At 43.3% G+C, this 57,671-nt stretch carries 48 protein-coding genes and 1 riboswitch (1 of these 49 running past the window's edge); of the genes, 23 read left to right on the top strand and 25 right to left on the bottom strand.

What is annotated here, in order from left to right; genetic code table 11:
• The 5 genes in view from R7Q47_RS16120 to kdsB are tightly spaced (at most 31 nt apart) and all read left to right on the top strand, a layout consistent with a single transcriptional unit that may run on beyond the window.
• A protein-coding gene (locus tag R7Q47_RS16120) for a DNA internalization-related competence protein ComEC/Rec2 (protein ID WP_213962930.1) crosses the window boundary here: on the top strand, positions 1-1,723 show its 3' portion. The gene continues 533 nt to the left of window position 1, outside the view; 1,723 of the gene's 2,256 nt are visible here — the last part of the coding sequence; its start codon lies beyond the left edge, outside the window; its stop codon occupies positions 1,721-1,723.
• Between the two features lie 31 nt (positions 1,724-1,754).
• Positions 1,755-3,503 (top strand): lipid A ABC transporter ATP-binding protein/permease MsbA, encoded by a 1,749-nt coding sequence (msbA, locus tag R7Q47_RS16115; protein WP_186584398.1) that lies wholly within the window; start codon positions 1,755-1,757, stop codon positions 3,501-3,503.
• Between the two features lie 5 nt (positions 3,504-3,508).
• Positions 3,509-4,516 (top strand): tetraacyldisaccharide 4'-kinase, encoded by a 1,008-nt coding sequence (gene lpxK, locus R7Q47_RS16110; protein WP_005387842.1) that lies wholly within the window; start codon positions 3,509-3,511, stop codon positions 4,514-4,516.
• Positions 4,497-4,676 carry a Trm112 family protein gene (locus R7Q47_RS16105; RefSeq protein ID WP_009707122.1) on the top strand — a complete coding sequence of 60 codons (180 nt, stop codon included), beginning with the start codon at positions 4,497-4,499 and terminating at the stop codon, positions 4,674-4,676. The genes lpxK and R7Q47_RS16105 overlap by 20 nt, the downstream gene beginning before the upstream one ends.
• Complete coding sequence (gene kdsB / locus R7Q47_RS16100; RefSeq protein WP_047100855.1) at positions 4,676-5,431, top strand: 3-deoxy-manno-octulosonate cytidylyltransferase; 756 nt, start codon at positions 4,676-4,678, stop codon at positions 5,429-5,431. The genes R7Q47_RS16105 and kdsB overlap by 1 nt, the downstream gene beginning before the upstream one ends.
• A 79-nt stretch (positions 5,432-5,510) precedes the next feature.
• Here the strand turns inward: kdsB and R7Q47_RS16095 are convergent, their stop codons facing one another.
• The 9 genes from R7Q47_RS16095 to R7Q47_RS16055 all read right to left on the bottom strand — a co-directional run bounded on the left by R7Q47_RS16095 (position 5,511) and on the right by R7Q47_RS16055 (position 18,495).
• On the bottom strand, positions 5,511-7,070 hold the full coding sequence (locus tag R7Q47_RS16095) for a SpoVR family protein (RefSeq protein WP_005378449.1): 1,560 nt from the start codon (positions 7,068-7,070) through the stop codon (positions 5,511-5,513).
• 11 nt (positions 7,071-7,081) lie between these two features.
• Positions 7,082-8,353 (bottom strand): YeaH/YhbH family protein, encoded by a 1,272-nt coding sequence (locus tag R7Q47_RS16090; RefSeq protein ID WP_005378448.1) that lies wholly within the window; start codon positions 8,351-8,353, stop codon positions 7,082-7,084.
• A 47-nt stretch (positions 8,354-8,400) separates the two neighbouring features.
• Positions 8,401-10,335, bottom strand: a complete 1,935-nt coding sequence (locus R7Q47_RS16085) for a PrkA family serine protein kinase (RefSeq protein WP_005378447.1) — start codon at positions 10,333-10,335, stop codon at positions 8,401-8,403.
• 492 nt (positions 10,336-10,827) lie between these two features.
• Positions 10,828-11,328, bottom strand: coding sequence for a YfbU family protein (locus R7Q47_RS16080; RefSeq protein ID WP_017820021.1), 501 nt, complete (start codon positions 11,326-11,328; stop codon positions 10,828-10,830).
• A 136-nt stretch (positions 11,329-11,464) separates the two neighbouring features.
• Entirely contained in the window at positions 11,465-12,130 is a 666-nt protein-coding gene (locus R7Q47_RS16075) for an energy-coupling factor ABC transporter permease (RefSeq protein ID WP_213962629.1), read from the bottom strand.
• A 154-nt stretch (positions 12,131-12,284) separates the two neighbouring features.
• Entirely contained in the window at positions 12,285-13,025 is a 741-nt protein-coding gene (gene pflA, locus R7Q47_RS16070) for a pyruvate formate lyase 1-activating protein (RefSeq protein WP_005378444.1), read from the bottom strand.
• 211 nt (positions 13,026-13,236) lie between these two features.
• The gene (locus R7Q47_RS16065) at positions 13,237-14,214 is read right to left on the bottom strand and encodes a lipid A deacylase LpxR family protein (protein WP_005387855.1); all 978 of its coding nucleotides are present in this window, start codon (positions 14,212-14,214) and stop codon (positions 13,237-13,239) included.
• A 153-nt stretch (positions 14,215-14,367) separates the two neighbouring features.
• Positions 14,368-16,644: a formate C-acetyltransferase gene (gene pflB / locus R7Q47_RS16060; protein ID WP_005378442.1), complete on the bottom strand. Its 2,277-nt coding sequence runs from the start codon at positions 16,642-16,644 to the stop codon at positions 14,368-14,370.
• 303 nt (positions 16,645-16,947) lie between these two features.
• A complete protein-coding gene (locus tag R7Q47_RS16055) occupies positions 16,948-18,495 on the bottom strand; it encodes a DUF3360 family protein (protein WP_005378441.1) in 1,548 nt (515 codons plus the stop codon).
• Between the two features lie 453 nt (positions 18,496-18,948).
• Here R7Q47_RS16055 and R7Q47_RS16050 point away from each other — a divergent pair, with 453 nt between their 5' ends.
• The 6 genes from R7Q47_RS16050 (at position 18,949) to R7Q47_RS16025 (ending at position 26,694) form a co-directional block, all read left to right on the top strand.
• A complete protein-coding gene (locus tag R7Q47_RS16050; RefSeq protein WP_017820023.1) occupies positions 18,949-20,424 on the top strand; it encodes a hypothetical protein in 1,476 nt (491 codons plus the stop codon).
• Positions 20,425-20,688: 264 nt separating this feature from the next.
• Positions 20,689-21,459 (top strand): ABC transporter ATP-binding protein, encoded by a 771-nt coding sequence (locus tag R7Q47_RS16045; RefSeq protein ID WP_005378438.1) that lies wholly within the window; start codon positions 20,689-20,691, stop codon positions 21,457-21,459.
• Between the two features lie 83 nt (positions 21,460-21,542).
• On the top strand, positions 21,543-22,313 hold the full coding sequence (locus R7Q47_RS16040) for an ABC transporter substrate-binding protein (RefSeq protein WP_005378437.1): 771 nt from the start codon (positions 21,543-21,545) through the stop codon (positions 22,311-22,313).
• An 81-nt stretch (positions 22,314-22,394) separates the two neighbouring features.
• Complete coding sequence (locus tag R7Q47_RS16035) at positions 22,395-23,135, top strand: ABC transporter permease (protein WP_005378436.1); 741 nt, start codon at positions 22,395-22,397, stop codon at positions 23,133-23,135.
• A gap of 3 nt (positions 23,136-23,138) precedes the next feature.
• The gene (locus tag R7Q47_RS16030) at positions 23,139-23,816 is read left to right on the top strand and encodes an ABC transporter permease (protein WP_053303243.1); all 678 of its coding nucleotides are present in this window, start codon (positions 23,139-23,141) and stop codon (positions 23,814-23,816) included.
• Positions 23,817-23,970: 154 nt separating this feature from the next.
• A complete protein-coding gene (locus R7Q47_RS16025) occupies positions 23,971-26,694 on the top strand; it encodes an ImpA family metalloprotease (RefSeq protein WP_154204717.1) in 2,724 nt (907 codons plus the stop codon).
• Positions 26,695-26,786: 92 nt separating this feature from the next.
• Here R7Q47_RS16025 and xthA read toward each other — a convergent pair whose 3' ends face one another.
• The 5 genes from xthA to dinG all read right to left on the bottom strand — a co-directional run bounded on the left by xthA (position 26,787) and on the right by dinG (position 31,269).
• On the bottom strand, positions 26,787-27,593 hold the full coding sequence (gene xthA, locus R7Q47_RS16020) for an exodeoxyribonuclease III (protein ID WP_318089256.1): 807 nt from the start codon (positions 27,591-27,593) through the stop codon (positions 26,787-26,789).
• Between the two features lie 94 nt (positions 27,594-27,687).
• A complete protein-coding gene (gene rsmS / locus R7Q47_RS16015) occupies positions 27,688-27,852 on the bottom strand; it encodes a pleiotropic regulatory protein RsmS (RefSeq protein ID WP_047100850.1) in 165 nt (54 codons plus the stop codon).
• Complete coding sequence (locus R7Q47_RS16010) at positions 27,852-28,397, bottom strand: primosomal replication protein (RefSeq protein ID WP_005378431.1); 546 nt, start codon at positions 28,395-28,397, stop codon at positions 27,852-27,854. Before R7Q47_RS16010 ends, rsmS begins: the two co-directional genes overlap by 1 nt.
• A complete protein-coding gene (locus R7Q47_RS16005; RefSeq protein WP_005387866.1) occupies positions 28,394-29,179 on the bottom strand; it encodes a sulfite exporter TauE/SafE family protein in 786 nt (261 codons plus the stop codon). The genes R7Q47_RS16010 and R7Q47_RS16005 overlap by 4 nt, the downstream gene beginning before the upstream one ends.
• A gap of 14 nt (positions 29,180-29,193) precedes the next feature.
• Positions 29,194-31,269 carry an ATP-dependent DNA helicase DinG gene (dinG, locus tag R7Q47_RS16000; RefSeq protein WP_031781152.1) on the bottom strand — a complete coding sequence of 692 codons (2,076 nt, stop codon included), beginning with the start codon at positions 31,267-31,269 and terminating at the stop codon, positions 29,194-29,196.
• A gap of 514 nt (positions 31,270-31,783) precedes the next feature.
• On the opposite strand from dinG, the gene R7Q47_RS15995 reads away from it, so the two are divergent.
• Positions 31,784-32,863, top strand: a complete 1,080-nt coding sequence (locus tag R7Q47_RS15995) for a porin (protein WP_005378424.1) — start codon at positions 31,784-31,786, stop codon at positions 32,861-32,863.
• Between the two features lie 76 nt (positions 32,864-32,939).
• Positions 32,940-33,617, top strand: a complete 678-nt coding sequence (locus R7Q47_RS15990; RefSeq protein ID WP_154204716.1) for a DUF2057 family protein — start codon at positions 32,940-32,942, stop codon at positions 33,615-33,617.
• Between the two features lie 85 nt (positions 33,618-33,702).
• Here R7Q47_RS15990 and R7Q47_RS15985 read toward each other — a convergent pair whose 3' ends face one another.
• Positions 33,703-34,404 (bottom strand): pseudouridine synthase, encoded by a 702-nt coding sequence (locus R7Q47_RS15985; RefSeq protein WP_005387874.1) that lies wholly within the window; start codon positions 34,402-34,404, stop codon positions 33,703-33,705.
• A gap of 311 nt (positions 34,405-34,715) precedes the next feature.
• Between R7Q47_RS15985 and R7Q47_RS15980 the strand changes: the two genes are divergently transcribed.
• On the top strand, positions 34,716-36,941 hold the full coding sequence (locus R7Q47_RS15980; RefSeq protein ID WP_025766922.1) for an NADP-dependent isocitrate dehydrogenase: 2,226 nt from the start codon (positions 34,716-34,718) through the stop codon (positions 36,939-36,941).
• A gap of 185 nt (positions 36,942-37,126) precedes the next feature.
• Here the strand turns inward: R7Q47_RS15980 and cspD are convergent, their stop codons facing one another.
• On the bottom strand, positions 37,127-37,345 hold the full coding sequence (gene cspD / locus R7Q47_RS15975; RefSeq protein ID WP_005378407.1) for a cold shock domain-containing protein CspD: 219 nt from the start codon (positions 37,343-37,345) through the stop codon (positions 37,127-37,129).
• A gap of 704 nt (positions 37,346-38,049) precedes the next feature.
• On the opposite strand from cspD, the gene clpS reads away from it, so the two are divergent.
• Entirely contained in the window at positions 38,050-38,370 is a 321-nt protein-coding gene (gene clpS / locus R7Q47_RS15970; RefSeq protein ID WP_005378419.1) for an ATP-dependent Clp protease adapter ClpS, read from the top strand.
• Between the two features lie 50 nt (positions 38,371-38,420).
• Positions 38,421-40,688: an ATP-dependent Clp protease ATP-binding subunit ClpA gene (gene clpA, locus R7Q47_RS15965; protein ID WP_005387879.1), complete on the top strand. Its 2,268-nt coding sequence runs from the start codon at positions 38,421-38,423 to the stop codon at positions 40,686-40,688.
• 134 nt (positions 40,689-40,822) lie between these two features.
• Here clpA and infA read toward each other — a convergent pair whose 3' ends face one another.
• The 3 genes from infA to aat all read right to left on the bottom strand — a co-directional run bounded on the left by infA (position 40,823) and on the right by aat (position 42,528).
• Positions 40,823-41,041: a translation initiation factor IF-1 gene (gene infA / locus R7Q47_RS15960; protein ID WP_001040192.1), complete on the bottom strand. Its 219-nt coding sequence runs from the start codon at positions 41,039-41,041 to the stop codon at positions 40,823-40,825.
• 81 nt (positions 41,042-41,122) lie between these two features.
• Entirely contained in the window at positions 41,123-41,824 is a 702-nt protein-coding gene (locus R7Q47_RS15955; RefSeq protein ID WP_005378346.1) for an arginyltransferase, read from the bottom strand.
• On the bottom strand, positions 41,821-42,528 hold the full coding sequence (gene aat, locus R7Q47_RS15950; protein WP_137281834.1) for a leucyl/phenylalanyl-tRNA--protein transferase: 708 nt from the start codon (positions 42,526-42,528) through the stop codon (positions 41,821-41,823). The genes R7Q47_RS15955 and aat overlap by 4 nt, the downstream gene beginning before the upstream one ends.
• A 39-nt stretch (positions 42,529-42,567) precedes the next feature.
• Between aat and R7Q47_RS15945 the strand changes: the two genes are divergently transcribed.
• Together R7Q47_RS15945 and aroA are read left to right on the top strand one after the other, a co-directional pair.
• Positions 42,568-43,044 carry a glycine zipper 2TM domain-containing protein gene (locus tag R7Q47_RS15945; RefSeq protein ID WP_005378348.1) on the top strand — a complete coding sequence of 159 codons (477 nt, stop codon included), beginning with the start codon at positions 42,568-42,570 and terminating at the stop codon, positions 43,042-43,044.
• 290 nt (positions 43,045-43,334) lie between these two features.
• The gene (aroA, locus tag R7Q47_RS15940; RefSeq protein ID WP_017634728.1) at positions 43,335-44,615 is read left to right on the top strand and encodes a 3-phosphoshikimate 1-carboxyvinyltransferase; all 1,281 of its coding nucleotides are present in this window, start codon (positions 43,335-43,337) and stop codon (positions 44,613-44,615) included.
• A gap of 63 nt (positions 44,616-44,678) precedes the next feature.
• Here aroA and R7Q47_RS15935 read toward each other — a convergent pair whose 3' ends face one another.
• Positions 44,679-44,927 (bottom strand): YciN family protein, encoded by a 249-nt coding sequence (locus tag R7Q47_RS15935; protein WP_005387884.1) that lies wholly within the window; start codon positions 44,925-44,927, stop codon positions 44,679-44,681.
• A 434-nt stretch (positions 44,928-45,361) separates the two neighbouring features.
• Between R7Q47_RS15935 and topA the strand changes: the two genes are divergently transcribed.
• The 4 genes from topA (at position 45,362) to R7Q47_RS15915 (ending at position 52,178) form a co-directional block, all read left to right on the top strand.
• Positions 45,362-47,992 (top strand): type I DNA topoisomerase, encoded by a 2,631-nt coding sequence (gene topA / locus R7Q47_RS15930; RefSeq protein ID WP_005378351.1) that lies wholly within the window; start codon positions 45,362-45,364, stop codon positions 47,990-47,992.
• 608 nt (positions 47,993-48,600) lie between these two features.
• Positions 48,601-49,818: a glucose-1-phosphate adenylyltransferase gene (gene glgC, locus R7Q47_RS15925; protein ID WP_005378352.1), complete on the top strand. Its 1,218-nt coding sequence runs from the start codon at positions 48,601-48,603 to the stop codon at positions 49,816-49,818.
• Positions 49,808-51,265 (top strand): glycogen synthase GlgA, encoded by a 1,458-nt coding sequence (gene glgA, locus R7Q47_RS15920; protein ID WP_017820031.1) that lies wholly within the window; start codon positions 49,808-49,810, stop codon positions 51,263-51,265. Before glgC ends, glgA begins: the two co-directional genes overlap by 11 nt.
• Positions 51,266-51,374: 109 nt before the next feature.
• The gene (locus R7Q47_RS15915; RefSeq protein WP_017820032.1) at positions 51,375-52,178 is read left to right on the top strand and encodes an alpha/beta fold hydrolase; all 804 of its coding nucleotides are present in this window, start codon (positions 51,375-51,377) and stop codon (positions 52,176-52,178) included.
• 31 nt (positions 52,179-52,209) lie between these two features.
• Here R7Q47_RS15915 and R7Q47_RS15910 read toward each other — a convergent pair whose 3' ends face one another.
• The 5 genes from R7Q47_RS15910 to torD all read right to left on the bottom strand — a co-directional run bounded on the left by R7Q47_RS15910 (position 52,210) and on the right by torD (position 56,555).
• A complete protein-coding gene (locus R7Q47_RS15910) occupies positions 52,210-52,530 on the bottom strand; it encodes a DUF2007 domain-containing protein (protein WP_248487470.1) in 321 nt (106 codons plus the stop codon).
• 20 nt (positions 52,531-52,550) lie between these two features.
• Entirely contained in the window at positions 52,551-53,237 is a 687-nt protein-coding gene (locus R7Q47_RS15905; protein WP_005378366.1) for a TVP38/TMEM64 family protein, read from the bottom strand.
• Between the two features lie 114 nt (positions 53,238-53,351).
• Positions 53,352-53,942, bottom strand: a complete 591-nt coding sequence (locus R7Q47_RS15900) for a TfoX/Sxy family DNA transformation protein (protein ID WP_005378367.1) — start codon at positions 53,940-53,942, stop codon at positions 53,352-53,354.
• Positions 53,943-54,058: 116 nt separating this feature from the next.
• Positions 54,059-54,148, bottom strand: a riboswitch (cyclic di-GMP riboswitch).
• Positions 54,149-54,435: 287 nt separating this feature from the next.
• Positions 54,436-55,440, bottom strand: coding sequence for an HTH-type transcriptional repressor PurR (purR, locus tag R7Q47_RS15895; RefSeq protein ID WP_005378368.1), 1,005 nt, complete (start codon positions 55,438-55,440; stop codon positions 54,436-54,438).
• A gap of 467 nt (positions 55,441-55,907) precedes the next feature.
• On the bottom strand, positions 55,908-56,555 hold the full coding sequence (gene torD / locus R7Q47_RS15890) for a molecular chaperone TorD (RefSeq protein ID WP_005378369.1): 648 nt from the start codon (positions 56,553-56,555) through the stop codon (positions 55,908-55,910).
• Positions 56,556-56,821: 266 nt separating this feature from the next.
• Between torD and torR the strand changes: the two genes are divergently transcribed.
• Positions 56,822-57,532, top strand: coding sequence for a two-component system response regulator TorR (torR, locus tag R7Q47_RS15885; RefSeq protein ID WP_005378370.1), 711 nt, complete (start codon positions 56,822-56,824; stop codon positions 57,530-57,532).
• The last annotated feature ends 139 nt before the right edge of the window (positions 57,533-57,671 follow it).

Here is a 57,671-nt window from a genome sequence, read left to right as displayed (position 1 = left end):
TCGTTCTAATGTATCTCTGCGTCAATCCATTATTGCCGATGTCGCTGATGATGTGTCTTCCCTTCATCATTTCTCGTTAATAAGTGCGTTAGTTTTTGCTGACCGTTCTTGGTTGTCTAAGGAAGATTGGCAAGCGCTCAGGGACAGTGGTTTACTGCATTTGGTCTCCATTTCTGGTTTACATATTGGTATGGCGTTTACTTTTGGGCTAGTCGTGGGCGGTACCGTTCGTTATCTATTACCCCAATACCAGTTGTTACCTAGCTTATATGGGCTGATCTTCGCTGTTGCCTACGCTTGGTTAGCGGATTTCTCTCTGCCTACTACGCGAGCAGTGTCGGTATGCGTTGTTTACGTTCTCCAGAAGTATACTCTGGTGCACTGGACTTCTTGGCGAGTTCTTTTGCTTGCAGTATCTCTACAACTGCTTGTCCAACCTTTTACATCCTACAGTATGAGCTTTTGGTTATCATACCTCTCCGTTTGTGCGGTATTGTTCGCAATTAATTTGATTCGACATCAAAGGGGAGGTTGGAAAGCGCGATTAAAAGCGTTATTGCTTACTCAATTGATGTTGAGCGCTTTAATCGTACCTGTTAGTGGCCATTTCTTCTCCGGTTTTAGTTTGTCCTCAATAGCCTACAACTTGGTATTTATTCCTTGGTTCGGATTTATCGTTGTACCTTTGATGTTTCTAGCCCTGTTCTCATCTTTGTTTCTTGAAATGATAGCGAAGCCTCTGTGGCATTTGGTGGACTGGTCATTACAGCCATTGAGCACGTCAATACAGTACGCAATAGGTTCTTGGCAACCTATTAGCATGGAAATGACAATGCTGGTTATGGCGATAGTGGTTTGCTTAATATTTCAACGGTTCATGTCTCAGTACGCGTGGTATTTGTTACTCGGCATCGTTATTAGTATCAAGCTTGCATCGGAGTATGAACCGCATTGGCGTATCGATGTATTAGATGTAGGTCATGGCCTTGCAGTGGTTGTAGAAAAAGACGACAAGGTGTTGCTGTATGACACTGGTAAAGCATGGCAAAGCGGCAGTATCGCAGAGCAGGTCGTCACTCCGGTTTTGCATCAACGAGGTTATGAAAGCATAGATACACTGATTCTAAGCCATTCCGATAATGATCACGCAGGCGGCCGCTTTTTCATTGAAGATGCCTTTTCTCCACAACGTAAACTTAGTAGTCAATTCTTTATCGAATATGAGCCTTGCACTAGAGGCGACCAATGGAAATGGCAAGGATTAAACATGGAAGTGCTCTGGCCTCCTGCACTTGTTCAACGCGCGTATAATCCGCACTCCTGTGTATTACGACTTACTGACCCTATTTCTAACTTTAGTATGCTTTTTACTGGTGATATTGAGGCCATTAGCGAGTGGATTTTGCTTAGAGAACCCGGAAAGTTACAAAGCGATGTGATGCTAGTCCCTCACCACGGGAGTAAAAGTTCATCGAATCCTCGATTTATCGAGTCGGTGAGCCCGAGTGTGGCGGTTGCTTCTTTAGCAAAAAACAATCGATGGGGAATGCCAGCGGAAAATGTCGTTGCTTCATACCGAAAGCTTGGCATTACTTGGCTTGATACTGGTGAGGGTGGTCAGGTAAGCTTCTTTATTCACCGTGATAATTGGCACTCAGAAACCAAACGTAGCGATACATTTGAGCCTTGGTATAGGCAGATGCTGCGTAAGGGAGTAGAATGAGAGTCTTAATGTAAGAAAATAAAGCACTTCTATGTCGATAAATACTGATGAAACGACTTGGCAGACGTTTAAGCGTCTATGGCAATTTATTCGCCTTTATAAGTCAGGTCTTGTCGTTGCAGTCATTGCATTAGTTATTAATGCCATATCAGATACCTATATGATTTCCCTGCTAAAACCACTACTCGATGAAGGTTTTGGGAACGCTGAATCTGATTTTTTACGCACGCTTCCATTGATTATTTTTGCCATGATGTTCATCCGTGGCATAAGTGGATTTGTCTCCACCTACTGTTTGAGCTGGGTATCTGGCAACGTAGTTATGCAAGTCCGTCGCATGGTGTTCAATCACTTTATGCATATGCCAGTGTCTTACTTTGATAAGGAAAAGACGGGCAACTTATTGTCGCGTATAACCTACGACTCAGAGCAAGTATCAGCGGCAACTAGCCAAGCGTTGGTGAGCATTGTCCGTGAAGGCGCAAGTATCATTGGTCTGTTAGTCTTGATGTTTTACAACAGCTGGCAATTGTCGCTAGTGCTGTTTGCTGTTGCTCCCGTTGTGGCATGGGGTATTGGTGTTGTTTCTAAACGTTTTAGAAAAATATCCAAAAATATGCAGACCATGATGGGTAACGTAACTGCATCAGCAGAGCAGATGCTGAAAGGCCATAAAGTTGTGTTGAGCTATGGCGGCCAAGACATCGAACGTAAACGATTTGAAAAAGTCAGCAACCAAATGCGTCAACAAAGCATGAAGTTGGTGACGGCTCAAGCGGCGGCTAACCCTATCATCCAAATGATTGCATCACTTGCAATTGTTGCCGTTCTTTATTTAGCAAGTATTGATTCGATTAAAGAGCAACTGACTCCAGGTACATTTACTGTTGTCTTCTCTGCAATGTTTGGTCTGATGCGCCCACTTAAAGCGCTGACTAACGTTACTTCTCAGTTCCAACGTGGTATGGCCGCGAGCCAAACGCTCTTCGCGTTAATTGACCTCGAGCCTGAGAAAAACGAAGGTAAGTTGACAGTTGAACGCGCAAATGGCGATGTTTCAGTTAAAAACGTAAGCTTTACTTACACTGGTGCAGAAAAACCAGCATTGGAAAATGTCAGCTTCGATATTCCAAGAGGAAAAACGGTGGCGCTAGTTGGCCGTTCTGGCTCAGGTAAAAGTACCATCGCGAACTTGTTCAACCGCTTCTATGATGTTGACAGTGGATCTATCACATTAGATGGGCATGATATTCGTGATTACGAGCTAAAGAATTTACGTCAGCAATTTGCACTAGTATCGCAAAATGTTCATTTGTTTAATGACACGATAGCAAACAATATTGCGTACGCAACGGATGGCCAATATGAGCGCAGTGATATCGAGAAAGCGGCAACACTCGCGCATGCGATGGAGTTCATCAGCAAAATGGATGATGGACTTGATACCATGATTGGTGAAAATGGTGCTAGCTTGTCTGGTGGTCAACGCCAACGTGTTGCGATTGCGCGAGCTCTATTGCGTGATGCTCCAGTGCTGATTCTTGATGAGGCAACTTCGGCTTTGGATACCGAATCCGAGCGAGCTATTCAAGCTGCACTTGATGAGCTGCAAAAAGACAAAACGGTACTTGTAATAGCGCACCGCTTATCCACAATCGAGAAAGCCGATGAAATTCTTGTGGTTGATGATGGTGCCATCATTGAACGTGGCAACCACGCTGAGCTTATTAAGAAAAATGGTGCGTATGCACAATTGCACCGTATTCAGTTTGGTGAATAAGCGCGGTGATTGAAAAAATCTGGTTTGAAAACCATCCAATAAAATATCTCTTGTGGCCGCTTTTGTGGCCACTGAGTTTATTATTTGGAGCGATAAGCAAGTCAAAGCGAAAGCAATACCAAACTGGCCGCAAGCAAGTTTATAATGCGCCTATACCTGTTGTTGTGGTTGGCAATATCACTGCTGGTGGCAATGGTAAAACACCAGTTGTTGTGTGGCTTGTTGAGCAACTACAGCAAATGGGCTTTAAGCCGGGGGTTGTTTCTCGTGGTTATGGGGCAAAGGCTCCTGCCTATCCGTTAGTGCTAAAAGAAGATACGCCAGCGAAGCATTGTGGCGATGAACCTAAGTTGATTCATCGCCGTACAGGAGCACCTGTTGCGGTAGATCCTGTGCGTTCAAATGCTGTGAAAGCACTGCTAGATTTGGATGTGGATATCATAATTACGGATGATGGATTACAACATTATGCGTTAGGCCGTGATATTGAGTTAGTGATTGTGGATGGGAATCGCCGGTTTGGTAATGAAAGCCTGATTCCATTAGGTCCTTTACGTGAAGGTATTGAGCGACTTAAAGAAGTCGACTTTACCATCACCAATGGCGGTCAAGCTCATACGGGCGAAATCGCAATGGCTTTAGCACCCTCTAAAGCTATTAATCTTAAGACTAAGCAACATGTGGATGTCTCGGAGTTGAAAGATCTCGTCGCATTTGCGGGCATTGGGCATCCTCCGCGTTTTTTTCATACACTAAACTCGATGAACGCAGATGTTAAAGTTACAAAAGGTTTTGCTGACCATCAAGACTTTGATCAACAAGAATTAGAAGCATTGGCTCAACAAGGGACCAATGTGATTATGACCGAGAAAGATGCCGTCAAGTGCAGCCATTATGCGCAAGATAATTGGTGGTATCTGCCTGTATCTGCCCAGTTTGAATCAAACGATGCAGAGCAAATTTTAAATAGAATAAAAGAGGTTAAAGCGGCTTATGGATCACCGTCTACTTGAGATTGTAGCTTGCCCTGTTTGCAAAGGTAAGCTGACGTACGATAAAGATAATCAAGAGTTGATCTGCAAATTGGATCGCCTTGCTTACCCGATCAAAGAGGGTATTCCAGTTCTGCTAGAGCCTGAAGCTCGCGCTATGAGCATGGATGAGGGACGCTAATGTCTTTTACGGTTGTCATCCCTTCGCGCTACGCATCGAGCCGTTTGCCTGGTAAACCGCTAGCGGATATTGGTGGTAAGCCTATGGTTCAGTGGGTTTATGAACAAGCGCTACAAGCGGGTGCGGAAGATGTCATCGTTGCAACTGATGACGAGCGTGTTGCGAAAGCGGTTTCGTCATTTGGTGGTAAAGTTTGTATGACCTCTCCCCACCACGAATCAGGTACGGAGCGTCTTGCAGAAGTTGTTGAAAAGATGGCTATTCCGTCAGACCACATTATTGTTAATGTGCAAGGGGATGAGCCTTTGATTCCGCCGTCCATCATTCGTCAGGTTGCTGATAACTTATCAGGGTGTGAAGCCCCGATGGCGACGTTAGCTGTAGAAATAGACTCGGAAGAGGAAGTGTTCAACCCGAATGCTGTTAAAGTTGTCGCAGATGAGCAAGGCTATGCGTTGTACTTTAGTCGAGCAACCATCCCTTGGGATCGCGATAACTTTGCTAAACAAGACAAAACCATTGCCAACCCATTAATGCGTCATATTGGTATTTATGCTTATCGAGCTGGTTTCATTAATACGTATGTCCACTGGGCACCAAGTGCATTAGAGCAGATTGAGTGTCTTGAGCAACTGCGAGTGCTTTGGTACGGTGAAAAAATTCATGTGGCGGTAGCGAAAGAAGCACCAGCGGCAGGGGTTGATACGCCCGAAGACCTAGAAGCCGTGCGCGCGATTGTTGCAAAGCAAGCGTAACAAATGCTCATATAGATTTAAGAATAAACAAGGCTCCTGAATTAGGAGCCTTTTTGTTTTACTTGTATCGCGGTATTAGTTAAATGTTAGTGTCGTATTGGTTCCGTTTAGGGCAGGTTGCTAACACTTCTCGGTGACCGGTGTCTTTCACTTCTTGGAGAATGACATCAAAGCCCCATAATCGGTACACGTGCTTTAGAACTTCTTCGTAACTATCATCAAGTGGGATGCGGTTGTGAGGAACGTACTGCAACGTAAGCGATCTATCACCACGGACATCGACATTAAACACCTGAATGTTTGGCTCAAGATTAGATAAGTTATACTGAGCAGCTAAGGTTTCTCTAATGCGTTTATAACCCATCTCATCGTGTATCGCAGCGACTTCAATAAAGTTCTTATGATCATCATCGTTGATCGCAAACAGCTTGAAATCACGCATTAATTTCGGAGAAAGGTATTGGCTAATAAAGCTTTCATCTTTGAAATTATGCATCGCGAAATGCACTGCATCTAACCAGTCGGTTCCTGCTAGGTCTGGAAACCACTCTTTGTCCTCATCAGTTGGTTCTTCACAGATACGCTTAATATCTCGGAACATGGCAAAGCCTAACGCGTAGGGGTTAATGCCATTAAAGTAAGGACTGTTATAAGGCGGCTGAGCCACGACACTGGTGTGGCTATGTAAGAACTCTAGAATGAATTTTTCAGACACCAAGCCCTCATCATAAAGATGGTTGAGTATGGTGTAGTGCCAGAACGTTGCCCAGCCCTCATTCATAACTTGCGTTTGTTTTTGCGGATAAAAATACTGACTGATCTTACGGACGATCCGAACAACTTCACGTTGCCACGGCTCTAGCAACGGCGCATGTTTTTCGAAGAAGTAGAGCAAGTTTTCCTGAGGCTCGCTTGGGAATCGCTCTTTAATGTCTTCCTCTTTCGTCTTGGCTGTCGGTACCGTGCGCCAAAGCTCATTAACTTGAGATTGTAGGTATGCTTCGCGTTCTTCTTGTCTTGCTTTTTCCTCTGTAATTGAGATTTTCTCTGGACGCTTGTAGCGGTCTACACCAAAGTTCATTAACGCGTGACAAGAGTCGAGCAGTTTTTCCACTTCTTTTACGCCATATCGTTCTTCACACTCGGCTAAATACTTTTTGGCGAACAGCAGATAGTCGATAATAGAGCTGGCGTCAGTCCACGTTTGGAATAGGTAATTACCTTTGAAAAAAGAGTTATGGCCGTAACACGCGTGCGCTATAACGAGTGCTTGCATTGTTACCGTATTTTCTTCCATCAAATAAGCAATACAAGGGTCGGAGTTAATCACAATCTCGTAGGCTAACCCCATTTGACCATGTTTATAGTTCTGCTCTGTTTGAATGAATTTTTTACCAAATGACCAGTGGTTGTAATTGATTGGCATGCCGATACTTGAGTAGGCATCCATCATCTGTTCTGAAGTAATCACTTCTATTTGGTTAGGGTAAGTGTCTAGGCGATAATGCTCCGCGACACGCTTAATTTCTTTGTGGTATCGCTCTAACAGCTCAAATGTCCAATCTGGTCCATCTGGCAACACTTTACTGTTACGCTTTTTAGGCGCCTCTCCTGAGAGGTTTCTCGTTGCGGTATTCATCGCTAGCCTCCTTACGCCGTTTCTTTTTGGAATAGTTCACGAAAGACTGGGAAAATATCCTCCACAGAGCGAATGTTTTTCATTGCGAAATTAGGAAACTCTTCAGTGAGTTTTTCGTACTCATGCCATAGAGTTTGGTGCGATCGCCGCGTGATCTCTATGTAAGAGTAATACTGACAGTTTGGAAGTAATTTGTTCACTAACAGATCCCGGCATCTTGGCGAATCATCTGCCCAGTTGTCACCGTCGGATGCTTGAGCTGCATATATGTTCCACTGACCAATCGGGTATCGCTCTTTTACTATTTCATCCATTAACTTGAGCGCGCTAGATACAATGGTACCCCCGGTTTCTTGTGAGTAGAAAAATTCGTGCTCGTCCACTTCCTTCGCTTGGGTATGGTGGCGGATAAAGACGACTTCGACATTCTCGTAGGTACGAGTTAAGAACAAGTACAAAAGAACATAGAAGCGTTTTGCGATGTCTTTCGTTGCCTGGTCCATCGAACCGGATACGTCCATTAGACAGAACATTACCGCTTGGCTCGATGGTACCGGGCGTTTCTCATAGTTCTTGAAGCGTAAGTCGAAGGTATCGATGAACGGCACGCTTTCGATTTTCTTGCGCAGTTCTTCAATTTCAGCCTTCAAGCGGTTCTCTTCAAACTGCTGAGCAGGTTCAATATTTTTGATGCGAGCAAGTTCGTCTTCTAACTCTTTAAGAAGTCGTTTCTTACCAGCAGTCATTGCAGTACGGCGCGCAAGAGATTGTTGCAGAGAGCGTACTACGGCGATATTGGAAGGGATACCGGCAGTTTGAAAGCCTGCACGGTGCGTTTTCCATTCTGTGATTTTGGCAATTTGGTTTTTTTCTAGATTAGGCAGCTCGAGATCTTCGAACAAAATATCGAGGTACTCATCTTTTGATATTTGGAATACAAATTCGTCTTGGCCTTCTCCATCTGGACTGGCGTTCCCTTCTCCTGAGCCGCTACCTTGACCGCCACCTTTGGGACGCTCAATTTTATCACCAGTAATGAATTGGTCGTTACCGGGATGAACTCGTTCTCGAACACCACCTTTGCCTTGATGAAATATAGGCTCATTGATGTCTTTGTGAGGGATAGAGACGTCTTCGCCCGTTTCCGTATTCGTAATCGAGCGTCGATTCACTGCGTCTGCTACCGACTCTTTTATTTGCTCTTTGTGGCGCTTCAAGAAGCGCTGTCGATTAACAGCGCTCTTGTTCTTGCCATTGAGCCTTCGGTCTATAAATTGCGCCATGAAATAGCCCTCTTCATGTTTCACAAGCGACCTAACTCAATACTGGGTTAGGATGACTTACGTACTCGTAGGTACCACTCAGAAAGTAGGCGAACCTGTTTCTCGGTATAGCCTTTTTCCATCATGCGAGCGACAAAGTCGTCGTGCTTCTTCTGATCTTCAGAAGAGGTTTTCGCATTAAATGAGATAACCGGAAGTAGCTCTTCGGTATTGGAGAACATTTTCTTCTCGATTACTGTGCGCAGTTTTTCGTAGCTGGTCCAAACCGGGTTTTGACCATTGTTATTCGCTTTCGCACGAAGCACAAAGTTAACGATTTCGTTTCGGAAATCTTTCGGGTTAGAAATACCAGCTGTTTTTTCGATCTTCTCTAGCTCAGCATTCAGTGAAGAGCGATCAAATAGCTGACCAGTTTCTGGATCTCGGTACTCTTGGTCTTGAATCCAGAAGTCTGCATAGGTGACATATCGGTCGAAGATGTTTTGGCCGTACTCAGAGTAAGACTCAAGATAAGCGGTCTGAATCTCTTTACCGATAAATTCAACGTATCGAGGTACTAGGTAGCCTTTCAAGAACTCGAGATATTTCTCTGCTGTTTCAGCAGGGAACTGTTCGCGCTCAACCTGTTGTTCAATCACATAGAATAGATGTACAGGGTTGGCTGCCACTTCGGTTTGGTCGAAGTTAAATACGCGTGACAAAATCTTAAAGGCAAAACGTGTTGAGAGACCGTTCATGCCTTCATCGACACCAGCATAATCACGATACTCTTGATAGCTTTTTGCCTTTGGATCCGTATCTTTCAGCGTTTCACCGTCGTATACGCGCATCTTAGAGAAGATGGACGAGTTTTCAGGCTCTTTAAGTCGAGAAAGAATACTGAATTGTGCCAGAGTCTCGAGCGTACTTGGTGAACAAGGGGCTTGAGACAACTCACTGTTTTCAAGAAGTTTTTGGTAGATTTTGACTTCTTCTGAAACACGTAGACAGTAAGGTACTTTCACAATATAAACACGGTCCAAGAACGCTTCATTGTTCTTGTTGTTACGGAAGGTCTGCCACTCAGATTCGTTTGAGTGAGCCAGAATCATACCGTCGAATGGAATCGCAGAAAGGCCTTCTGTACCGTTGAAGTTGCCTTCTTGCGTTGCTGTTAACAGCGGGTGAAGCACTTTGATTGGTGCTTTGAACATCTCAACGAATTCCATTAAACCTTGGTTTGCTTTACACAGCGCACCGGAGTAGCTGTAAGCGTCTGGATCGTCTTGCGAATAGTGTTCAAGCTTACGAATATCGACTTTACCAACCAATGATGAGATATCTTGGTTGTTTTCATCGCCTGGTTCAGTTTTGGCAATACCGATTTGGTCAAGGATAGAAGGGCGTACTTTCACTACTTTAAATTTGGTGATATCACCACCAAACTCGTGAAGACGTTTAGCGGCCCAAGGAGACATGATCGAGCGAAGATAACGGTGCTCGATGCCATATTCTTTTTTCAAAATATCGCCATCTTCTGTGGCTTTGAATAGGCAGAACGGATGGTCATTCACTGGGCTGCGTTCGCCGTTAGCAGTAAGAACATAAATAGGCATCTGTTCCATCAGAGCCTTAAGCTTTTCTGCAAGCGAAGACTTACCGCCACCTACAGGGCCAAGTAGGTAAAGAATCTGCTTACGCTCTTCTAGGCCTTGCGCCGCATGTTTTAGGTAAGACACAATTTGTTCTATGGCATCTTCCATGCCATAAAAGTCTTTAAAGGTTTCATAACGAGAGATAACACGATTCGAGAAGATTCGGCTTAGTCTCGGATCCTTTGCCGTATCGATTATCTCTGGTTCACCAATCGCCATCAGTAGGCGTTCTGCTGCATTAGCATAAGCGCTTTTGTCATCTTTACACAGGGCTAAAAACTCCTGTAACGACATCTCTTCATCTTTTGCAGCTTCATATCTTGATTGATAGTGGTCGAAAATACTCATGTCGCTTTCCCCTTTAATAGTCAGTCTACCGACGAACGTTGATTCAGGCTTTCCACCAACAGTTATGCTCGTTGTTGTTTGAATATACGTCCTGTTATCACATTTGGTTCGTACAGAATGTAAGATTGGCAACACCAAAGACTTTGCTTTATGGACGGTTTTTTCGTTACAACGGTGAGCGGTGGATATGAATTTTTCAATCACAGCCTTTCTCTACTTAAGCCTAGTCGGGGATTTGCAATTTTGCTTAACAATTATGAATTTATTGTAAAAGTGACATTTGAATCACTCTTTTATTAAGGACGAATTTATGTCGTGAATAGGTGCAATAGAAATCAAATATTTGGCAAAGACAGAAGAGTCTCAGTGATTCGTTGTTCTACATTGAGCAAGGCAAGTGAAAGAGGTAGGAAGAGAGCAAAGTCTTAGATAAGTTTGTGACAGGGTAAATAACAAGGAGAGCGGGCGCTCTCCTCATCTTAGACGACCATTTTATGCGCTGAAGATTTGCGCTAGTTCGTTTTCACATAAATGATACTGACGAGGGCAGTTACGCCAAGTTTGCAGCATACGGCGGTATTTATCTAGCATCGGCATTTGGCTGTTAAAGTGATGATCTGCCTTGTCAAACTGAGGGTACAAACCTTCAGAATCGATGAGAAAACGTACGTAATGTACTTGTTGCGCTTCTGAAGCAATATCAAATCCCAAGAACTTCAAGCGGCGCTGATCTACGTTGCTGCGATCTTCATCTTCTAGCATGTTGTAAGATTCTTGCATCGCATGATACATCTCCATAACGTCGATGATCTCACGACACTCTGCTTCTGAGAGGCAGCCGAAATCTTTGTTCAACTCTCGCATTTGTAGTTCATAACCACGTTCAACGATCGTTTGTAAGCGTTTGTATTTGGCCGCATTACTTGGATCAAGTTGAGACATAAGGTTGTATTGGTTTGATAGAATCAAACGTTGAGCGTTTGACATTTCCATGGTGACCTCACTAGATATCTAATACATTTTTAATGTGCTTAGGTTAACGCTTAAGACATGAGTGAAACATGATCTCAACACATATTTAATACTAAAAAATGGCAAGAACTGTCACTTTTGACCAGTTTGAAAACACTTATTTATGGTAATGATTGTATATGTAGTCTCGGTCTGAAAATACTCTCAGCCACTCTGGCTTGAATACGGTTAAAACCGCCAGTGCCATACCATTTAATAGACCTTCTGGAAAGGCGAGCAACGGCACAAAAACAAAGTAGTTATGTTGAATGGTTTCCCAATCGTAGTGACCAACTGATAGGTGATAAAAAGAGTTAATGATGAGGTGCAGACTTCCTGTTATCGCGCCATTGAAAAATCCAGCAACGAAGATGAAAACAAAAATGTTTCGTGGTAAGTAGTGGTAACTCAGAAGAAACACTAAGTAACTAATGAAAATCGGAATTAGGGCAGATAGAACTAACGACGTGGGTAAGAGTAGCAAGGACACATCATGTAGTAGGTGGTTGACCAGCATTGCAGGGATACTGATTAGAAATGCCATGCGCCAACCATACATCATCGTCAGCGTTGTTAGTGCAAGAAAATGAATCTGTAATCCTTCTTTTACACCTGCTTGAGCGGCCCATAAAATACTGAAAAAGAAGAGCGTTGCAAAAACGAGGTGCTGAAATCCTTTTTCTTTTTCCAGTTTGGGCCAAACAACTTTTTTCCAATCTGGTAGGCAGTAGACTACTACTATCCAAATTGAGACAACAAGAGAGCCTAAGTTAAACAAATCCATGTTACTTCCTTCCTATGCGAACATGACGCAATCATTTCTATCGTTCTTTTTATACCTAAATGACCGCAGAGAAACTCACTGATAAGGCTTAGATATAATCAAAAAAATACCAGCAATAAGCTGGTATTTTAAAGAGGTTAGTCTTGCGGTTCACTTAGTATTTTACGTTATCGTTGTATTGAGCAAGAATGGATTGAATTTCATCCATGGTTTCTTTCGGTGGCGGGTTTACGCCTTCGAGTGGGTATTCTAAGCCTAACGCCTCCCACTTATGAGCCCCTAATTTGTGGTAAGGAAGTAACTCGACCTTTTCGATGTTATCCATGTCTTTAATAAATTCACCAAGCATGTGTGCTGCTTCTGGGTCATCTGTGTAACCAGGCACGACGACATAGCGAATCCATGTTTTCTTTCCGATTTTTTGCAAGTAACGAGCAAAGTCCAATGTGCGTCGGTTGGATACACCGATGAGATCTTGGTGCACTTCGTCTTTCATGTGTTTGATGTCAAGCATGACTAAGTCTGTTGCATCCAGTACTTCATCGATAACATCAGTGTGCTTACGAACATAACCGTTAGTATCTAGACATGTATGAATGCCCTCGGCTTTAGCTGCGCGGAAAAAATCACGTACGAATTCCGGTTGAAGCATCGCTTCGCCGCCAGAACAAGTAACGCCACCACCTGATGCATTCATGAAGTGGCGGTAACTTTTCGCTTCGGAAATGATTTCTTCAACCGTGACTTCTTTGCCATCATGCGTGTCCCAAGTATCGCGGTTATGGCAATACTTACAGCGCATTAAACAACCTTGCAAGAAGACGATAAATCGAATACCAGGTCCGTCTACGGTACCACATGACTCAAATGAGTGAATACGACCAGCTGTTGACATCTTTTGCTCTCATTACTAGTAAATTCTAGCTGTTATTTTATTACAAAAAGCAGGGTTAAAACAGCTTTGTCGGTACTAAAGGCAAGGTTATTTGAAGAAAGAAAATAGATGGAGCCAATCTACATAAACGCTTGAACACGAGGTGGTTAATACCTACCCCGAGAACTTGCCGTGTATCTAGATTGACTTCGATGCTGGGATAATCCAGTTTTTAGAAAAAGGCGAACACGGAGAACGAGCCTGTCCCATAAACATCGGTTTGGGCTTCTTCATAATCCGGTGTTTTAATTGTAAAGGTGATGCTTGCACCGTAATTTTGGTTGTACCAAGATACCCCCGCGACGGCACTTGCTTGCCAATTTTGCAGTGTGACGTCGTATGGCGCTGACGGTTCAGGAATGCCAGGACGATCTCCTTCGATAGTCATGTCATTAAAGCGGTAACGACCTTCAAACCCGGTGAACAAGAACCAACTCGACGTGTTCTGAGCGATCATACTTGCTGAGAAAGGGCTTTCGACGCTGATATTGGCGGCTCCGATGCTATTCGCTAGGTTTGTACCCCAACGAAACATGACGCCTTGAGAGACATCACTACGGAAGTTACCCGCATTGATGTCGTTAATGTTGGTAATCTCCCATTGTGTTTTTTGTTCTTCGCTGCGCATCAATTTGTTAAATACGCGGTAACCAAGGCTGAACGCAACTTTATCTTCAATCTGGTAATCCCAACCTTGAGGGTCCGTCGATCCTGTTATGCCGTGAACGATTTCTTGCGCCTTTTCTGATAGCGAACTTTCACCCGTAGCTCCTATGGTGAAATTGTACCGTACAGCTTTGTCACTCGTTAGGGAAAGGTAGTTGATTTCGGTGTGTAGGTAACCGGCATATGGGCGATCATTGATTAGTGGATAATCGGCTTCAATGTCGCTTGGAGTCCACATTTTGTGGCCAAGAACCAACTCTATTTTATCGATATTGGCGTGCTCTGAGTTAGCTAGACTCAGCCATTTCCATTGGCTTTCTTGTGTCAGTTGGTCTGTCGCGTAAGAAAGGAAAACACCATTCGTATAGTCTTGATCGACGCCAAAAATACCATCGTTGTCGATGGTAAAAGAAACCGTAGACTTAGTGGATGCTATTGCAACTGGAGAAAGAAGGGTAAGAATAATTAATTTGCTAAATCTCATAGACTTTATTTGCTAACTTTTTTCGCATCATACGTAAGAATGCGGGCAAAAGTCTTTCGCGATATCACAACTTTCATTCAAGAAATAAAAAAAGGCTGATGCTACTTAGCATCAGCCTTTGTTGTATTACTAGAACGTTATTTCGCTATAGTCTTATAGAGACTCAGTGAATGTACGCGCGATTACGTCAGCTTGTTGCTCTGCAGTTAGAGAGTTGAAGCGAACAGCGTAACCAGATACACGGATTGTTAGCTGAGGGTATTTCTCTGGGTGCTTAACTGCGTCTTCTAGAGTTTCACGGTTAAGAACGTTCACGTTTAGGTGTTGGCCACCTTCGATACCCGCTTCGTGGTGGAAGTAACCATCCATCAGACCAGCAAGGTTAGCGCGTTGTGAACCCTCGTCTTTACCTAGTGCGTTAGGTACGATAGAGAATGTGTAAGAGATACCATCTTGTGCGTCAGCAAACGGCAGTTTAGCAACTGAAGTTAGTGATGCTACAGCACCTTTCTCGTCACGACCGTGCATTGGGTTTGCACCTGGAGCAAATGGAGCACCAGCACGACGACCGTCAGGCGTGTTACCAGTTTTCTTACCGTAAACCACGTTTGAAGTGATAGTAAGAATTGACTGAGTAGGGATTGCATCACGGTAAGTCTTAAGCTTACGGATTTTGCCCATAAATACAGAAACAAGTTCACATGCAATGTCATCAACGCGTGGGTCGTTGTTACCGAATTTAGGGTAATCGCCTTCGATTTCGAAGTCGATTGCTAGACCGTCTTCGTCACGAATTGGCTTCACTTTTGCGTATTTAATTGCAGATAGTGAGTCAGCCGCAACAGATAGACCAGCAATACCACAAGCCATAGTACGTTTAACGTCACGGTCGTGTAGAGCCATTAGTGCCGCTTCGTAGCTGTACTTATCGTGCATGAAGTGGATAGCGTTTAGTGCAGTCACATATTGTTTCGCTAGCCAATCCATGAAGTGGTCCATTTTCTCCCACAGTTCATCGTAGTTAAGAACATCGCCTTCGATCTTAGGCATTTGCGGGCCAACTTGGATTTTTAGCTTCTCATCCACACCACCGTTGATGGTGTAAAGCATTGTTTTCGCAAGGTTCGCACGAGCACCGAAGAACTGCATTTGCTTACCAACAACCATTGGAGATACACAACATGCGATCGCGTAGTCGTCAGAGTTCATGTCTGGACGCATTAGGTCGTCATTTTCGTACTGAATAGAAGAAGTATCGATAGATACTTTCGCACAGAACTTCTTGAAGCCTTCAGGTAGTTGCTCAGACCAAAGAACAGTGATGTTTGGCTCTGGAGAAGGACCCATAGTGTATAGTGAGTTTAGGAAACGGAAGTTTGTACGAGTAACTAGCGTACGACCGTCAAGACCCATACCACCCATAGACTCAGTTGCCCAGATAGGGTCGCCAGAGAATAGATCATCGTACTCAGGAGTACGTAGGAAACGAACCATACGTAGTTTCATTACGAAGTGGTCGATCATTTCCTGAGCTTGTTCTTCAGTTAACTTACCAGCCGCGATATCACGTTCGATGAAGATGTCTAGGAATGTAGAAGTACGACCTAGAGACATAGCCGCACCGTTTTGAGATTTAACAGCAGCTAGGTAACCGAAGTAAGTCCACTGAATAGCTTCTTGCGCAGTTTCAGCAGGACGAGAAATATCACAACCGTATTTTGCAGCCATTTCTTTGATTTGACCTAGAGCACGGTGTTGCTCTGCGATCTCTTCACGAAGCTGCATTGTCATTTGTAGGTCTTCGCCGTTCTCAAAACGCTCTTGTAGAGAAGAGAACTGCGCGAATTTATCCTTCATTAGGAAGTCAATACCGTATAGAGCAACACGACGGTAGTCACCGATGATACGACCACGACCGTATGCATCTGGAAGACCAGTCAGTACGCCAGATTTACGACACGCCATGATTTGAGGAGTGTAGATATCGAAAACGCCTTGGTTGTGAGTTTTACGGTATTCTGTGTAGATTTTTTTAACTTGTGGGTCTAGCTCGCGGTCGTAGGCTTTGCATGAACCTTCAACCATGCGGATACCACCGTTAGGGATGATCGCACGTTTTAGAGGAGCGTCAGTTTGAAGACCTACGATAGTTTCTAGGTCTTTTTCGATGTAGCCTGCATCGTGAGCAGTGATGGTAGAGATAACTGAAGTATCAAAATCAACAGGAGCGTGAGTCGCGTTCTCTTGTTTGATGCCTTCCATTACCTTAGCCCAAAGCTTGTTAGTCGCTTCAGTACCTTCAGAAACTAGGAAAGATTCGTCGCCTTCGTACGGAGTGTAGTTCTTCTGAATGAAATCACGAACGTTTACTTCGTTTTGCCAGTCGCCTGCAGCAAAACCTTCCCAAGCTTTAGCAAATTGCTCTGCCATGACATACCTACCTTTTTAGTAGAAAAAAATACGTACTGCTTCGCCGTTGAGCCAGCTATCCCCAGATAAAAGAGGGGAACAGTACACTCTTATGAATAACAATATTTATAGTCTTAAATTTACGTATTCGATTTACAAAACTATAAATATTGTCACTAGTTTTAACGTTTCTCTTTTTAAGCAACAGTTAGAGGTTAAACTAAAATTTTTTTGCAAACCTTAAACTAAATCAATAAATCCTCAAAAATCTCGATAAAAATGGGGTAGCGACGAGCGCTACCCACAAATTTCTGGACTGCTAGCTTATAGCCAAGCTTGGATGCCATACTGGCCTTCAAGCATACCAACTGCAAGCATAGCAACTAAACAGATAACAAGTACGCTTACTGGGATCACAATCTTGTCTACAAATGATAGGCGAGACGCGCGCTCTTTATCTCCAATTAAACCGTTGTTATCTAAAAGCATAGTTAGTGCCCAAGCTAGAACTGGGTTAACAACGGCAGAACCAAAGATACAGATACCTGCTGCTTGTGAGTCTTTCGAGTCCTTCACCATCTGCATGCCAGCTTCAAGCAGTGGTAGAGATACACCAACGAGAAGAGCAACGCGCATAACTGGAGGCCATACTGCAACGTCCATAGGAAAACCAAGGATTGCAACAATAATACATAGAGAGCCTAGTAAGATGGCGCCAGCAGGAATAGGGCGTTTCGCGATTGCAGCAGGGATCATGTAAGTCCCCCAAGATGATGTGATGTTACCACCACCCACTGCAGTACCAACCATTTGGCGAACGGAACACATTGTCATTGTGTCATCAACGTCCATCAGCACTTTCTCACTCTTACGTGGGTAGTTCATCTCTTGGAAGATACGGTGACCCAAGAAGTCAGGTGACCACATTGCTACCGCAAGAATGGCGAATGGTAGTGAAGCGATGAAGTGTTCCATATTAGGAAGACCAAGCATCCAACCTTCTTCTGTGGAACCCCACCAGTAGATTGGATTTAGGTTTGGAAGGCCTGTCTCGGTTACGAATTTAATATCGAAGCCTGCGCCAAGAGCAAGTGCGATTGCAAGCCCAGTGAAGGCACAAACAGGGATCGCTAGCCAGCGTTTGTTCACTTTAGCAAGGAACGCGTATAAGCCAATGGTAACCGCAAGAACAATTAGACCGATGTAACCCATGCTACCAGCGGCAACCGTATCGGATTGCAAACCAACAGCCCAAGCTTGAATAGAGTTAATTTGGCTCATGGTTCCGGTTAAACCTAGGAAAATAAGAAGGCCACCAGCCGTACCTTCAGAGGTGAGGTTAACCAGTTTTGACCCACCTTTTAAGAGGCTCAAAATCAAACCAAACACACCAATGAGAATTGCTAATGCAAGAGGGTGAGCACCAGCAAGAGCGATGGTACCAATAAGAGGGATCATTGGGCCGTGGTTGCCTGCTAGGTTAGCTTTAGGGTTAATAAAACCAGAGGCAAGTACACAGAAAAGAAGTGCAGGGATGAGCATTTCTACACGCGCAACTTCGATAGCAAAGTCCTTGCCTAAGTTTACGTGGTCCCATGCTGCAGTAAGACCTTCAGCCCAAGACATCATTACCGCAGAGTACATTGCGATAATACCGATAGTACCAGCAAGCGCTGGAACAAGGTCTTCAAGCTCAAAGCGGAAGTCACGACCTGGCAAGTTCAAGCCAAAACGACGTGGCTTCATGATTTGTAGTTCGTGGTCTAGGTAGTCTGAACGGCTTGCGAACTCAGATGCTGGACGATGAAGCTCACGGTAGCTCTTGGTCTCGATATCTGAATCAGAGTGCGTTTTGTTAACTGCGTCTGACATAGATTCCTCATATATTTAAAAGTTATGAATTCTTCATTCAATTGTGTTAATCCGCATCCTGCGGCACGCTTATGCTAGCTATTGTTAGATTTGTTACACGTCGACACTGTGCCTAAGCATAGCTAATAACCTATTGTGTTGAGGCACAAAAAAAGCCTCATCTTTTGGCAGGAGTCTAGCAAGATAGCCATTTAGGGTGATTGATTTAGATCACTTTAAGAATGGTTGTGAAATAAAACTACAGAAAGTTTCTGGCATGCGAATGAGATGCGGAGATCTTGTGTAATTTCATTACACAAGTTGCATAAAATTAGAACTTTTTGTCCTTTTGCACGAGATGCAGATTAAATGTCAATATTCACGATGATTATATAAAGCTGGCTTTATTCTTGCTTTGGACAGAGCAAAGACAATTTTTTGGCTAATCATTGCCGCTCAGTTTAGGAAAAAGACATGAAACAGCTTAAAGTACTGCCACTAGTGGCAATCATCTCAGGGTTAATGGTCGGTTGCGGCGGCGGTGGCGGCGGTGGCGGTGGTGCAGCGCCGAAAACTGCGTTTACTTTTGATTTTGCTATACCAGCAACAATGACTGAAAGTGAAGCAACTACGAAAGGTTGTACTGTATATGACCACAAAACTGAGCTGAACGGCGATAAAACGGTTTTAACCTATAGTGCAGCGTCAAAAGAGCAAGTGACCAACTATGTTATCGGTTACTACTCTGATGCCGATGGCAAAAGATCCGGAGACATTATCAAACCTACCACTGATAACTTTAAGTTTTATCTTGAAGATATCCCTGACGGCGGCTTTGTAACGTTTCAAGCAATAGAATTTAACGGCAAAGAAGCTCGCGTAAACACGTTTTCAAAAGAGTTCTTGCAAGATAAGAAACTACGTAATGCTACTTTTGCACTAAACCGAGACTCTTTGAACAAATGCTTTACTGGCGGTAACTTAGCAAGCAATAAGTTTACTAACTTAGATTACCGAAACGCTGAATCAGGTGGCGGAGATTACAACTTTGTCTCGCAAACCGATATTTTCACGTCTCCGAACCCTGATATGTTGCCTACTGATGAACTGATGGGGCTTAAAGGTGAACCAACGGCATTGTTTCAGTATGAATCAGGTTCAAGCGACAAAGCGCTTTACCAATATGGTATTGGTTCGTGGGGAACTGGTGAGATAGCCTTAGTTAGAGCGGATAATACGTCAAACATTTATTCGTCTTCTGACTATACTTACGACTCGCTCAACATTGGCTTTGTTACTAACGGCTTTGCATATGACGCGTTGAAGCTGGATAAAACGGCCGTTGAATATAATCGCCCTAGTGCAACGAATAAAGAAACTTGGGTATACATGGCGTTCTCAGAGAATCAAGTTAATGGTTGGGAGTCTCTACTTAACGAAACGATCTCTGACGGATGGGATATTGACGTTGATCCGAGTGCTTACTTAAATATTGATAACCTGCCGAACACAAAACCAAGTGTATCAACGCAAGGAAGTGCAGAGTCCGTGATTGATCTGGACATGGGCTTAACATCGTCTACTGAAGGCTTTACTCGTGTCGCTTACTTTGCAACTTCAGGCGACTACAGAGTCACACATCGCATTTTCACAACAAGTGATAGTGATTCTGTTGTTGTTCCAGAATTGCATTACTACAACTTCCCAACATCGGCCGTTAACGGTTTGAAAGTTTCAGCTTCGGACGATTTTAATCGCACTGCTTTGGTAGTGAATGAAGATAGTAATATTGATTCTAAAGTTTTCATGAGCTTCTTTTCCAATGGTGAAGCGTCAGAGCCTGAACTAGATGAAGACCTAGATGGCATCATTACTTCTGAAAAAGAAGGCTTAGAAAATGAAGTGACATTACGTACTTCAAACTCGTTGGTAGTCAGTCGTTTTAATTAATTCATTGCGACCTCGAATAGGTTTCAATTAACACTTTTGTAAATTTATTAAGCCCCTTTGAAAGGGGCTTTTTTATATTTAATATTCAACTTTTGAAGAATATGTTGCTATATATTGCATATTAATTTGTCTATCGTATCTTTCTATTCGAATTATTTAGGTTAATAATTTGTTGCAAGTTTCAAGGGGCGGTGCTAATTTGTTCCGAATTAGAGAGGGCGGAGTCCCTTAATTGCAGTGACAAAAACACAGGGAGTAGGGCGCATGAATGATGTACCAGCGCTAGATATAAAAGACCTGCACAAAACATTTGGACAAAATGAAGTTTTAAAAGGCATTTCACTTGCCGCGCACAAAGGAGATGTTATCTCCATCATTGGCTCTTCCGGCTCAGGTAAGAGTACCTTTCTCAGATGTATCAACTTGCTAGAAACGCCTACCGCGGGCGAAATTTGGGTAAATGGTGAATTAATCCAAATGAAGAACAACAGAGCAGGTGAATCTGTTCCTGCTAATGAAAAGCAAGTCCAACGTATTCGCTCACGCCTGGCAATGGTTTTCCAAGGTTTCAACCTCTGGTCTCACCTAACCGTACTAGAAAACGTGATTGAGGCGCCTGTTCATGTCTTAGGCGTGCCAAAAGCTCAAGCGATTGAAAACGCAGAAGTCTTGCTTAAGAAGGTAGGCTTGTATGAGCGTAAGGATTATTACCCTGGGCACTTATCTGGCGGCCAGCAGCAACGTGCAGCTATTGCCCGTGCGCTAGCAGTTGACCCAGAGGTGATGTTGTTTGACGAGCCAACTTCTGCGCTTGACCCAGAACTTGTAGGAGAAGTTCTGGGGGTAATGAGAGATTTGGCAGATGAAGGGCGAACTATGCTGGTGGTCACGCACGAAATGGCGTTTGCGCGTGACGTATCAAACCATGTGATGTTTTTACATCAAGGCTTAGTGGAAGAACAGGGAAATCCAGCTAAGCTATTTACAAACCCGGATTCAGAACGATTACAGCAGTTTATCTCATCCATTTACTAATATTTGTTAGGCGGCAGACTATTGCCTCCTAAGCCAACACAACAAACAAAACGAAATAAAATAGCAATCACAGGAGTATGGAAATGAAAAAGTGGTTATTAGCAGCAACGATTGCTGCAACGGCAGTATCAGGTGTTGCCCAAGCGAAAGAATGGAAAACAGTTCGCTTTGGTATCGAAGGTGCTTACCCTCCGTTTAGCTGGACAGAAACTGATGGCTCAATAAAAGGCTTTGACGTAGACATGGCAAATGCACTCTGTGAAGAGATGCAAGTGAAGTGCAAAATCGTCGCTCAAGATTGGGATGGTATTATTCCTTCTCTGCTTGCACGTAAGTACGATGCCATCATCGCAGCAATGTCTATCACTGAAGAGCGCAAGAAAAAAGTCGATTTCACTGGTAAGTACGCACAAATCCCAAATAAATTTATCGCTAAGAAAGGTGCGGGTCTAGATTTTGATAATCTTAAAGATGTCAAAATTGGCGTGCAACGTGCGACGACACATGACAAGTACTTAACTGACAACTACGGCGATGATGTTGAAATTGTGCGTTATGGCTCTTTTGATGAAGCGTATCTTGATCTAGAAAATGGTCGAATTGCTGCCGTTTTAGGTGATGCGTCTGCTCTAGAAGAGGGTGTGATCAACAAAGCAGGTGGCGAAGCTTATGAGTTTGTTGGACCATCGTTAACCGATCCAAAATGGTTTGGCGAAGGTATGGGTATCGCTGTTCGTAAACAAGACAAAGATCTGACGAAGAAACTCGACGCAGCAATTATTTCACTACGTGAGAAAGGTGTTTACCAAGAAATTGCTGGTAAATACTTTAACTACGATGTGTACGGTGAATAAAACGTAATTAAGCGACCGTTGGCTTGTTCCTAGAAGTAGTCAACGGTCGATTTTTTGAGTTTAGGGATTAGGAACTCACCTATGCTAGATTTACAAGGATACGAAGCTTCGATTTTGAAAGGAGCTTTAGTAACAATAGAAGTTGCAGTGCTTTCACTCATTCTCGCCATGGTCTTAGGCATGCTTGGCGCATTAGCTAAGTTAGCGCCTTACAAATGGGCAAGGGCGATTGCCACTCTTTACACCACAGTCATTCGCGGCATTCCAGATTTGGTTCTGATGATGCTAATTTTCTTTGGTGGACAAATACTTTTAAATAACAGCCTTTACTCCATCAACGAAACGCTCAACGAGTGGTTTGCCTCGAGTGATCCAAACCATGAATGGACGTCTTACTTACCTGATTATATTGATGTCAGCCCATTTATAGCTGGTGTACTCACGATTGGTTTTATCTTTGGCGCCTACATGGCGGAGACTTTTCGTGGAGCGATCATGGCGGTGGACAAGGGTGAATTAGAAGCGGCGAAAGCTTATGGGATGAGTTCTGCTTTATCGTTTAGAAGAATCTTACTTCCTCAAATGATTCGTCATGCATTACCTGGATTTGGTAATAACTGGTTAGTGTTACTTAAGACCACAGCGTTAGTTTCCATTATTGGTCTGGATGACATGGTGAGAATGAGCTCATTGGCAGCAGGTACAACGAAAATGCCGTTCACCTTTTACATGGCTGTCGCGCTCATCTTTCTATTTTTTACCAGCGTTTCGACCGGGCTACTCAAGCTTGTTGAGCGTAAGTTCAGTATTCATGCGAGGTAAGTTATGGACTTTTCTTTGATTATTGAAAGCTTTCCAACTTATCTTCAGGGACTTTGGACAACAGTTTGGTTAGTGGGATTAGCGTTGGTTATTGGCTTGTGTGTCTCTATCCCATTAGCCGTGGCACGCAATAGTACCAATTACGCTCTAAGCTTACCTTCTTGGGGATTCATTTACTTTTTCCGTGGAACGCCGCTATTGGTTCAGCTGTATTTGATTTACTACGGCATGGATCAGTTTTTCCCTGTGAAAGATACCTTGTGGGAGAACGCTTGGTTCTGTGCTTTGGTCGCTTTTATTCTGAATACATCGGCTTACACCGCAGAAATTATTCGTGGTGCGATTAATGGTTTGCCGAAAGGTGAGGTGGAAGCTGCGAAAGCCTATGGCATGAGTAAGTTTATGACATACAGACGTATTATCTTGCCGAGTGCATTGCGTCGAGCATTACCAGCTTATTCCAACGAGGTCATATTTATGCTGCACGGAAGTGCAGTCGCGGGCATCGTTACCATCATGGATTTAACTGGTGCTGCGCGTCTAGTTAACTCGCGCTACTATGCACCATTTGAGTCTTTCCTGACGGCGGGGCTGTTCTACATGGCACTGACGTTTATGATTTTGTGGTGTTTCAAAGTGGCAGAGAGGCGTTTCTTAGCTTATCTACGTCCTTTAAGCTAATTATCAATAGAGGCAATAGCACCGGAATGGGTGCTATTGCTTTTGATAATTTTGTTATCTTCATTCCTATTTTTCCAGCCGATATAAAAGACTCTTTCTTATTATTCATTAACTTACATTAACATTCGGTAAACTCATTGTTTAGTAAGTAAAAATGAAAAAAACAATTCTATCGTTGGGCATTGCCGCCTTAGCCACAGGATGTGGTGGGGGAGAGGGAGAATCACAACCTAATGCTCAAGTAAAACCAACGCCAGCTCCAGTTCAACAGGCTCTGGAAACTGGTAATGCACTGCTCGTTTCTGACCCGAGCGATTTCATTCGTAAAAGTCATCAGGTTGTGGAAGCTCACAAGATGCAGTCGAATACGATCAAATCTGCAATTGCGAAAAGCCTTTCAGGTCTTTATTGGGATCCAACCCATGATGCCGCGATCTTGGCACCTCAGTATGGCTTCAACGACACCATCTTGATGACCAATAAGGCCATGGCAAGCGGTTACAAAGATCAAGCTCTGTCAATTGGCGTTGCCGGGGAAAAGTCTAATGGTCAACGTTACGCACTATTAGGTAGTAACCCATTTAGAACGGCACAACGTTTTCCCGACTCTTCCAACGCGGCGATGACGCAATGGTTAAGTAACCTGGTCACTTGGTTGTCGGGCGGAGTTACTTCAAACGTCGTCATCGCGCAAATGGATCAGTCTTATTACTTTCCGGATGAGCAAGCGACTCGGAATTGGCTGAAAGACAATGTTTCACAAGAGTTGGCGTTTAACGAGGCCAACCTATGCGATGGTTCGAAGCTACTTAGCTGCTTGCAAACCAATACTCCAAACTTATTGATCTTGTCACAGCATCTGCAATCTGGAGATACCAACAAACCAGTACTCGAAGCTTTGGAATACGCTGAGCAAGCCCAAATTCCTGTTCTATACCTGCATTGGGATGGAGGACTAACTGATCTTGGCCAAGACATTTTGGAAAAATTCCATGTTGATTATGTGGGAGATAACTATTGGCGTAAGTTAGGCTTGGTCGACTGGGAACCTTCATCGTTGATGAACGTTGTGCCGGACTCTGTCATCACACAACAAGCGCTGTTGTCTCGTTTTGAATCTCAAAATTTCAACGTTGACTTGTCAAAGTGTGATGACAAATCCTGCCCTGACACTGCGAATATGGACAGTCAATTTTATGCAGGGGCAAACAGCATTCGCCATTGGTTGCAAAAGCTTGATGAACAAAAAGTAGATTTGTTTAATCAAAACGGCTACCAATACGAAAAACTCATGGTATTGCTGGCTGATCATTATCGTCAAACGGTTGTCTTCCCGATGGACAAACAATCAACCCAAACGACCGAATTCCTAAAGTCGTACTTTGCCGATTACGTGCAATACAACAGCCGAAGCGTAAACCCAAAACAACCAAATATGGGGAACTTCAGCCGTAGTGAGTTTAGCCCTGACATAAAGAGAATCAGTGCAACGATTAATATGGAATCAAAGCGTAACTTCCGTTCGGCTGGTGTGTATGCGCTTCCTGGGGAAACCTTTACGGTTAAACGTAATGACAGCAATGATGTGGCGACTAAGATTGTCATCAACACTTTAAGAAGTGGTGCAACTCATGAGTTCAGCAAAGATGGATACACGCGACCAAAACTGCTGACTTCATTCGGCTATGAAGTGAAGCCGGGTGAAACCATCACGCTGACTTCTCCTTATGGTGGTCCAGTACAGGTTCACTTTGACAAAAATGATGTTCCGGTTGAACTGAAATTTAATCATGTGGCACAGCATCCAGTTTGGAGAAGTGAGAAGGACAACGACGCTTTTATTCAACAGTTAGAAGCCAATTTATTCGATTGGGCTGAGCTGATCACTCCTGGGTTTGAAGTACACTCAAAGCGCGACAAAATGTTGGAGTCGGTCAACGATGAAATGTGGTCTACCCCTTCGGAAATGGCGCTTGCAACAGAAGAATATGTTCACAACTACCCGCATGTGCTGGCAGGTTTCCAAGGGCCGGGCATAGATGAAGTGCCTGAAATTATTCAATACGCCCAAAACCAAGGTTGGGAAATCGCCAATATTGATATAGTGAAGCACATGAACGCTGACCAAGCGACGTGTGGTTATGGTTGTTCGGGTAACCCTTACGATGCTTACTGGTCATTCAGCCCACTCGGTCACGGTGATTTACATGAGCTTGGTCATGGTTTAGAAAAAGGTCGATTCCGATTTTCAGGCTGGGAAGGGCATTCAACGACCAATTACTACTCGTATTATAGTAAGTCTCGTTTCTTCCAGAATACGGGGAAAGTTTCAACTTGCCAAAGCTTGGATTTCAAAGGCCAGTTTGAATTATTGCAAGCTAGCCGAACTCAAGCGGATCCAAACGCATACATGGCTGCGCAAAATCAAACCAGTTGGAGTTGGGGCGCTCGTGTTTACATTCAAATGATGATGGCGGCGCAGCATGAAGGTGTGCTTAAAAATGGTTGGCATTTATTGGCGCGCTTGCACCTGATTGAACGTGAGTTTAACCGCTTAAAATCGGACGATGCGCTTTGGGATGAGAGACGATTGAGCATTGGTTTCGCCAACTACTCTCGGGAAGAAGCAAATAGCATCTCGAACAACGACTGGTTACTTATTGCTCTGAGCAACATCTCTCAGCGAGATATGACTAACTATCTCGATATGTGGGGGTTCTCGTTCACAGAAAAAGCGAAACAGCAGGTTGTGGCGCTGAATCTACCGCCGATGCCGCTCACTTACTTTGCAAGTAGTAATACAGGCTACTGTCTGAACGAATTTGCTCAAACACCGATAACTATTGATGGTCAAACGGTTTGGCCGCTGAATCAGTGATTAACTGGTAATTTGTATGAAAAGGGAGACTGAGTCTCCCTTTTTATTGGACTAAGCTTAGCGTTGAGTCTCGCTTATAGCTTTGCAATATATTACTTAAATGTTGACCAGATTGGTGCGTGATCTGAAGGCTTCTCGATACCACGAAGCTCATAGTCGATACCAGATTCAATACACTTTTCCGCTAGAGAAGGGGTTGCCAAAATGACATCAATTCGTAGGCCACGGTTATCATCAAAACCGCGAGAGCGGTAGTCAAACCACGAAAATTGATCGTTCACCTCTGGGTATAGCTTACGGAAGGTGTCCACAAAGCCCCAGTCTAGTAAGGTTTTCAACCATTCGCGCTCTTCAGGTTGGAATGAACATTTACCTGTTTTTAGCCAACGTTTACGGTTTGGTTCGCCGATACCGATATCTGCATCAATAGGGCTGATGTTGATGTCACCCATAACAATCAATTGCTCGTCGTTATTGTGATGATCGTTTAGGTAGGTCATCAGATCTTTATAGAATTGGCGCTTGTATGGGAATTTGGTTTCGTGGCTGATGTTATCCCCTTGAGGGAAATAGCCGTTTAGCACAGTGACCTTTTCGCCGTTTTCATTTAAAAACGTTGCTATGATCATGCGCTTTTGATGTTCTTCGTTATCCGTCGGGAACCCTTTTTGTACGTGTAGAGGCTCTTGCTTACAAAGCATTGCTACGCCGTAATGTGCTTTTTGACCATGAAAATACACTTTGTAGCCCATGGCTTCGACAGCTTCAATCGGGAATGCTTCATCGTGAACTTTAATTTCCTGAAGACCAATCACATCAGGTTGGTGTTTGTCGATTAGCGCTTGGAGTTGGTGCAGTCGCGCACGTAGTCCATTGATGTTAAAGCTGATTACTTTCATTATTTATCCTTTTGGGGGCGTACTTTTTATGAATAGTATCATTGTGTAAGAGCACTGAAAATGAGTCTCGGTGAAAGGAGTGAAACGCTCTGAGCTACTTTGCTTTTAATTTGTTTTCTAAGTCGTTTTGCACGATCTTTAAAGCGTTAAGCGCAATTTCTGGATCTATCTCATTGCTCTCAAGCAAATAGATTAAATCGACAGCCAGTTTGATCTCTTCAGGTGCGTCATCTAAAGGCGAGGTTGGTTGATCAGCCATTATTGATGTTTTTCCCTATGTGTAATTTGGTTCTCTAGCTTAAGAAGTGCTGCTTCACAACGCGCTAAACGTTGCTCGGTTGCTAGTAATACTTTTTGAGCGTCGGCACGCATAAAACTCGGAGCGCTTTCGACAGCACGTTCTTTTTCTAACACCATCTCGCGCAAGCGTCTTGCCCACTCTTGGTGTTGAGCGAGCTCCTGATAAAGCACGTTGATAGGCTTACGGAAATGGCTGCTATGTTTGATTTCATTCTTACGAATTTTAGTGGTAGAAATCTCGCGTTGAATCGCACCGATTTGCGCCACTAACCGTTCAGTGAGGTACTCAGCACGCAAAGCGGTGAGCTTACCTTCATTTTGCTCACGCACAATCGCATCCAGCGTGGCTTTTGCTTCTTTTACGCAAGGAGTAAGTAAGCGAGAGCGGCAACCAAATAAACGCTCATCAAAAAGCGGAACATGATGTTCGCCTCTTTGACGGTCAAGAACAGCGGCTTGCTTCGCCATTTGTTCTAGATTTTCCTGGAGTTGAGAAATGTTCATGACAAACCTACAAACCATGCGTCATAAGCCAATTTAATGGCTAGTATGCTGACGACAGTAACAAATACAGGACGAATGAATTTAGAACCAAATCTAATAGCGGAGTGCGCGCCAACAAAAGCACCAGCCATTAAACATACTCCCATTGTTAAGCCTAGCACCCAGTTGATATGTCCGAGGAATGCAAAAGTGATCAAAGAGGTAAAGTTACTGGTAAAGTTCATTGCTTTTGCTAAGCCAGAGGCGAGCAAGATATTCAGCCGGTACAGCGCCATTGAACTTACTGTCCAAAAAGCCCCAGTTCCAGGCCCTGCGAGTCCGTCGTAGAATCCTATGGATAAGCCTTGCATGTACTGTTTTTTATGAAGTTTTGGGCAAGGCTCGGGTATTGGACTTTGATGAGCAGAGTGGGGTGTTTTATGAAAAACGGTATACAACGCTGCCGCCAAAATAACAAGCGGCAATCCTTTTTCCAGCCAATCCGTACTAATCGCATCTACAAATAGCGTGCCTAATGTCGCTCCGACGAGTGTTGCCACGAATGCACGCCTCCAGCATTGAGGTTTGAATAGACGTTTTTTGTAGTACGTAAATGCTGCAGTAGAAGAAGCAAAGGTAGCGGCAAGTTTATTGGTGCCTAGTGCAATATGAGGCGGCAAGCCTAGCGAAAGTAGAGCAGGTACGGTAAGCATGCCACCACCACCGGCAACTGCATCAATAAATCCTGCGACAAAAGCGACAAGCGCCAACACCAACAGCATGGTTGGCTCAATCATTTCCATAAATGGTGATTCTTCTAATATTCTATTTTACGTTTAAATGGAGGTAGTGAGTCGATTAAGGCTTGTCCGTATCGCTTAGTGACTAGGCGTCGATCAAGAATCGTTACTCTACCAGAATCTCTCTCTTTACGCAGTAAGCGACCTACGCTCTGGATCAGCTTTTTGCTTGCGTCAGGTACAGTTATTTGCATAAACGGGTTTCCTCCTTTTTTCTCAATGTATTCGGAATGAGCCTGCTCAACAGGGGAGGTTGGAACGCCAAATGGAATTTTTGTAATCACCAAGTTTTCAAGTAATTCGCCAGGTAAGTCTAGCCCCTCAGAGAAACTGCCAGTACCAAATAAGATGCTGGTTTTATTTGATTCTATTAACTTTTTATGTTTTTTTAGAATTTCTTGACGTGAGCTTTCACCTTGAACTTGCAACGCCCAGCCTTTTTTTATGAACTCCGAAGAGAGTGCCTTCGCGACTTGGTTCATCTGCCAATAGGATGAGAATAATACTAAGTTGGCTTTCTTGTCTTCCAAGTACTTAGGCAATATCTCGATAAGATATTCAGTAAATTGAGGCGCTGGTGGTTCATATTTCATCGCAGGGATGAGCAATTCTGCCTGGTTTTGGTAATCGAATGGTGACGCAAGCGCTAAAAACTGAGTGCCTGATTCTGGTTTTCCATCGATACCAACCTGATGGCAAAAGTAATGGAAAGAGTTTAATGCACGCATCGTTGCGGAAACCAAAATGGCGCCAATACATCTGCTCCAAATCTGTTGGTCGAGTTGCCATCCAATTTCAAGTGGCGAAACACTCACAATGAAATCACCCTCGCGATCGGGGTGGGTTTCTAACCAGCGAGCTAAAGGCGCACCTTTTTCACGAGCTGGTTCAGCCATTAAATGCCATACTTGCGCTAGGTTTTCTAACCTTTGAATGTAGAAACCGAGCTCTGCAAGCGCTGGTTCAGCCAACCTTGTCGCAAGCTCCCCGTCTTTTACTCTTTCCGCAATAAGATCGGCAATTTTTGCCACACTCTGATTTGCTTTTTTACTGAACTGTTTTAGTTCTTTGGATTGGTTCTCTAGCCACTCCGGTAGTTCACCGTGTTCGAAGCGGTAGATACCCTCTTCAAATTGAGCTGGGTCGAACTGTTTGGGCAATTGAGTCAGTGCCGGTATCAAGTTCTGAACCGCGTCTTGAAGGTCATTGCGAAATCGAGCTACGCGTTTCTCGTCTGCGAGTGATGAAAACTTACTAATCGACTGATTTAACTTCTCAAGCCATGCTGCCGCACCTTTTAAACTCGCAGATGCTGAAGCATGGTCACGAGCGACGTGAGGTAAGTGATGTGCCTCGTCGAAGACGTATATTGTATTTTCTGGCTCAGGTAAAATCACGCCGCCACCTAAATCTGCGTCTGCCATGACGAGAGAGTGGTTAGCAATGATGACATCGTTTTTATCCAACTCTGAGCGCGCTTTTTGGAATGGGCAGCCGCGGTGGCCTGGTAAACTGTTATTGCAACTGTGTTTATCACTGACAATCAGTTGCCAAAGCTTATCGTCGATGGGTTTAGGCCAAGAATCACGGTCACCGTCCCATTTACCTTGCGCAAGAGAGCGATGCATTGTTTCTAACAGCTCTATATCTTTTTGCTTAGGTTTGGTTTCAAACATGGCTAACTGGCCACCATCAGCACCGCTAGCAGTGGCGAGCTTTTCTGCACAACAATAGCGTTGACGGCCTTTTGCCAAAATAAAAGAAAACTCTCGGTCGGTAATCCGACGAAAAAGAGGGAGGTCTTTATTTATGAGCTGCTCTTGCAGAGCGACGGTCGCCGTTGAGATAACCACTTTCCTATTGTTATGTACAGCCACGGGAATGGTCGCCATTAGATAAGAGAGCGATTTACCAATTCCAGTCCCTGCTTCTGCAACGAGTATTCGGTTAGATTTGTGATACTGACCGCACAGCGTTTTTGCAATCTCTGCAACAAGGTAGTTTTGTGCTCTTCTAGGCACAAAGTTATCAAGTTGATCTTGAAGGTTTTGATAGCTATTACGAATCGATTTTTGAATGTTACTGGTCAGCATACGGGCCTCAAATGCGTTGGAGGCGAATAGTAGCACACATCACTAGTTGTACAGTAGTTCACAAAACGGAATGCTTTTATAAGGAATGTAGATCTCCTTCACAAAAAAATATTGAACCTTATCTTAATGAAATTAATTTCATTATATGAAAAATATAAAACTCCAACTTGGTCTGATTTGTAGGTTTTTATTCTTTTTTTGTTTTTTTAAAATTTACTTGTTGGATTAAAAAACCATTTGTTAATAATTTTGTAAATTACAAATAATAATGGAGATTGGTTAGATGTTCGTCGAATAAATAAAGGTAAACTCACCAAGTTGTTGTTTTGTAATGATATTTTGTTTTTTTTACATTGGTATTTAGAAAATTTGACAGCCAGAATAATCTTTTGCACTCTTAGCTCCAGATTTTGAGGAGGTGCTGTATAACGTTTTGTTAACGCTCTACCTCAAACATATAAAAAAGGGAACCGGACAAGGATATCCCGAACTAAGAAAAGGCAGTGGATTAATTATGAAAAAAACTCTATTAGCACTAGCTGTAGTTGCGTCTGCAACTTCAGTGAACGCAGCTGAAGTATTCAAATCTGAAGAAGGTTCTGTAGATTTCTACGGTCAGCTACGTCCAACTCTTCTATTCACAGAAAAAACTGATCACACAGCAGAGCTAAACACTAGCTCTTCTCGTACTGGTGTGAACGCGGTTTACGTTGTTGACGAAAGCCTAAAAGTTCTGGGTGAAGTCGAAATCGGTGTTGCTCTAGGTGACAACTACGACGCAGGTGCTGATTCAAGCGAGCGTACAGATGACTCTGTATACGTACGTCGCCACATCATCGGTTTTGATATGGGTGATATGGGTACTCTTCGCTTCGGTAAAGAAGGTACTTGGGCTGATGACGTATACTTCGCAGATTACTCTTACTTCTTCGGTGGTAACGCAGCGGAAACTGCATACGGTCACGCTTGGAACAACGATTCTCAAATCAAATACGCTTACGAAAATGACGCGTTCTGGCTAAAAGCTGGTTACGCGCTAGGCGAAAAAGATTCTAACGAAGAAGTACTAGAAGTATTCGTAGGTAAATCTTTCAACGACCTATCTCTACACGCTGGTGTACTTACTGCGAACAACGACATCAACGTAACTAAAGAGAAAAAACTAGTTCTTAATGGTGTAGAGCAAACAGTTTCTCACACAGAGCGTACTGATAACGAAAACCTATCTTTTGAAGTAACTGCTGAGTACGCACTAAACGAGCACACTCTAGGTGCTACGTACTACTACAACGAAAACGAAGATAAGCTAGGTAAATCAACAGTTGATTCACACTACATCGTTGTAGCTGGTATGTTCGCTGTTGCTCCTAAAACAACTCTATACTCTGGTTACGAGTACCTAGCTCAGTCTACTGACGAAGCAGGTAAAGTAGACGCAGACTCTTCTTGGTTCTACGCTGGTGTTGAATACAAGTTCTCTAAATGGGCACGTGTATTCGCAGAAGCGGGTTACACTTTCGAAGGTACTGACTTCGACAACAAAGACACAGACGACGCAACTAACTTCGGTGTTGGTGCTCGTTTCTACTGGTAATCAATACCCAGTTTGATATTGTAAGACCCAGCTATATGCTGGGTCTTTTACTATGAAGATAAGGATGAAAAATTCTATGCAGTTATCATTAAAAGTGGCAATGGCACTGTCTATTTTTGCCAGTACAAACCTCTACGCTGCAACGACTTTAGTGGTTCCAGAAGACGTGAAGTTATTGGCCGTCAACATGGAGAAGCCAGATCTAGAAGGTGGTCTTTTTTCTAGTGAGAAGACAATCGAACTACCTGACGGAACGAATCAAATTGTCTTCAAATATCAACCTACATTCGAAATTAACGAAAACCTTAAGACGGTTTACAGTGATGTAATCGTTGCTAAATTTGATGCTGAAAACGAAAAGCTAACATTTGAACTGCCAGAGTTTAAAACTCTTCGCCAAGCGCAAAACAACATCTCGCCTCTAGATTGGCAATTACTGGATACCAAAGGCCAACCTATTGCTTTGGTCGAAGATGTATTAGAGTCAGATGGTGTTCAAATTGGTCGTAATTACCCTCAAGAATCTCGCAACTACAATATTGCTGGCGGTATCGCGAGTGTTGCCGTTAGTTATGTAACTGTGAATCAGCATCAACAATCAGTAAGTGATATCGAGCCTCGAGTTGAGACTAGTGATTCCCGTTCAACAGCCGCATCGAACGACAGCCCAATGGTTGATGTATTAAAGACGATGTACCAGAAAGCGTCTCAGGCGGAAAAAGAGGCATTTAAAAACTGGCTTGCTGAGCAGTAATCCCTTAGTTCATTAGATAGGGCTTAACTGAAAAAGTACGAATCTAAAAAGCAGGCTTTAAGCCTGCTTTTATCTTTTCTGCTTATTAGAGAGAGATTTCTCTCCATTCACCAGGCATTAGGTCGTTAAGGACGATATCACCCATCGAATGACGAATGAGGCGCAAAGTAGGGAAGCCAATGTGCGCAGTCATGCGACGCACCTGACGATTTCTTCCTTCAATAATGGTAATGGCTAACCAAGTGGTAGGGATATTTGCGCGAAAACGGACCGGAGGCGTTCTGTCCCAGACTTGTGGTTCTGGAATAACTTCAACTTCGGCTGGTAGAGTCATACCATCTTTTAGCTCTACTCCCTTTCTCAATTTTTCAAGATCTTGCTCCTGAGGAGCGCCATCAACTTGAACCCAATAAGTCTTCGGCGATTTTGACTTTGGCTGCGTTAGCTTCGCCTGCAAGATGCCATCGTTAGTGAGTACCATCAAACCTTCGCTGTCTCGGTCCAATCGGCCAGCCGCATAGACATTTTTGATTGGGATATAGTCCGCTAACGTTTTGCGACCATCGCCATCGGTAAATTGACTGAGCGTATCGTAAGGCTTATTGAAAATAATGACTTTACGATCTTTAGGGGCCACTTTTGGCTTTTGGCTTTTTGTTGGGCGATTAGGGCGGCGGTCTTGCTGAGTACGAGTCTTCGAGCCATTGCGAGCTCCTGAGTGTTTAAAATGGCCCGTTTTAGACTGGTTACGACTGCGACCTTTTTCCTGACCTGTACGAGATGACATGTTAACTACCCTGCAAAAATGTAAATGAACTGTGTTTGAAAGTTTTAAGTTTTCTCATGATCGGATATGATTTGCGCGCCTAAAACTAACAAACGCGCACAGAATGATAGACTAATTCGTGTTATTTGTTTAATTATATCAGTGCACTCATGGATTCAGAGCTTAGAGCTTCAAACTACAACAAAGAGTGCGAACCGCATGTGGCGTTAGTGAGGAGACATGTACTGCTAACGTGCAGCAATGCGTCAATTAAACCAACTCAGACGCTGAGTTGATCAGCCAACAAGTTGATTAAAAAATAGGGAAATTTCATGCCTACAGAAAAACCTACAATTATCTACACCATCACTGATGAAGCGCCGGCGCTAGCAACTTATTCATTACTACCAATCATTCAATCATTCACAGCATCGTCTGGCATCAATGTAGATACTCGTGATATTTCACTAGCAGGTCGAATTATCGCTAACTTCCCAGAGCATCTAAAAGAAGAACAGCGCATTGGCGATGCGTTGACTGAGCTTGGTGAACTAGCTCAAACTCCAGAAGCAAATATCATCAAGCTACCTAACATTTCAGCTTCAGTTCCTCAGCTTAAAGCGGCGATTAAAGAGCTTCAGGCGAAAGGTTACGATTTACCAAACTACCCAGAAGAGCCGAGCACGTACGAAGAGAAAGCGATTAAAGCGGCTTACGACAAAATCAAAGGTAGTGCGGTTAACCCAGTACTTCGTGAAGGTAACTCAGACCGTCGTGCTCCGACTTCGGTTAAGAACTACGCGAAGAAAAACCCACACTCAATGGGTGCATGGTCAGCAGAATCTAAGTCTCATGTTGCGAGCATGTCAGACAATGACTTCTTTGGTAGCGAAAAGTCTACAACTATCTCTGGTGCAACAGAGGTCAAAATCGAGTTTGTCGGTAATGATGGTACAGTTAAAGAGCTTAAGTCTGCGTTCCCATTACTAGATAAAGAAGTCATTGATACTTCAGTAATGAAGAAGAAGGCGTTGGTTGAATTTTTCGAGAAAGAGATTGCTGAAGCGAAAGCACAAGACGTGCTGCTGTCTCTTCATATGAAAGCGACGATGATGAAAGTTTCTGACCCTGTCATTTTCGGCCATGCAGTAAAAGTTTACTACAAAGACGTTTTCGATAAGTACGGTAAGCTGTTTGAAGAGCTAGGCGTTGATGTAAACAATGGCATCGGTGATGTTTACTCAAAAATTGAGTCTCTACCTGAAGCGCAAAAATCAGAAATTGAAGCGGCCATTCAAGCGGTTTACCAAACTCAACCAGAACTTGCGATGGTTGACTCTGATCGTGGTATCACAAACTTACATGTACCAAGTGACATTATTGTAGATGCTTCTATGCCAGCAATGCTTCGCTCTTCTGGTCAAATGTGGGGACCAGATGGTAAACAAAAAGACACCAAAGCGATGATACCAGATCGTAGCTACGCAGGTATTTACCAAGCGGTGATTGATTTCTGTAAAGAGCACGGCGCATTTGACCCGACCACTATGGGTAGCGTGCCTAACGTTGGTCTAATGGCTCAGAAAGCTGAAGAATATGGTTCTCACGACAAGACATTCATTCTAGACGCTGCGGGTACTGTTCGCGTTGTTGATGCTTCAGGTAACGTACTGTTAGAGCAAGCGGTTGAAGAAGGCGATATCTTCCGTATGTGTCAGGTTAAAGACGCACCAATCCAAGATTGGGTTAAACTAGCAGTGACTCGCGCACGTGCAACAGGTGTTCCAGCTGTATTCTGGCTAGATGAAAACCGCGCGCACGATGCTGAGCTCATCAAGAAAGTAAACGCCTACCTACCAGATCACGATACTGACGGTCTAGAGATTAAGATCCTATCTCCTGTTGAAGCTTGTAAGTACTCACTAGAGCGTATGAAAGCGGGCCTAGATACTATCTCTGTTACAGGTAATGTTCTTCGTGACTACCTAACAGACTTGTTCCCAATTCTAGAGTTAGGTACGTCTGCTAAGATGCTATCTATTGTTCCATTGATGAATGGTGGTGGTCTATTTGAAACAGGCGCTGGTGGTTCTGCTCCTAAGCACGTTCAACAAGTAGAAAAAGAGAATCACCTTCGTTGGGATTCTTTGGGCGAGTTCCTAGCGCTTGCAGCTTCGTTAGAGCATTTAAGTGTAGCGACAAACAATCCTAAGGCTCAGGTTCTAGCAGATACACTAGATAAAGCGACCGGTGAGTTTTTAGACACCAACAAATCTCCGTCACGCAAAGTGGGTGAGCTAGATAACCGTGGAAGCCACTTCTATCTTGCACTTTACTGGGCGAAAGCGCTTTCAGAGCAAACGGATGATGCGGATCTTGCTGCTGAATTTGCACCAATTGCAAAAGCGCTGTCAGAGCAGGAAGAAACGATCGTTGCTGAGCTAAATAATGCGCAAGGCGTGAAAGGTGAGCTAGGAGGTTACTACTTACTAGACGATGCATTGGTTTCTAAATTGATGCGTCCAAGCGAAACCTTTAACGCAATCATTAACAAGTAAGTTAGTGTTAAAAAACACGTCGTTTTCGGCGTGTTTCCTATCCTGTAAGTGCGTTGTAAGTGTTCCTTTTGTAACACGTGCTCTAAATAGTAAGAAACCCGCTATCTTGGCGGGTTTATTTTTCTCTTCAAAACATCAACGTGGCGTTTCGAGAGCAATATTTTTATATTTCGACAGCGCTCTAATTATTTGGCTTGGCCTTCAAGAGGCACGACGCTACTCGCGTGACAGCCTTTGGGACCTTTTTCAATCTCGTAAGAGACTTGTTGGCCTGCTTTCAGTGTACGATAACCGTCCATCTGGATAGTTGAGTAGTGGGCAAAGATATCTCCCTCTTCTTCATCTGAACAAATAAACCCAAATCCTTTGGCATTGTTAAACCACTTTACTGTACCTGTAGCCATGCTTTACATCCCTCATGCATTTTTTACTGATGTTGTTACTGCAACCAAGTTATACCTTTAACTTGGTACTACCATTGTCAGCGAATGCCAACAAACGTCAAATCAATGATAAGTCACATTCATCAAACCACTTAAAGAAGAGAAGTTTCAAAATGATGATTTATGCATCGACACTTTCCACTGTAGTCAATGAATTTCGACAGTCAATAGCAGTGAGCAACAAACAGAAACATAATTGAAAACAAATCACTTTTGAGATTAACAAATTTGCAAACAGTTTTTCGTATATACGCAGAAGTTTAGTCAATTTGCCTATGAAGTGGCTCATACTGAAAAAGCCATACTGTCCGTGTTGCTTATGGGAGAAGAATCCTCTGACTGAATAAAAAATGAAGTTTTCGTGATAATTACCGTATTCTCAATGAGGAAGTGTGATCCAGATAGAAGATGATGGGGTGGTTTGCAATAGTCCGAAAGCAATAAATAGAAAGTTCTTTTATAAGAAAAAATGTGTAACTTATCGACAAGCATCTTTTATTTGCGCCGTATCAAGACGTGCATTAGTCTCTATATTAGGTAGCAACTTTTATCGATCAAAGATCGAATTCGGTGCCATAACTCACTACACCGCGCTGCACGCTTGTGGTAGATTGTTTTTATAGGTCGAAAACATCAACCCTTTGATACGATATCTTTAGATTGCCATGAGTAAAAATTTTGAATGGGTCACTCCGGACTCTGATCTTCTGGAGCGAGAAAGTACGAAAGTCCAGCCACCTAAGCTGTACAATGTCGTACTCAATAATGATGACTATACACCTATGGATTTCGTCATAGAGGTGCTTGAGCGATTTTTCTCACATGATATTGATAAAGCAACTCAAATCATGCTTCAGGTCCACTATGAAGGAAAGGCAATCTGCGGCACATACAGCGCAGAAATTGCCGAAACAAAAGTAGCGCAAGTTACGATGTACGCAAGGGAAAATGAACATCCGCTACTTTGCACTATGGAGCAAGCGTAAACAAAGAAGACTTGCTCGAACAACCCCAGTTGTTTTTTCGGGAGGTACTTATGCTAAATAAAGAACTAGAGTCAAGCCTTAACGGTGCATTTGCTCGGGCGCGCGACAAACGCCACGAGTTTATGACTGTCGAACACCTCCTACTTGCATTGTTGGAAAATGATGCAGCTAAGGAAGCCCTTCTAGCTTGTAAGGCGGATCTTGACGCTTTACGCAACGAACTCGATATTTTCATCGATCAAACTACGCCTCTTATCCCAGATAGTGATGAGACGCGTGAAACGCAGCCGACTTTGAGTTTTCAACGTGTACTACAACGCGCCGTCTTTCATGTACAGTCGTCTGGTCGTAATGAAGTAACAGGCGCCAACGTGCTTGTTGCTATCTTCAGTGAACAAGAGTCGCATGCCGCTTACTTACTGAAGAAAAATGACATCTCCCGATTAGATATTGTTAACTTCATCTCCCACGGTATTACTAAAGCATCAGGTGCAGGTGAGGATTCATCATCAGACTCGTTTAGCTCAGAAAGTGTTGAAGAGCCTAATTCTGAAGAACGCCTAGAAAGCTTTGCGACGAATCTTAATCAAGTCGCTAAAGATGGAAACATCGACCCACTCATTGGACGTGATAAAGAGTTAGAGCGCACTATTCAGGTACTTTGTCGACGCCGCAAGAATAATCCACTACTAGTGGGTGAGGCAGGGGTTGGTAAAACAGCCATTGCGGAAGGTCTTGCATGGCGAATTGTCGAAGGGCAGGTCCCTGAGGTTATTCAAAACAGCGTGATTTATTCACTAGATATTGGTTCTTTGCTCGCTGGTACCAAATATCGCGGTGATTTTGAAAAGCGCTTCAAGGCGATTTTGAAACAACTTGAAAAAGAAGAAGATGCCATTTTGTTCATCGATGAAATACATACCATCATCGGTGCAGGCGCGGCATCTGGTGGTCAAGTCGATGCAGCAAATCTTATTAAGCCTCTTTTAAGTAGCGGTAAGTTGCGTTGTATTGGTTCGACGACATACCAAGAATACAGCAACATTTTCGAGAAAGAGCGTGCGTTGTCTCGCCGCTTCCAAAAGATAGACGTTGTAGAGCCCTCATTGGATGATACAACTAAAATCTTGATGGGCTTGAAGCCGAAGTACGAAGCTCACCATGAAGTACGTTATACCAATAAAGCACTGCGTGCCGCGGTAGAACTGTCGGCTAAATACATTAATGAACGCCATCTACCAGATAAGGCCATTGATGTCATTGATGAAGCTGGTGCTCGTAGTCGTCTTGCTCCTGCAAGCCGTCGTAAAAAAACGGTCGGAGTGGCTGATATCGAATCAATGGTTGCCAAAATGGCGCGAATTCCAGAGAAGTCGGTTTCTTCTTCAGATAAAGACATTTTGAAAAACTTAGATAGCAAAATGAAGATGTTGGTATTCGGTCAAGATAATGCGATTGATGCATTATCCGAGGCGATCAAGCTGACACGTGCAGGTTTAGGTGTAGACAACAAACCTGTTGGTTCATTCTTGTTTGCAGGCCCAACAGGGGTTGGTAAAACAGAGGTGACGGTGCAGTTATCTAAGCTTCTAGGTATCGAACTACTTCGTTTTGATATGTCTGAGTATGGTGAGCGTCACTCCGTAAGTCGCTTAATTGGTGCGCCTCCTGGTTATGTCGGTTATGACCAAGGTGGTTTGCTAACCGATGCTGTTATTAAGCACCCACATTCAGTCGTATTACTTGATGAGATTGAAAAAGCGCACCCTGATATCTTTAACCTGTTGTTGCAAGTCATGGATAACGGTACGCTAACGGACAACAATGGTCGCAAAGCAGACTTCCGTAATGTCATTCTTGTTATGACAACTAACGCAGGTGTGGCGGAAACCGAGAAGAAATCAATTGGTTTGATTCAACAAGACAATAGTCACGATGCAATGGCGGAAATTAAGAAGGTGTTTACTCCTGAGTTCCGTAACCGTCTTGATAACATCATCTGGTTTAACAGCCTTGATGAAAGCGTTATCCATCAAGTGGTTGATAAGTTCATTGTTGAACTGCAAGTGCAACTTGATGCGAGAGGCGTTTCAATGGAAGTATCGCAAGACGCTCGCCATTGGTTAGCACATAAAGGTTATGACAAAGCTATGGGGGCTCGCCCAATGGGGCGTGTTATCCAAGAACAGCTTAAGAAGCCTTTGGCTAACGAACTGTTGTTTGGATCTTTAGTTGACGGCGGTACAGTGAAGGTAACGCTGGTCAACGATACGCTTGAGTTTGAATACTTAAGTGAGAAAGAGACAGCGATGCATTAATCGTTAGTCGGTAACAAACGCAAAAGCGTACGAGAAGATCGTACGCTTTTTTTATCTGAATTAAATCGGAAAAAATTGTGCAATAAAAAACGGAGCAGCTTGCTCCGTTTTTTATTGCATCCGAAAATCAGAGATTAACGAGCGCGGAAGACGATGCGGCCTTTTGACAGGTCGTATGGAGTCATCTCTACAGTTACTTTGTCACCCGTTAGGATACGGATGTAGTTCTTACGCATCTTGCCAGAGATGTGAGCAGTCACAACGTGACCGTTTTCAAGTTCAACACGGAACATAGTGTTTGGTAGAGTGTCAAGGACAGTGCCTTGCATCTCGATTACGTCTTCTTTAGCCATTTAATCCTCTTTAGAAATTAGGCAATATTAGCGGGCTATATTCTGCCGCTAAATAGTAATTATGTAAAGTTGAGGCGTATTCTACCCTCGCCAACGCTGATTTACTAGCCTTTGGTGGCGTTGAAAGCGTGTTTTGTAGCTCATTGCTGGGCACTCATCAATCTGATATCCCAAATATAGCCACTGTTGTTTGTTTTCTTGGCAGTATTTAATTTGATAAAGCACTGCTAACGTGCCAAGAGATAACTCGTAGTCAGGGTCAAAGAAAGTATAAAAAGCACTCGAGCATTGTGGCATCAAATCTGTCACCGCAATGGCGAGCAATTGATCTGATTCATCGTAAATGTGTAAAAACGACGTTGTCAGCCAGCTAGTTTGAGCAAATCGAGCAAACTCATCACGCTTTGGTGGATACATAGTGCCGTTTTTATGCCGTTTGCAGATGTACCGACTGTAAAGCTCAAACCATTCCTCATCCATTTCAGGTTTCATTTCCCAGCGTAAAGACTGTGCTTTATTAAGCAGCCTCTTCTGACTTTTTGATAATCTAACGTCTGGAATCGAGACTCGAATTGGCTGGCAAGCGGTGCAATGCTCGCAATGCGGTTTATATATGGTATCTCCGCTACGACGAAAACCGTTAGCCATGAGCAACTGGTAATTTTCTTCAGTATGCAGCCTTTCATCAAGCGCCACCGCAACCCGCTCTTGCCGTTCAGGCAAATAACTACAAGGGTGATTATTCGTCAACCCTATTCGAATATGTTGTATATCCGTACTCATACTGAATCCTGCAAAACTTGGGGCTGATAGGTATCAAATAGTGTTTGCTTTTCTCTTAAAGATAGTAGTTTTTGCATAAATTCGTCACGCTCAAGTTCAAATGCGCCAAGTGATGCCAAGTGAGAATTCATAACTTGGCAATCGATTAATTGACCTTGCTTTGACGCCAAATGGTTGCATAAGTACCACAATGCAATTTTGGATGCGTTATCTTTTAGGCTAAACATCGACTCCCCGCAAAAAAGTTGGCCCACGCAGATGCCATATAGTCCGCCAATCAGGTTGTTGTCATGCCATACTTCTACAGAGTGACAGTGACCAAGTTTGGCTAACTCAATGTAGGAAGTTTGCATTTCCTCGTTGAGCCATGTTTCCTCTGCAGGGCGTGTTGAAGAACATAGTCTAATCACTTCTTCTGTCGCGAAATTGAGTGTTACTTTATAGTTATGTTTACGCTGAAATTTTTTGAGACTTTTAGATGGCTTAAACTGCAATGGGTCAAACACAGCGCGCGGAGAAGGGCTCCACCATAAAATAGGTTCACCAGGACCATACCAAGGGAAAATGCCTTGATAGTAACCATTGAGGATTCTCATGGGGTTTAAGTCACCACCAAAAGCCAGCAAACCATTGGGGTCGCTGAGTGCTTTATAGGGTGAGGGAAAGTTGAACGTTTCATCGAGTTCAGTTAAATAAATAGCCATAAGAAGTCGTTACCAACATTGGAGTCAGAGGAGTTTATGATGACCTGGTTAAGAAATATCGTAAAAGTATGGCTTGGGATCATACTGTTTTTACCACTTGTCGCCAACGCAGCCTATGAAAGAAATGTTGCCAAGCCAGTTAATGAAGTAGTTTACGGGAAGATTGACTCTGTCCGTTATATTACTCAACAAGAGGTTGTTCAATCGAAAAGTAACGGTTGGAAGACACTACTTGGTGCCACTATCGGTGGTTTAGTCGGTAATCAATTTGGTGGCGGTACGGGAAGAGAAGTCGCGACGGCAGTGGGTGCGCTTGCAGGTGCCGCAGTTGCTCAAAACCAAAGTAATTACCAATACACGGTTGAATATAAGTTAGTTGAGCTACTCATCAAAGTGAAGGGTGATAAGCTAATTAATGTCATCCAAGATGTTGATAAAAATATGTTATTTAGTCGAGGGGATGAAGTTCGTATTTTATATTTTGATGATGGAGTCAGGGTTGATATCACTTATTAACCCTAGGTTGTTTTAGTCTAACGAAGCCTAATCAGGCATGTACAGTCGGGCTGGCTTATCGTCAAATAAAGTTGAAATAGTTTGCTGTTTCGCCGTGCTTCTTTCGCTCTGATTTACATCGCTGGCAATGCCTTTAATTCTGTATCTTTAGGCTGCTTGAGGATATTCATAAATTAGCGCCGATTTACTCTGGTTTTGTCGTGTTTTTTTGGGTAGTCTGAATTCACGAAGAATTGTTTAGCCCTCATAAAAAATCGTATGTTGAGGGCACAAAGGATTATCAACTTTTAATGGAAAGCCTAACGTTACAACCTATCAATAAAATTCAAGGGGAAGTGAACCTTCCTGGCTCTAAAAGTGTTTCTAATCGAGCTCTTTTACTTGCTGCTCTTGCTAAAGGCAGAACTCGCCTTACTAATCTCCTCGACAGTGATGATATTCGTCATATGCTGAATGCGCTGACTAAACTAGGCGTTCAATACCAACTTTCCGAAGATAAAACAGAATGTCTCGTTGACGGCCTTGGGCGTCCGTTTTCTGTCTCAGAGCCGGTAGAGTTATTTCTCGGCAATGCTGGCACTGCGATGCGACCATTAGCTGCGGCTCTTTGTCTTGGAGAAGGGGAGTATGTACTGACGGGCGAACCTCGTATGAAAGAGCGTCCAATTGGTCACCTTGTCACGGCACTGAAAGATGCTGGTGCGAACGTTGAGTACATGGAAAACGAGAACTTTCCGCCTCTCAAAATAATTGGTACTGGCCTAAAAGCAGGTACAGTTTCTATCGATGGGTCCATTTCAAGTCAGTTCTTGACCGCTTTCTTAATGTCTGCGCCATTGGCTGAAGGTGAAATTCGCATCAACATCGAAGGCGATTTGGTTTCTAAGCCTTATATCGATATCACCCTGCATATCATGAAGCAGTTTGGAGTCGATGTGATCAACAACGACTATCAAGAGTTTGTGATTCCAGCCGGTCAGCAATACATCGCTCCAGGTGATTTCTTGGTTGAAGGTGACGCGTCTTCTGCTTCTTACTTCTTGGCGGCGGCAGCCATCAAAGGTGGAGAAGTTAAAGTAACGGGTATCGGTAAAAACAGCATTCAAGGTGATATTCAATTTGCTGATGCGCTTGAAAAAATGGGTGCAGAAATTGAATGGGGTGATGACTACGTAATTTCACGTGTTGGTCAATTAAAAGGCATTGATATGGATTACAACCATATCCCTGATGCTGCAATGACCATCGCGACAACAGCGTTATTTGCCGAAGGCACTACCGCTATTCGTAACGTTTATAACTGGCGTGTAAAAGAAACAGACCGTTTGTCAGCTATGGCGACTGAGTTACGTAAAGTTGGTGCGGAAGTGGAAGAAGGGGAAGACTACATCATCGTCAAACCTGTTTCTCAGTTAAAGCATGCAGCGATTGATACTTACGATGATCATCGTATGGCGATGTGTTTTTCGCTGGTGGCACTTAGTGATACGCCTGTGACGATTAACGATCCAAAGTGTACGTCGAAAACGTTCCCTGACTACTTCGACAAACTTAAGGCTTTAAGTTGCTAAATATTCTGACCTAAAACAGGAAAGCCAGAGTGAATAACACTCTGGCTTTTTTGTTTCCCAATACTATTTAACCAGCGTAAATTCCTTAGAAAGGTGATGCGCTAAGTATTTGAACATATTGAATACTGCAGTCGTATTTGAAGTTGGTAAACCTTTGTCATCAAGGAAGTATTCACCTTTAAAAACTAAAACACCTTCTTTTTCTTCTACGCTTGTTGCTCGCATCCCCTCGATGTAATCATCGTGCTCTTGGATGATTTGGTTAGCGATCAAAAGAAGGTCGAACTCTTCGATAAACGTTCTATCAGACATATTCTTTCTACCATCCTATTCAGTTAAGAACGCTGAGTATACCTACAACTAAAATGGGTTTGCATGATTAATTCAGTCAATCGTTCAGTAAGACTAAACAGATCAATTTTTAGAGTATAAGCATGATGCGGAGGAAGATGGCAGAGCATTGAACCAAACTATTTTGTGATGGGTAACAAAATTTATTGCATTGGATTAGCGGATGCTAAGTTTGCCTGTTTAGATATGCCGCTCAATACCTTTCAGAACCCTGTCTCTTTGAAGTATAAAGACGATGAATTGTCAACCAATCGGATCTGAATTTCAAAAAAGCAGTTGATCTTCTTTTCATCTCGCACAATAGTAAAAAAAGAAGCAATGAAATAGAACATTATGCGGGTGGCCTTTAAACAAGGTTTCTACCCGCATTATTATGAAGGACGTTAGAGTCAGTTATGGGTAAATCACTCGTTATAGTGGAGTCACCAGCCAAGGCAAAGACGATAAATAAGTACCTTGGTAAAGACTTTATTGTTAAGTCTAGTGTTGGTCATGTGCGTGATCTGCCTACGGCCGGTCAAAGCACTGGTGAGAAAAAAGCCGCAGCCATCTCAACTAAAGGGATGAGTCCGGAAGAGAAAGCGCGCGTTAAAAAAGAGAAAGACCGCAAAGCGTTGATCAAAAAGATGGGGATTAACCCATATCATGACTGGGAAGCGAATTACCAAATCCTTCCAGGCAAAGAAAAAGTTGTCAACGAACTACAAAAACTCGCCAAAGACGCAGATTGCGTTTATCTCGCAACCGATTTGGACCGCGAAGGAGAAGCAATCGCATGGCACCTTCGTGAGATCATCGGTGGCGATGAAGAGCGATACAAACGTGTAGTTTTTAACGAAATTACGAAAAACGCGATCCAACAAGCTTTCCAGACACCTGGCGAGCTGAACATGGATGGTGTAAATGCCCAACAAGCACGTCGCTTCATGGACCGTGTCGTTGGTTTTATGGTTTCACCTTTACTTTGGAAAAAAGTGGCTCGTGGTTTATCTGCTGGTCGCGTGCAGTCTGTTGCGGTGAAACTGTTAGTTGAGCGCGAGCGTGAGATTAACGCGTTTGTACCAGAAGAGTTCTGGGACATTCATGCGAATACGAAAACGAAAGACAAAGCGGACTTTAAACTGCTTGTTGCTCAGAAAGACGGTTCTGCGTTTAAGCCAGTTAATGAGGCAGAAACCAAAGCAGCGATGTCTGTACTTGAGAATGCAAGTTACGAAGTATGTAAGCGTGAAGACCGCCCTACAAAGAGCAAGCCCTCAGCACCTTACATCACCTCTACGCTTCAACAGGCAGCAAGTACACGTCTGGGCTACGGCGTGAAAAAGACCATGATGCTAGCTCAGCGCCTCTATGAGGCCGGTTACATCACTTATATGCGTACTGACTCGACTAACCTAAGTGCCGAGGCTGTGGACGCTGTACGTGACTTTATTGGTTCTGAGTTTGGTGATAAGTACCTACCAGCGAAACCATTGACGTACGGTAGCAAAGAAGGAGCACAGGAAGCGCACGAAGCGATCCGTCCTTCAAATGTGGGTGTTAAGGCGGAAGACCTGCAAGGTGTCGATGCTGATGCGCACAAACTTTACGCTTTGATTTGGAATCAGTTTGTAGCGTGTCAAATGACGCCAGCAGAATACGATTCAACAACCATTAGCGTAAAAGCGGCAGAATACACGCTTAAAGCGAAAGGCCGTATCCTTAAATTTGACGGCTGGACTCGTGTACAGCGTCCAATGGGCAAAAACGAGGATACAATCCTTCCAGCGGTACAACTTGGCGATAAGCTAAGCTTAGAGTCACTTGACCCTAAACAGCACTTTACAAAGCCACCTGCGCGCTACACTGAAGCAGCACTGGTTAAAGAGCTGGAGAAACGAGGCATTGGTCGTCCGTCGACTTACGCATCGATCATTTCTACGATTCAAGATCGTGGCTACGTGAAAGTTGATCAGCGCCGTTTCTACGCTGAAAAAATGGGTGAAATTGTTACTGACCGCCTTGATGACAGCTTTAACGATTTGATGAACTACGACTTTACTGCGCGTATGGAACAGAAATTGGACCAAATCGCTGAAGGTGAAGTGAACTGGAAAGCTGTGTTAGACAACTTCTTTGCTGATTTTACTGGCGATCTTGAAAAAGCGGAGCTAGATGAGTCAGAAGGCGGTATGAAGTTAAATCACATCGTCATGACGGATATCGAGTGTCCGACGTGTAGCCGTCCAATGGGCATCCGTACTGCTTCGACAGGTGTGTTCTTAGGCTGTTCAGGTTACGCGTTACCACCAAAAGAGCGTTGTAAGACAACCATCAACTTGGGTGACGAAGAAGGTATTATTAACGTTCTAGAAGAAGACGTTGAAACCGCAGCTCTGCGCGCTAAAAAGCGTTGTCCGATCTGTGAAACAGCGATGGACGCATACCTGATTGATGACAAGCGTAAGATGCATGTTTGTGGTAATAACCCGAATTGTGAAGGCTACCTTGTTGAATACGGCGAGTTCAAAGTAAAAGGCTACGATGGTCCAGTTGTTGAATGTGACAAATGTGGCTCTGATATGGTGCTTAAGAACGGTCGCTTTGGTAAATACATGGATTGTACGAGCGAAACGTGTAAGAACACTCGTAAGATCTTGAAGAATGGCGAAGTCGCGCCCCCGAAAGAAGATCCTGTTCATTTCCCCGAGTTGCCATGTGAAAACTCAGATGCGTATTTCGTACTTCGTGATGGTGCTTCAGGTCTATTTATGGCGGCAAGCAACTTCCCGAAATCGCGCGAGACACGTGCTCCTTTGGTTGCTGAACTGGCACGTTTTGAAGAGCGTTTACCTGAGAAGTTCAAATACCTAGCGACCGCACCGCAAGAAGATCCTGATGGTCGTCCTGCAGTCGTACGCTTTAGTCGCAAAACAAAAGAGAACTACGTTCGTTCGGAAGAGAATGGCAAACCATCTGGTTGGACAGCGCTCTTTGTTGACGGTAAGTGGGAAGTCACTGATAAGCGTAAAAAAGCGAAAGCATAAAAACGTACGATCTAAGTAATGTAAAAAGGCAGCGATATCGCTGCCTTTTTTGCGTTTTGTTTTTGCGTAAAGGCCACTGTGTTGTTCGTATAGATCTTTGCTGCTTTGACTGAGTTTTGCTGACGCAAGAAGATCCCTGCATCAATATTTCGTAGTCGCTGATGTATTTTTTATGTAAAAAATATTCGTTGTAACTTTCATTTTGCATTCACATATTTGTTATACATTGGGCTAAAAAATCGGCGGTGTAGTGAATCCGTTCGTAAATTGTTTTCACAATGTAATCGTTTGCTTTTCCATGTGTGATCTAGATATCGTCTTGAGTACGCAAGAGCTGTATGGTACACAGAATGGCGTATTAAAAATTGTAATTTAGAACCCGCTTAGATAATTTATTACAAAAATTAGTGCAACTGTGTGCATTGTTTGCGTCAAAAAATAAGGAAAGAGTGGACGTTGCATACTGGAAGTGCCGTAGCTTTTTTATCCGTGTTGTAAGAGTTCACAGAAACTCAGAGACGGTTGCTAAATGTATTCGCTTGACTCCCCGAGTGTGACTCATTCAAGCGAGTACCAAATCCAAGCTATAACGATATGGAGAACAACAAATGGCTGGTGTTTTGGGAATGATTCTTGCTGGCGGTGAAGGCTCTCGTTTGAGACCTTTAACGGAATCTCGCAGTAAACCTTCGGTACCGTTTGGTGGTAGTTATCGATTGATCGATTTTGCTCTAAACAATTTTGTTAATGCGGATCTGATGCGCATTTACGTCCTAACCCAATTTAAATCTCAATCTTTATTCCATCACTTAAAAAAGGGGTGGAACATCAACGGCATTACAGACCGCTTTATCGATCCTATTCCCGCTCAAATGCGTACTGGTAAACGTTGGTACGAAGGGACGGCGGACGCGATCTATCAAAACCTGCGTTTTATGGAATTAGAGGAACCAGAGCAAGTTTGTATTTTTGGCTCTGACCATATCTATAAGATGGATATCAAACAAATGCTGAACTTCCACTCAGAAAAGAAGGCTTCTCTGACGGTATCTGCATTGCGCATGCCACTAAAAGAGGCGTCGCAATTTGGGGTTATCGAAGTCGATAGTGAAGGTCGTATGATTGGCTTTGAAGAAAAACCAGCAAATCCGAAGTCGATTCCTGGGGACCCTGATTACGCTTTAGTTTCAATGGGTAACTATGTTTTTGAAGCTCAGGTATTGTTCTCAGAGTTGGTCGAAGATGCGGATAATGAAGCTTCATCACATGATTTTGGAAAGGACATCATTCCAAAGATGTTCCCTAGAGGTGATGTGTTCGTGTATGACTTCAGTACCAACAAAATCAGTGGCGAAAAAGAAGAGGTGTACTGGCGTGATGTCGGAACTATTGATGCGTACTGGCAAGCGCATATGGATCTGCTAGAAAAAGATGCTCCATTTTCGCTGTACAACCGTAAATGGCCATTGCACACCTACTACCCACCATTGCCACCTGCGACATTTACCGACTCTGATAATGGTCGTGTGCAGATAATAGATAGTTTAGTGTGTAATGGCAGCTATGTTAGAGGCTCAAGAATCGAAAAGTCGGTGCTTGGTTTTCGCAGTAATATTGCTTCTGCTTGCGATATCAGCGAATGTATACTTCTTGGTGACGTAAAAATTGGCGAAGGCTGTGTTTTACGTCGTGTGATTGTCGACAAGGATGCCGATATTGCTCCTGGTACTCAGATTGGTGTGAATCTTCAAGAAGATAAAAAACACTTCCACGTGTCTGAGGAGGGCATTGTTGTTATTCCGAAAGGAGCTCGAGTTGGCTACTAACAACTTATCTATTCTGTTTGTAGCTTCTGAGGTTGAAGGCCTCATTAAAAGTGGTGGCTTGGCAGATGTTGCCAAGGCACTACCGGAAGCCCTTCAAAACCTACAGCAAGACGTAAGAATTACCATCCCTGCGTACAGCAGTATTGATAAACTCGCAGACGCAGAAGTTGTATTAGAAACAGAATTAACATCATGGCCGCATACGGAGTATCGAGTTTTGCGGCTCATGTTAGGTCAAAATCCTGTTTACCTGATTGATTGTCCGCCGTATTTCAATCGACCATCAATGTATGCGGAGAACAACCAAGCGTATACTGATAACGGCGAGCGCTTTGCGTTTTTTAGTGCAGCATGTCTTGACATGTTACCCAAGCTCGCTTTTCAACCTAATATCATACACGCGAACGATTGGCACACAGGTCTTGTTCCATTTTTGCTCAAGCACAGGTATGGCAATGATCCGTTTTTTGCTCATACTAAAAGCGTCATTTCAATTCACAATGCGGTCTTTAAAGGCGTATTTAGTTATGAAGACGTGCAGTGTTTGCCAGAGTTTCATTGTAGAAACGTTCCCGATGCTGCGGTGAGTGCAACGCATATTACGATGCTTAAAGCTGGTGTAATGAATGCAGATAAGATAAACGCGGTTAGCCCTACGTACGCAGAGGAGCTAAAAACAGAGCTTGGCAGTCACGGCATGGCTTGGGAGTTTCAGCAACGTGCGCAGGACTTAGTCGGCATCTTGAATGGTTGTGATTACAGCGCTTGGAATCCGGAAACTGATACCTACTTGCCGGTTAATTACTGCGCCGACCAGCAAAGTATGTCGCAAGGGAAGAAAGCTTGTAAAAAAGCATTACAACAACGACTAAATTTGCCCGAAAAAAATGTAGCTATGTTCGGTATGGTTTGTCGGTTGACCCAGCAGAAAGGCGTTCATTACTTGTTGCCTGCTTTGGCCGATTTTTTGAAGCACGATGTTCAGCTAGTTGTCGTTGGGACCGGAGACCCTGTTCTTGCCGCTCAGTTACGAGAGGTTGCCGCGCAGTTTTCTAGCAAATTTGCCTTTGTAGAAGCGTATGACAATGAACTTGCGCATATCGTTGAAGCTGGTTCTGATTTCTTCTTGATGCCTTCTGAGTTTGAACCATGTGGCTTAAACCAAATCTATAGTATGGCTTATGGGACATTACCGATAGTACGCGGTGTTGGTGGCTTAAAGGACAGCGTTAGCGATTATGATGTAAACCCATCTGAAGCAACGGGGTTTGTTTTTTTCGAACCGACACCGCAGGCATTGTTGTTAACGATGCTAAGGGCACTGTTGCTCTACGCTCAAAACGAGCCTGAAGTGAATAAAGTACAGTTGCACGCGATGCAACAAGACTTTTGTTGGCAAAAGGCCGCAGAATCTTATTTGCAGCTTTACCACTCAGCGTTAGTTTGACTTAAAATTGTAACGAAAGGCACTGAATGAGGTGCCTTTATTATCTTGAGTAAGGGGAGTGTGGTAGGATGGCTTTTTACTCAATAGCACGATCTTTTTGATACTCAATATGACCCAGCCGCTACTTTTTCATAAAACCTATTTGCACCCTACTAGTAATGAGTGGGTTGTATTTGTGCACGGTGCTGGTGGTAGCTCTTCTATCTGGTTCAAGCAAATTAAAGCTTACAAGCAACACTTTAACTTATTGCTGATCGATTTAAGAGGTCATGGAAAGTCAAATCAGTTACTTAAAGAGCTCATTGCTAGCCGTTATACCTTTACGGAAGTTACCCAAGATATTTTGAAAGTATTGGACCATTTAAAGATCCAATCCGCTCATTTTGTCGGTATGTCGCTTGGTACTATTATTGTTCGAAACCTTGCTGAATTGTCATCAGAGCGCGTACGTTCGATGGTGCTCGGCGGTGCTGTCACAAGGCTTAACACTCGTTCTCAGATATTAGTGAAATTAGGTAATTTTTGTAAGCATATCCTACCGTACATGTGGCTCTACAAACTGTTCGCTTATATTGTTATGCCTCAAAGAAGCCAACGAGAATCTCGCCACCTTTTTATTCGCGAAGCCAAGAAGCTTTGCCAAAAAGAATTTAAACGTTGGTTTATTCTTGCTGCTGATGTAAATCCGTTAATGAAATATTTTAAAGATCGAGAGTTACCCATTCCGACTCTTTACTTAATGGGCGACAGGGATTACATGTTTATTAAACCTGTCAAAGAAATGGTTGCAGCGCATAAGCTCAGCATTCTACGAGAAATCCCGAATTGTGGTCATGTATGCAATGTAGAGCGTCCAGAAGACTTCAATCAACACTCCATCGAGTTTATTAAACAGCAAGCTGTATGTGCTTAAAACTGAGTGCATCCACTGAATAGGAGAGCCGCTATAGCTCTCCTAGTTGATATCCACATTGCCAACATGCACCAAATTGCCCTTCGTTTATTTCATGACATTTTGGGCATTGCCAATCTTGATACTCATGCCTATCGGATTGTTTTCGATATGCTTTTACTATTTCTTCAGCTTTCATCTTTTGTGCAGTGTCAAAAAGCCACACATAAGGATCGGTACCATCACCAAACGGCAGTTCTCCTTTTAAGCCGAAAATACCTTCTCCACGAACTTCACAGTAAATTTGTTCCACTTTAAGCAGCTCACATACAATGTGTGCTTCTGCTGGGTTTTTAGCGATAAATATTTTCATCAATACACCCACTTCACCAATTACGAGTTTTGCTGACTCGGTGTCGGCCTTACTTTATTCATAACCCATTTAGTGATGATTGGAAATAGTCCCAATAGCGCAAAAGACGCTAATACTGCGGGTGAAACAATGCCCGATAGGCTTTCAATTGTTGCTAATTGAGTACCTGCATTCAGATATACGGCTGTGCCTGGCAGCATACCTATTTGGCTAGTGAGATAAAATCGACCTACAGACATCGGTGTTAAACCCATCAGTAAGTTGATTAGAAAGAAAGGGAATACAGGGATTAGACGCAAGGAAAATAGATAAAAAGCTCCGTCTTTTTCGACACCTTGATTAATTGCGTTGAGTTTATTTCCGAATTTGTTTTGTACCCAGTCACGCAATAAGTATCGGCTGCTCAAGAAGGCCAGTGTTGCCCCCATAGTGCTAGCGAAAGAAACCAGTAGCAAGCTTGTCCAAAAACCAAATAAGGCTGCACCAAGTAAGGTGACTACTGCCGCTCCTGGGATAGAAAAAGCGGTAATTGCAATGTAGGTAAAAAAGTAAATCGCAGCCGAGAATACAAAATTCTGATCGATGTATGTAGTTAGTGCTTCTTGTTGGGCTTTTGCATTCTCTAAGGTTAAATACTGGCCAAAGTTAATACCTAAAAAGACGATAGCCGCTAGTAGGATGAGACCTAATATCAGTTTCTTATTCATAATTTTGATTCCAATTTGGGGTATATGTAATAAGACAGTAGAAAAACCGAAAAAATTTCACAAAAAAACCGCAGATTAGACTGCGGTTTTACAAGATAGTTTTTAGGCCGACTTTTATTGGAGGCCGTTCATCAACTCATCTCGGCGAGCTTGAGGTACCACACTCCAATGAGTGCCGTTGATAGCACCTTCTAGTGCCCATAGCAACTCAATGTTGACGGTTGCAGAGTGCGTATCTCTTATCGCTTTATAGGCGTTAAGCGCACCTTCCTCTTCAAGCTTCTCTACGGATTCGATGCCGGCTTTTTTTAGCATGCGCTCGGTAGCCAGTCGTAAGTTAGGCAAATCTTTCAAACGGTTAGGCTTTGTACTTGCTTGCTGTTCTTTCTCAAGCTTTGCCTTTTTCAATGATTGATTCGCTACTTCGATTAAGCGTTCGCTTGATTCCCATAAATCGCTGGAAATAGCGTAGTACTTTGTAACGACTGGAAAGCCACGTTTTTTATAAACGTAAGGCTTTAGCCCTTGTTTCTCGAAGTCAGATGAAGTTTTTTGGTCTGCTCTGATATGAAGCTGATTGTTTACCACTAGTGCAAACATTGTTTCATCAGCGAATAGTCCGAAGCCACCAAACATTGAGCGCGACTTGATATTACCAAGTGCCTCAAATAGCTTCATAGAGTCTTTGAGTATCGGTTTATCCATGTTTTGTTATCTCGGTGTAATTAATATTACGCCACCAAAAGTCAGGTCCGAGAGAGTAGCAAACATGCGTAAAAACAATGTCATTACAGAGTAAAGTCATTGCTTACACACTTGCCATCGGTAACCCCGCTACCTTCCATATCGTAATATGGTTCAGGCCGGAGGCTTTGCGTCCCACTCTTTCGAATGGTTTGCCCTGTGCGTGACACAATGAGCATACTTCTTATATTGAATTAACATCACGGTTTAGCGTTAAAAGTGTGATTTTGGTTCAATAAAAATGATAGATTGAATGCTCTATTTTGCATATGGAAAGGTGCAAATTGGCCTTTGAAAAGGAGTTCTTAATATATATTACATTTATATAAAACAGGGAGTTAACGTTAGTCAATTGTTATTAGAGCGGTGTGAAGTATTAGAGAATGCTTAATTTTCCCAAAAAAATAAGCGCCCCTGTAGAGCGCTTATTTAACACGGTTAAATACAGTAAAATTTAGTTCATTTTTTTCACAGTATTTCGAATTACAAGCTCAGGTTGCATTTCGAAAATTCGTTTTTCGTGTTCTTTATCTTTGATACGCTCAAGTAGAATTTCGAATGCATTTTTACCAACACGACGTTTAGGTTGGTGGATAGTCGTTAGCGGTGGAGAGAAGTATTCTGCAAGCTCGATGTTGTCGTAGCCGATCACTGAAATATCTTCAGGAATTTTGATCCCGTTTTGTTGCAAGCGGCTCATTAGGCCTAGAGCCATTGTGTCGTTAAAACAGAATACCGCCGTCGGGCGCTTGTCCATTGCGGTAATTTTATCTGCAACTAATACGGCCGTATCACATTCAAAGTTACCTTCAAGGATCCAGTCTTCATTTACAGCTAGGTTCGCTTCGCTCATTGCGCGACGGAAACCTGCAATGCGCTCTTGGCAAGCAAGCTTTTCAAAATGACCGCTTAGACAAGCGATATCCGTATGACCATTGTCAATCAGATGTTTGGTCGCAATGTAGCCACCTTCTTCTGAGTTATCCATGATTTTGTCTGCTTGCGAGCTCTCTGGGCCCCAATCCATGACCACTTTAGGAATGTCCGCATGACGGTCAAGCATCTCTTTTAGTTCTTCGGTTAAGTCAGAACACATCACTAGGATGCCATCAACGCGCTTTTCAGCCAGCATACGAATGTAATCGCGTTGTTTTTCGTAAATCCCGCCTGTGTTACATAAAATCAGAGTATAGCCTTGGCGGTAACAGTAGCTCTCAACCCCGTCAATCACTTCTGAGAAGAATAGGTTGGTTGACTGCGTTACTAACATGCCAATAGTACGAGTTGAGTTGCATTTTAGGCTGCGTGCAACGGCACTTGGCGCGTAATTCAGCTCGTCAACGGCTTTCATTACTTTTTCTTGCGTTGCTTCTGCAACGAAACGCGTTTTATTGATAACGTGCGAAACTGTCGTAGTGGAAACGCCGGCTAAGCGAGCAACGTCTTTTATCGTGGCCATAAATGGTGTCCTGTATCGAGCTACTGAAATATGTCGTATTGGATGTACCTGATGCTCTAATGGTTTCACACCTAGCAATCTAAAATTGGCGCTAAGTGTCTCGGCAGCGGTTGATCCAAGTGCGACAAAAGGGTGCGTAGCAGCATCGGTCGATGAATTTTATCTTTTTCTATCTGATGAGAAATTGCCATCAACCTGTTAAGAAAACACAAAAACCGCTATATTTCAGCGGTTTACATATAAATCATATTTAATCGTTTGCGCTCACATTTTAGCCCTATGTGGACTGACTAGCAATGTTTTCAGCAAGAGATTTGTGTATTTGAAGTCACATTTTGACTGCTAAATAACCAAGCGTCTTTGCGCTAAGTTAAGGCAAACGAATATTATACCCAAGTTACTTACAATCGGTCACTTTCAGGCACACAGGAAGCCCGATAGGCAGGCTCCCTAAAAATAGGCGGCAATTATTCACCAAGAAGGTAGGCGCTGTCTAGTTTACAAAATGCAACTAATAGTTTCGCGACACTTGAGTAAAATCCAAATTCATCGAATTTTTTACATTTGTCTGAAAACTGAGGTAACCAAGACATCAATTGTTGCTGGATAAAGTCGTTTTGTTTAACGAAGGCTTCTTCCATGTGTTTTTCTTGTTCAAGCTCGTTTGAGCGGATAATCATGTTCCCGAGAAAGTCGAGCTCAACGGCTAAGTGATCCGCAGGTTCCTTTAGGTTTTCGTCTACTTGAACGCCAAATTCAGCCATCAACTTTTCCATTTCCTCAGCTGGCTTGTCATTCAGTAAACCTGATTCACCAATGTACATGGATGCGTAAGGAAGAGCGCCGTATTTTTCTGTCTTCAAAAACAGTTCACAAAAGTCAGCTGCAAGCTCTAGTTGTGCATCTTCACGATCTTGTAACCGATTCAATGCATCAACTAGGCTATCAACAGCTGGTTTCAGCGACTCATTTTCACCTAAACCTGCGAGAAAACTGCGAATTTCAACACTGTGATAGGCTTCCAATTCTTTCTCTGTTAGTTCTTTTGCGAACAAGCTCGAAAACCACCAGTAAATTTCAGCGCGTTTTTCATTAAAAGCTTTCACTTCTTGCATTTTGGGCTCCTGAATGATGCTTCAAGTCATGCATCACAAAGTCAATTAGGGATATCCCCTAAGTGTAATCAATTAAAATGAATAGCAGTAACTATAATTGTTATGTTTTATGGTCAAAAATGACCGTTTATTAATAGCAATGGGCAAGCTTGTTTTGAATCAATAAAAACGCTAAATCTTGCGTTTTAATGTATCTATGACTAGAAATGTTACTAGTTATGAATAGAATACGTCTTGGATAATAAGAAGACAGAAAAGTGGTGTAAATGAGCTATCACGTATTAGTCGTAGAAGATGATGTTGTAACTCGTAGTAAGCTTGCGGGATATTTCCAAAATGAGGGCTACCAAGTCAGCGAAGCAGAGAGTGGCGCAGAAATGCGTGAAGTTTTGCAAGCGGGCGATGTAGACCTGATCATGCTGGATATTAACCTGCCTGGTGAAGACGGCCTGATGCTTACTCGTGAGTTACGTAGCCAATCGGATATTGGTATCATATTAGTAACAGGACGCACGGATAGCATTGATAAAATCGTAGGCCTAGAAATGGGTGCTGACGATTATGTGACAAAACCTTTTGAACTGAGAGAGCTGTTAGTTCGCGTTAAAAACTTGCTGTGGCGTATTTCAGCAGCGCGCAGTGGCAGCTCGAAAGCGAATGAAACCAGTGAAGAGCACATTGTGCGCTTTGGGGAGTGGACATTCGACATTCAACGTCGCGCACTTAGCCGCAACGGTGAGCCAGTAAAACTAACTAAAGCAGAGTATGAACTTTTGGTGGCATTATCGTCTTATCCTAACCAGGTGTTAAGTCGTGAGCGTATTTTGAACATGATCAGCCATCGAGTGGATGCGCCGAATGACCGCACCATTGATGTTCTTATTCGACGTATGCGCGCAAAAATGGAGTTCGATCCTAAGAACCCACAGATTTTTGTAACGGTACACGGCGAAGGCTATATGTTTGCTGGTGACTAGTTGGAACATAACTCAATCGTAAAAAGAAAAAGGAGAGCTTCGGCTCTCCTTTTTTGTGGCTTCTGTGCCGTCCTAAATAAGGTTGACACTTTCCACCCCCAAAATTGGAGAGTGTTATGAAATCAACAACTAAAAGAAC

This window comes from Vibrio sp. Vb0349, assembly GCF_033338975.1.
This window is presented reverse-complemented; position numbering and strand designations above follow the sequence as displayed.

What these genes read in the sequence shown, in the direction of transcription:
- rsmS (WP_047100850.1), bottom strand. Translation starts at nt 27,852, where the DNA reads ATGGCTGATCAACCAACCTCGCCTTTAGATGACGCACCTGAAGAGATC.
- R7Q47_RS16065 (WP_005387855.1), bottom strand. Translation starts at nt 14,214, where the DNA reads ATGAGATTTAGCAAATTAATTATTCTTACCCTTCTTTCTCCAGTTGCA.
- purR (WP_005378368.1), bottom strand. Translation starts at nt 55,440, where the DNA reads ATGGCCACGATAAAAGACGTTGCTCGCTTAGCCGGCGTTTCCACTACG.
- infA (WP_001040192.1), bottom strand. Translation starts at nt 41,041, where the DNA reads ATGGCTAAAGAAGACGTAATCGAGATGCAAGGCACTGTCCTTGACACT.
- aroA (WP_017634728.1), top strand. Translation starts at nt 43,335, where the DNA reads ATGGAAAGCCTAACGTTACAACCTATCAATAAAATTCAAGGGGAAGTG.
- R7Q47_RS16030 (WP_053303243.1), top strand. Translation starts at nt 23,139, where the DNA reads ATGGACTTTTCTTTGATTATTGAAAGCTTTCCAACTTATCTTCAGGGA.
- cspD (WP_005378407.1), bottom strand. Translation starts at nt 37,345, where the DNA reads ATGGCTACAGGTACAGTAAAGTGGTTTAACAATGCCAAAGGATTTGGG.
- R7Q47_RS16045 (WP_005378438.1), top strand. Translation starts at nt 20,689, where the DNA reads ATGAATGATGTACCAGCGCTAGATATAAAAGACCTGCACAAAACATTT.
- R7Q47_RS15910 (WP_248487470.1), bottom strand. Translation starts at nt 52,530, where the DNA reads ATGAAAATATTTATCGCTAAAAACCCAGCAGAAGCACACATTGTATGT.
- R7Q47_RS16105 (WP_009707122.1), top strand. Translation starts at nt 4,497, where the DNA reads ATGGATCACCGTCTACTTGAGATTGTAGCTTGCCCTGTTTGCAAAGGT.
- R7Q47_RS15955 (WP_005378346.1), bottom strand. Translation starts at nt 41,824, where the DNA reads ATGAGTACGGATATACAACATATTCGAATAGGGTTGACGAATAATCAC.
- pflA (WP_005378444.1), bottom strand. Translation starts at nt 13,025, where the DNA reads ATGTCAACAGCTGGTCGTATTCACTCATTTGAGTCATGTGGTACCGTA.
- R7Q47_RS16055 (WP_005378441.1), bottom strand. Translation starts at nt 18,495, where the DNA reads ATGTCAGACGCAGTTAACAAAACGCACTCTGATTCAGATATCGAGACC.
- R7Q47_RS16025 (WP_154204717.1), top strand. Translation starts at nt 23,971, where the DNA reads ATGAAAAAAACAATTCTATCGTTGGGCATTGCCGCCTTAGCCACAGGA.
- R7Q47_RS16035 (WP_005378436.1), top strand. Translation starts at nt 22,395, where the DNA reads ATGCTAGATTTACAAGGATACGAAGCTTCGATTTTGAAAGGAGCTTTA.
- R7Q47_RS15915 (WP_017820032.1), top strand. Translation starts at nt 51,375, where the DNA reads ATGACCCAGCCGCTACTTTTTCATAAAACCTATTTGCACCCTACTAGT.
- R7Q47_RS15945 (WP_005378348.1), top strand. Translation starts at nt 42,568, where the DNA reads ATGACCTGGTTAAGAAATATCGTAAAAGTATGGCTTGGGATCATACTG.
- clpS (WP_005378419.1), top strand. Translation starts at nt 38,050, where the DNA reads ATGAGTAAAAATTTTGAATGGGTCACTCCGGACTCTGATCTTCTGGAG.
- R7Q47_RS15985 (WP_005387874.1), bottom strand. Translation starts at nt 34,404, where the DNA reads ATGTCATCTCGTACAGGTCAGGAAAAAGGTCGCAGTCGTAACCAGTCT.
- pflB (WP_005378442.1), bottom strand. Translation starts at nt 16,644, where the DNA reads ATGGCAGAGCAATTTGCTAAAGCTTGGGAAGGTTTTGCTGCAGGCGAC.
- R7Q47_RS15990 (WP_154204716.1), top strand. Translation starts at nt 32,940, where the DNA reads ATGCAGTTATCATTAAAAGTGGCAATGGCACTGTCTATTTTTGCCAGT.
- R7Q47_RS15900 (WP_005378367.1), bottom strand. Translation starts at nt 53,942, where the DNA reads ATGGATAAACCGATACTCAAAGACTCTATGAAGCTATTTGAGGCACTT.
- glgC (WP_005378352.1), top strand. Translation starts at nt 48,601, where the DNA reads ATGGCTGGTGTTTTGGGAATGATTCTTGCTGGCGGTGAAGGCTCTCGT.
- R7Q47_RS16010 (WP_005378431.1), bottom strand. Translation starts at nt 28,397, where the DNA reads ATGAACATTTCTCAACTCCAGGAAAATCTAGAACAAATGGCGAAGCAA.
- aat (WP_137281834.1), bottom strand. Translation starts at nt 42,528, where the DNA reads ATGGCTATTTATTTAACTGAACTCGATGAAACGTTCAACTTTCCCTCA.
- xthA (WP_318089256.1), bottom strand. Translation starts at nt 27,593, where the DNA reads ATGAAAGTAATCAGCTTTAACATCAATGGACTACGTGCGCGACTGCAC.
- R7Q47_RS15935 (WP_005387884.1), bottom strand. Translation starts at nt 44,927, where the DNA reads ATGTCTGATAGAACGTTTATCGAAGAGTTCGACCTTCTTTTGATCGCT.
- torR (WP_005378370.1), top strand. Translation starts at nt 56,822, where the DNA reads ATGAGCTATCACGTATTAGTCGTAGAAGATGATGTTGTAACTCGTAGT.
- R7Q47_RS15905 (WP_005378366.1), bottom strand. Translation starts at nt 53,237, where the DNA reads ATGAATAAGAAACTGATATTAGGTCTCATCCTACTAGCGGCTATCGTC.
- R7Q47_RS16005 (WP_005387866.1), bottom strand. Translation starts at nt 29,179, where the DNA reads ATGGAAATGATTGAGCCAACCATGCTGTTGGTGTTGGCGCTTGTCGCT.
- R7Q47_RS16050 (WP_017820023.1), top strand. Translation starts at nt 18,949, where the DNA reads ATGAAACAGCTTAAAGTACTGCCACTAGTGGCAATCATCTCAGGGTTA.
- R7Q47_RS15980 (WP_025766922.1), top strand. Translation starts at nt 34,716, where the DNA reads ATGCCTACAGAAAAACCTACAATTATCTACACCATCACTGATGAAGCG.
- kdsB (WP_047100855.1), top strand. Translation starts at nt 4,676, where the DNA reads ATGTCTTTTACGGTTGTCATCCCTTCGCGCTACGCATCGAGCCGTTTG.
- R7Q47_RS15995 (WP_005378424.1), top strand. Translation starts at nt 31,784, where the DNA reads ATGAAAAAAACTCTATTAGCACTAGCTGTAGTTGCGTCTGCAACTTCA.
- dinG (WP_031781152.1), bottom strand. Translation starts at nt 31,269, where the DNA reads ATGCTGACCAGTAACATTCAAAAATCGATTCGTAATAGCTATCAAAAC.
- clpA (WP_005387879.1), top strand. Translation starts at nt 38,421, where the DNA reads ATGCTAAATAAAGAACTAGAGTCAAGCCTTAACGGTGCATTTGCTCGG.
- topA (WP_005378351.1), top strand. Translation starts at nt 45,362, where the DNA reads ATGGGTAAATCACTCGTTATAGTGGAGTCACCAGCCAAGGCAAAGACG.
- R7Q47_RS16090 (WP_005378448.1), bottom strand. Translation starts at nt 8,353, where the DNA reads ATGGCGCAATTTATAGACCGAAGGCTCAATGGCAAGAACAAGAGCGCT.
- msbA (WP_186584398.1), top strand. Translation starts at nt 1,755, where the DNA reads ATGTCGATAAATACTGATGAAACGACTTGGCAGACGTTTAAGCGTCTA.
- R7Q47_RS16075 (WP_213962629.1), bottom strand. Translation starts at nt 12,130, where the DNA reads ATGGATTTGTTTAACTTAGGCTCTCTTGTTGTCTCAATTTGGATAGTA.
- R7Q47_RS16095 (WP_005378449.1), bottom strand. Translation starts at nt 7,070, where the DNA reads ATGAATACCGCAACGAGAAACCTCTCAGGAGAGGCGCCTAAAAAGCGT.
- R7Q47_RS16040 (WP_005378437.1), top strand. Translation starts at nt 21,543, where the DNA reads ATGAAAAAGTGGTTATTAGCAGCAACGATTGCTGCAACGGCAGTATCA.
- R7Q47_RS16080 (WP_017820021.1), bottom strand. Translation starts at nt 11,328, where the DNA reads ATGGAAATGTCAAACGCTCAACGTTTGATTCTATCAAACCAATACAAC.
- torD (WP_005378369.1), bottom strand. Translation starts at nt 56,555, where the DNA reads ATGCAAGAAGTGAAAGCTTTTAATGAAAAACGCGCTGAAATTTACTGG.
- R7Q47_RS16085 (WP_005378447.1), bottom strand. Translation starts at nt 10,335, where the DNA reads ATGAGTATTTTCGACCACTATCAATCAAGATATGAAGCTGCAAAAGAT.